General features: G+C 35.3%; 52 protein-coding genes and 1 pseudogene (2 of these 53 cut by a window edge). 23 read left to right on the top strand and 30 right to left on the bottom strand.

All coding sequences use genetic code 11. The features are described from left to right. The 19 genes and pseudogenes from CJF12_RS11305 to CJF12_RS11395 form a co-directional block, all read right to left on the bottom strand. Positions 1–412: pseudogene (locus CJF12_RS11305) on the bottom strand (SMUG2 DNA glycosylase family protein); its annotated part reaches 260 nt to the left of the window's first position; the annotation flags it as partial. A gap of 8 nt (positions 413–420) precedes the next feature. Beyond that, a complete protein-coding gene (locus tag CJF12_RS11310; protein ID WP_034687307.1) occupies positions 421–1,152 on the bottom strand; it encodes a DUF4241 domain-containing protein in 732 nt (243 codons plus the stop codon). A 180-nt stretch (positions 1,153–1,332) separates the two neighbouring features. Continuing rightward, the gene (gene paaZ / locus CJF12_RS11315) at positions 1,333–3,828 is read right to left on the bottom strand and encodes a phenylacetic acid degradation bifunctional protein PaaZ (protein WP_034687309.1); all 2,496 of its coding nucleotides are present in this window, start codon (positions 3,826–3,828) and stop codon (positions 1,333–1,335) included. 132 nt (positions 3,829–3,960) lie between these two features. Then, entirely contained in the window at positions 3,961–4,788 is an 828-nt protein-coding gene (locus CJF12_RS11320; protein ID WP_034687311.1) for an alpha/beta hydrolase, read from the bottom strand. Positions 4,789–4,852: 64 nt separating this feature from the next. Further along, entirely contained in the window at positions 4,853–5,446 is a 594-nt protein-coding gene (locus CJF12_RS11325) for an acyltransferase (RefSeq protein WP_034687314.1), read from the bottom strand. A 161-nt stretch (positions 5,447–5,607) separates the two neighbouring features. Then, on the bottom strand, positions 5,608–6,813 hold the full coding sequence (gene pcaF, locus CJF12_RS11330) for a 3-oxoadipyl-CoA thiolase (RefSeq protein WP_034687363.1): 1,206 nt from the start codon (positions 6,811–6,813) through the stop codon (positions 5,608–5,610). Positions 6,814–6,879: 66 nt separating this feature from the next. Further along, the gene (locus CJF12_RS11335) at positions 6,880–7,572 is read right to left on the bottom strand and encodes a DUF6624 domain-containing protein (protein ID WP_051887387.1); all 693 of its coding nucleotides are present in this window, start codon (positions 7,570–7,572) and stop codon (positions 6,880–6,882) included. Between the two features lie 16 nt (positions 7,573–7,588). Next, positions 7,589–8,002 carry a PaaI family thioesterase gene (locus tag CJF12_RS11340; RefSeq protein ID WP_034687316.1) on the bottom strand — a complete coding sequence of 138 codons (414 nt, stop codon included), beginning with the start codon at positions 8,000–8,002 and terminating at the stop codon, positions 7,589–7,591. Between the two features lie 5 nt (positions 8,003–8,007). Beyond that, positions 8,008–8,316: a hypothetical protein gene (locus CJF12_RS11345; protein ID WP_034687318.1), complete on the bottom strand. Its 309-nt coding sequence runs from the start codon at positions 8,314–8,316 to the stop codon at positions 8,008–8,010. Between the two features lie 102 nt (positions 8,317–8,418). Next, entirely contained in the window at positions 8,419–9,549 is a 1,131-nt protein-coding gene (locus tag CJF12_RS11350) for a 3-hydroxyacyl-CoA dehydrogenase NAD-binding domain-containing protein (protein WP_034687320.1), read from the bottom strand. 40 nt (positions 9,550–9,589) lie between these two features. Continuing rightward, positions 9,590–9,943, bottom strand: coding sequence for a four helix bundle protein (locus CJF12_RS11355; RefSeq protein WP_034687323.1), 354 nt, complete (start codon positions 9,941–9,943; stop codon positions 9,590–9,592). A gap of 35 nt (positions 9,944–9,978) precedes the next feature. Then, a complete protein-coding gene (locus tag CJF12_RS11360; RefSeq protein ID WP_034687325.1) occupies positions 9,979–10,779 on the bottom strand; it encodes an enoyl-CoA hydratase/isomerase family protein in 801 nt (266 codons plus the stop codon). A 147-nt stretch (positions 10,780–10,926) separates the two neighbouring features. Next, positions 10,927–11,391, bottom strand: a complete 465-nt coding sequence (paaD, locus tag CJF12_RS11365) for a 1,2-phenylacetyl-CoA epoxidase subunit PaaD (RefSeq protein WP_034687327.1) — start codon at positions 11,389–11,391, stop codon at positions 10,927–10,929. Positions 11,392–11,487: 96 nt separating this feature from the next. Next, entirely contained in the window at positions 11,488–12,237 is a 750-nt protein-coding gene (gene paaC / locus CJF12_RS11370) for a 1,2-phenylacetyl-CoA epoxidase subunit PaaC (protein WP_034687329.1), read from the bottom strand. After that, positions 12,237–12,518 carry a 1,2-phenylacetyl-CoA epoxidase subunit PaaB gene (paaB, locus tag CJF12_RS11375; protein ID WP_034687330.1) on the bottom strand — a complete coding sequence of 94 codons (282 nt, stop codon included), beginning with the start codon at positions 12,516–12,518 and terminating at the stop codon, positions 12,237–12,239. Before paaB ends, paaC begins: the two co-directional genes overlap by 1 nt. Positions 12,519–12,608: 90 nt before the next feature. Further along, positions 12,609–13,547 (bottom strand): 1,2-phenylacetyl-CoA epoxidase subunit PaaA, encoded by a 939-nt coding sequence (gene paaA, locus CJF12_RS11380; protein ID WP_034687332.1) that lies wholly within the window; start codon positions 13,545–13,547, stop codon positions 12,609–12,611. Positions 13,548–13,631: 84 nt separating this feature from the next. Continuing rightward, a complete protein-coding gene (locus tag CJF12_RS11385) occupies positions 13,632–14,717 on the bottom strand; it encodes a 2Fe-2S iron-sulfur cluster-binding protein (RefSeq protein ID WP_034687335.1) in 1,086 nt (361 codons plus the stop codon). Then, positions 14,714–16,033 (bottom strand): phenylacetate--CoA ligase family protein, encoded by a 1,320-nt coding sequence (locus CJF12_RS11390; RefSeq protein ID WP_034687337.1) that lies wholly within the window; start codon positions 16,031–16,033, stop codon positions 14,714–14,716. Before CJF12_RS11390 ends, CJF12_RS11385 begins: the two co-directional genes overlap by 4 nt. A 199-nt stretch (positions 16,034–16,232) precedes the next feature. Continuing rightward, positions 16,233–16,808, bottom strand: coding sequence for a TetR/AcrR family transcriptional regulator (locus CJF12_RS11395; RefSeq protein ID WP_034687340.1), 576 nt, complete (start codon positions 16,806–16,808; stop codon positions 16,233–16,235). 345 nt (positions 16,809–17,153) lie between these two features. Between CJF12_RS11395 and clpB the strand changes: the two genes are divergently transcribed. The 8 genes from clpB to CJF12_RS11435 all read left to right on the top strand — a co-directional run bounded on the left by clpB (position 17,154) and on the right by CJF12_RS11435 (position 25,666). Then, positions 17,154–19,748, top strand: coding sequence for an ATP-dependent chaperone ClpB (clpB, locus tag CJF12_RS11400; RefSeq protein ID WP_034687343.1), 2,595 nt, complete (start codon positions 17,154–17,156; stop codon positions 19,746–19,748). A gap of 155 nt (positions 19,749–19,903) precedes the next feature. Continuing rightward, complete coding sequence (locus CJF12_RS19930; RefSeq protein ID WP_157759855.1) at positions 19,904–20,053, top strand: hypothetical protein; 150 nt, start codon at positions 19,904–19,906, stop codon at positions 20,051–20,053. Between the two features lie 196 nt (positions 20,054–20,249). Further along, positions 20,250–20,795 (top strand): hypothetical protein, encoded by a 546-nt coding sequence (locus CJF12_RS11410; RefSeq protein WP_034687347.1) that lies wholly within the window; start codon positions 20,250–20,252, stop codon positions 20,793–20,795. 40 nt (positions 20,796–20,835) lie between these two features. Continuing rightward, positions 20,836–21,483 carry a hypothetical protein gene (locus CJF12_RS11415; protein WP_034687349.1) on the top strand — a complete coding sequence of 216 codons (648 nt, stop codon included), beginning with the start codon at positions 20,836–20,838 and terminating at the stop codon, positions 21,481–21,483. After that, positions 21,462–22,247: a sensor histidine kinase gene (locus tag CJF12_RS11420; RefSeq protein ID WP_034687351.1), complete on the top strand. Its 786-nt coding sequence runs from the start codon at positions 21,462–21,464 to the stop codon at positions 22,245–22,247. Before CJF12_RS11415 ends, CJF12_RS11420 begins: the two co-directional genes overlap by 22 nt. Beyond that, positions 22,244–22,882, top strand: a complete 639-nt coding sequence (locus tag CJF12_RS11425) for a response regulator transcription factor (RefSeq protein ID WP_034687354.1) — start codon at positions 22,244–22,246, stop codon at positions 22,880–22,882. The genes CJF12_RS11420 and CJF12_RS11425 overlap by 4 nt, the downstream gene beginning before the upstream one ends. A 311-nt stretch (positions 22,883–23,193) precedes the next feature. Beyond that, complete coding sequence (locus tag CJF12_RS11430) at positions 23,194–24,189, top strand: zinc metalloprotease (RefSeq protein ID WP_034687356.1); 996 nt, start codon at positions 23,194–23,196, stop codon at positions 24,187–24,189. Positions 24,190–24,289: 100 nt separating this feature from the next. Continuing rightward, positions 24,290–25,666, top strand: a complete 1,377-nt coding sequence (locus CJF12_RS11435; RefSeq protein WP_034687359.1) for a phosphatase PAP2 family protein — start codon at positions 24,290–24,292, stop codon at positions 25,664–25,666. Between the two features lie 127 nt (positions 25,667–25,793). Here the strand turns inward: CJF12_RS11435 and CJF12_RS11440 are convergent, their stop codons facing one another. The 3 genes from CJF12_RS11440 to CJF12_RS11450 form a co-directional block, all read right to left on the bottom strand. Further along, positions 25,794–27,131 carry an IS1182 family transposase gene (locus CJF12_RS11440; protein ID WP_095591034.1) on the bottom strand — a complete coding sequence of 446 codons (1,338 nt, stop codon included), beginning with the start codon at positions 27,129–27,131 and terminating at the stop codon, positions 25,794–25,796. 91 nt (positions 27,132–27,222) lie between these two features. Then, positions 27,223–29,088 carry a M1 family metallopeptidase gene (locus CJF12_RS11445; RefSeq protein ID WP_034688210.1) on the bottom strand — a complete coding sequence of 622 codons (1,866 nt, stop codon included), beginning with the start codon at positions 29,086–29,088 and terminating at the stop codon, positions 27,223–27,225. Positions 29,089–29,192: 104 nt separating this feature from the next. Then, a complete protein-coding gene (locus CJF12_RS11450; RefSeq protein WP_034688212.1) occupies positions 29,193–31,565 on the bottom strand; it encodes an outer membrane beta-barrel family protein in 2,373 nt (790 codons plus the stop codon). A 158-nt stretch (positions 31,566–31,723) separates the two neighbouring features. Between CJF12_RS11450 and CJF12_RS11455 the strand changes: the two genes are divergently transcribed. Next, positions 31,724–33,043, top strand: coding sequence for a sensor histidine kinase (locus CJF12_RS11455; RefSeq protein WP_034688215.1), 1,320 nt, complete (start codon positions 31,724–31,726; stop codon positions 33,041–33,043). After that, positions 33,033–33,719: a response regulator transcription factor gene (locus tag CJF12_RS11460; RefSeq protein ID WP_034688218.1), complete on the top strand. Its 687-nt coding sequence runs from the start codon at positions 33,033–33,035 to the stop codon at positions 33,717–33,719. The genes CJF12_RS11455 and CJF12_RS11460 overlap by 11 nt, the downstream gene beginning before the upstream one ends. 2 nt (positions 33,720–33,721) lie before the next feature. On the opposite strand, the gene CJF12_RS11465 is transcribed toward CJF12_RS11460, so the two are convergent. The 5 genes from CJF12_RS11465 to CJF12_RS11485 all read right to left on the bottom strand — a co-directional run bounded on the left by CJF12_RS11465 (position 33,722) and on the right by CJF12_RS11485 (position 39,936). Then, positions 33,722–34,549, bottom strand: coding sequence for an endonuclease/exonuclease/phosphatase family protein (locus CJF12_RS11465; protein ID WP_034688221.1), 828 nt, complete (start codon positions 34,547–34,549; stop codon positions 33,722–33,724). 145 nt (positions 34,550–34,694) lie between these two features. Further along, entirely contained in the window at positions 34,695–36,032 is a 1,338-nt protein-coding gene (locus CJF12_RS11470; protein WP_095591034.1) for an IS1182 family transposase, read from the bottom strand. Positions 36,033–36,168: 136 nt separating this feature from the next. Continuing rightward, a complete protein-coding gene (locus CJF12_RS11475; protein WP_034688160.1) occupies positions 36,169–38,367 on the bottom strand; it encodes a M1 family metallopeptidase in 2,199 nt (732 codons plus the stop codon). Positions 38,368–38,445: 78 nt separating this feature from the next. Continuing rightward, on the bottom strand, positions 38,446–39,327 hold the full coding sequence (locus tag CJF12_RS11480; protein ID WP_034688162.1) for an SDR family oxidoreductase: 882 nt from the start codon (positions 39,325–39,327) through the stop codon (positions 38,446–38,448). 201 nt (positions 39,328–39,528) lie between these two features. Next, complete coding sequence (locus tag CJF12_RS11485) at positions 39,529–39,936, bottom strand: DUF1573 domain-containing protein (protein WP_034688164.1); 408 nt, start codon at positions 39,934–39,936, stop codon at positions 39,529–39,531. A 172-nt stretch (positions 39,937–40,108) separates the two neighbouring features. Here CJF12_RS11485 and CJF12_RS11490 point away from each other — a divergent pair, with 172 nt between their 5' ends. From CJF12_RS11490 to CJF12_RS11500, 3 genes are all read left to right on the top strand, one after another. Then, on the top strand, positions 40,109–41,422 hold the full coding sequence (locus tag CJF12_RS11490) for a sensor histidine kinase (protein ID WP_084675697.1): 1,314 nt from the start codon (positions 40,109–40,111) through the stop codon (positions 41,420–41,422). Beyond that, a complete protein-coding gene (locus CJF12_RS11495) occupies positions 41,377–42,060 on the top strand; it encodes a response regulator transcription factor (protein WP_034688166.1) in 684 nt (227 codons plus the stop codon). The genes CJF12_RS11490 and CJF12_RS11495 overlap by 46 nt, the downstream gene beginning before the upstream one ends. Before the next feature lie 87 nt (positions 42,061–42,147). Beyond that, a complete protein-coding gene (locus CJF12_RS11500; RefSeq protein WP_084675698.1) occupies positions 42,148–44,445 on the top strand; it encodes a GH92 family glycosyl hydrolase in 2,298 nt (765 codons plus the stop codon). Positions 44,446–44,692: 247 nt separating this feature from the next. Here the strand turns inward: CJF12_RS11500 and CJF12_RS11505 are convergent, their stop codons facing one another. Beyond that, entirely contained in the window at positions 44,693–46,030 is a 1,338-nt protein-coding gene (locus CJF12_RS11505) for an IS1182 family transposase (protein ID WP_095591034.1), read from the bottom strand. Positions 46,031–46,191: 161 nt separating this feature from the next. Continuing rightward, positions 46,192–47,529, bottom strand: a complete 1,338-nt coding sequence (locus CJF12_RS11510; protein ID WP_034687859.1) for a dihydroorotase — start codon at positions 47,527–47,529, stop codon at positions 46,192–46,194. A 114-nt stretch (positions 47,530–47,643) separates the two neighbouring features. Between CJF12_RS11510 and CJF12_RS11515 the strand changes: the two genes are divergently transcribed. From CJF12_RS11515 to ribA, 8 genes are all read left to right on the top strand, one after another. After that, positions 47,644–49,065 (top strand): oligosaccharide flippase family protein, encoded by a 1,422-nt coding sequence (locus CJF12_RS11515; protein ID WP_034687856.1) that lies wholly within the window; start codon positions 47,644–47,646, stop codon positions 49,063–49,065. A 140-nt stretch (positions 49,066–49,205) separates the two neighbouring features. Next, positions 49,206–50,222 carry a sugar phosphate nucleotidyltransferase gene (locus tag CJF12_RS11520; protein ID WP_034687854.1) on the top strand — a complete coding sequence of 339 codons (1,017 nt, stop codon included), beginning with the start codon at positions 49,206–49,208 and terminating at the stop codon, positions 50,220–50,222. A 108-nt stretch (positions 50,223–50,330) separates the two neighbouring features. After that, complete coding sequence (locus tag CJF12_RS11525) at positions 50,331–51,170, top strand: DUF4292 domain-containing protein (RefSeq protein ID WP_034687852.1); 840 nt, start codon at positions 50,331–50,333, stop codon at positions 51,168–51,170. After that, positions 51,167–52,726 carry a peptidoglycan DD-metalloendopeptidase family protein gene (locus CJF12_RS11530; RefSeq protein ID WP_034687850.1) on the top strand — a complete coding sequence of 520 codons (1,560 nt, stop codon included), beginning with the start codon at positions 51,167–51,169 and terminating at the stop codon, positions 52,724–52,726. The genes CJF12_RS11525 and CJF12_RS11530 overlap by 4 nt, the downstream gene beginning before the upstream one ends. A 30-nt stretch (positions 52,727–52,756) precedes the next feature. Next, positions 52,757–52,966 (top strand): twin-arginine translocase TatA/TatE family subunit, encoded by a 210-nt coding sequence (locus CJF12_RS11535; RefSeq protein WP_034687848.1) that lies wholly within the window; start codon positions 52,757–52,759, stop codon positions 52,964–52,966. Between the two features lie 16 nt (positions 52,967–52,982). Further along, positions 52,983–53,597: a DUF4254 domain-containing protein gene (locus tag CJF12_RS11540; RefSeq protein WP_034687845.1), complete on the top strand. Its 615-nt coding sequence runs from the start codon at positions 52,983–52,985 to the stop codon at positions 53,595–53,597. Beyond that, a complete protein-coding gene (locus tag CJF12_RS11545) occupies positions 53,594–54,052 on the top strand; it encodes a hypothetical protein (RefSeq protein ID WP_034687843.1) in 459 nt (152 codons plus the stop codon). The genes CJF12_RS11540 and CJF12_RS11545 overlap by 4 nt, the downstream gene beginning before the upstream one ends. An 18-nt stretch (positions 54,053–54,070) precedes the next feature. Further along, positions 54,071–54,667 (top strand): GTP cyclohydrolase II, encoded by a 597-nt coding sequence (ribA, locus tag CJF12_RS11550; protein WP_034687841.1) that lies wholly within the window; start codon positions 54,071–54,073, stop codon positions 54,665–54,667. A 79-nt stretch (positions 54,668–54,746) separates the two neighbouring features. Here ribA and CJF12_RS11555 read toward each other — a convergent pair whose 3' ends face one another. After that, positions 54,747–55,289 carry a hypothetical protein gene (locus CJF12_RS11555; protein ID WP_034687840.1) on the bottom strand — a complete coding sequence of 181 codons (543 nt, stop codon included), beginning with the start codon at positions 55,287–55,289 and terminating at the stop codon, positions 54,747–54,749. Between the two features lie 113 nt (positions 55,290–55,402). Here CJF12_RS11555 and CJF12_RS11560 point away from each other — a divergent pair, with 113 nt between their 5' ends. Continuing rightward, entirely contained in the window at positions 55,403–57,148 is a 1,746-nt protein-coding gene (locus CJF12_RS11560; protein WP_034687839.1) for a glycoside hydrolase family 3 protein, read from the top strand. Between the two features lie 4 nt (positions 57,149–57,152). Continuing rightward, positions 57,153–57,671, top strand: the start of a protein-coding gene (bshA, locus tag CJF12_RS11565) for an N-acetyl-alpha-D-glucosaminyl L-malate synthase BshA (protein ID WP_034687838.1). 630 nt of this gene lie beyond the right edge of the window; only the first 519 of its 1,149 coding nucleotides appear in the window; the start codon lies at positions 57,153–57,155; its stop codon lies beyond the right edge, outside the window.

Consider the following 57,671-nt stretch of genomic DNA (forward strand, 5'->3'; position numbering starts at 1 on the left):
CATTTTTTGATTTTCTTACAATAGCCAACGGAAACGGTGAGTTGATATAAAAATCCTTGTAAAATTCATCTGCTCCACCATACTCATGGATCATATCGTAAACAAAAACAGAAGAGACTTCATGAGTACGAGCAGATTTCATTTCAATATCACAAACACTACTCAATCTTTTTGTATCTGTAAAAGGAACCCCCGTAACCCCAGCTCCATGTCTGCTTGGATTGATTCCAATCAGTAATTTCCGTTGGTCTAAGTCATTGTAGTATTTATGATAAAATTTCTGCATGACCTCCATCGTTTCAGGATTATCCAGATAAGGATTCAATACCTCGAACCCATCCGGCAGGTTTCCCACATATTTTAAATTCCGATTAAATTCAATGACTTTATCAGCAAAAGTTATATTTTCCATCTCAAATACTATTCTTCGTCTTCATCCTCTTCATCGGAAAGGGCCAGTTCAATATCAATAAACTGAATATACAATCCGGTAATATTATCATTGACATCATATCCAAAATAGACAGGATAAGCTCCGTCTCCAAAACCACTTGCAAACATTGGAATCTGATACGATGTATTGGGAATAGTCCAATTAATCCAATCTCCTAAATCTCTTTGATTAGCAGGATCAGCCTTAAAGCTCTTAGCAAAAATATCCGCAAAATAATCATCATAAATATTCTCAACATTAATTTCGGTGAGAAAGCGATCAAAATGTGGAATCACTTCTACATCTGTAATACATGCAAGACCCGCATCTACAGAAAACCCAAAATAATCTCCTTCTTCGACACCATCAAGCTCTTCATTTCCAATCAATGCTTCACGGTAAACGATAGGTTTTTCTTGTGTAAACTCTGCCTTTGCAACCGTATACCGGTCACCCCATTCTTCAGATTTCACTACTGCTATTTTGACAGGAAAATTTCCTTTGGGAACTTCAATAAAGTAAGGCTTTTCGCCAGCATTCAAATACACCAGCGGATCCCTTACAATCACTTTTCCGGAAGGTAAAGAAACATTTCCTATTTCCATTACTTCCATTTTTTGTGACAAAATCTCATCAGAAGTAAAGTAGGACTCCAGATCTGTAGGACAGACTAAAACATCTTTTACTTCATTCCACTTTTTCATCCAGTTTTCATTCATATTTTTATTTTTGTAATTTGAAATAATACTTAAAAGTACAGCTTATTTAATCATAATCAAACTCTTCTTCCCTTTTAAGAGTATAATAAATATTTGAAAACTTTTAATCTGAATCCCCTCAGCACTTCACAAAAAAAGGAGCCGTTTAGAGCTCCTTCAAATATATTATTGTATTTTGAATTAAATCAATCCGAATTGCTCGAAATGGTGAGTGAAATGCTTTCTATGCATAAGTTCCATCATCTCTTTATTTAATTTTCCAAAAACAAAATGCAAATGTTCTGCATCAGGATTTTCCTTATAATACACTATATAATTCTGCAAAGTATTTAAGAACGCTTCTTTTGCAGCATCAAGATTTTTATGTTCTAATGCTGGAAGACTTCCGTCTGCAGGAAGAAATGGTGCCGGAAAATCTTTCGGCATCTTTCTGTGGTTGTATAAAGAATCCTGGTATTTTTCCAGATTAGCTTCAGGCGTAAAGCACTGTTCAACCTCAGGTTCGCCCATACTATATTTAACTGTTTTTTCGAGATGTTCCAACATTTGCTGAGCCGTCATTTTCCCCCAGGCAGGTTGAGAACTTTCAGTCAGTCCGTTTAAAACTTTCTGAATTGTCTTTACCTTTAAATCTATAAATGGAGACTGCTTTGCAACCAATGTTAAGATGGTAGCTACACAAACCACCTCTTCACGCTGATTAACAACTTCCACCAGCCATTTTACAACACCACTCGGAATATTTCTGCCTTTTACCCCTCTGTTAATCTTTTCTTTTGCTGTTAAATAAACAGTTATTGTATCTCCGGCATAAACAGGCTTAAAGAAGCTACAGTTTTCCAATCCATAATTGGCTATCACTGGTCCTTTTTTACCGGATACAAATAATCCTGCTGCTGCAGAAAGAATAAAGTACCCATGAGCAACGGTTTTATCAAAGATTGTTCCTGTTAAACTGGTTGCATCGGTATGTGCGTAGAAATGATCCCATGAAACGTTTGAGAAATTCACAATATCTGCATCTGTAACGGTTCTTCCTGCAGTTTCTAAAGAATCTCCAACCTCAACTTCCTCAAAATATTTCTGGAATGGATGTTTATCCGAGAATTTTTTCTCTGCACCCTGCTGATAAATCTTAGTAATGGCAGTCAATGTATCCGGAGAACCCTGAATAGCCGTTTTTTGAAGAAAGAAATGAAGACCGCTTAATCCGCCCATTTCCTCTCCACCTCCAGCTCTTCCTGGGCCTCCATGCATCAAAGTAGGAAGCGGAGAACCATGCCCCGTACTTTCTTTTGCATTATCTCTGTTGAGAACGAAAATCCTACCGTGTTGAGAAGCCATTTTCCAGGATGTTTCAGCTACAAACTGATCATCATGAGAAATTATGGAACCTACCAAGCTTCCTTTTCCTCTTTTCGCCAAAGCTGCAGCTTCTTCTGCATCTTTATAAGGCATTAAAGTAGAAACAGGGCCAAAAGCTTCTACATCATGAGAAATATTTTTTTCAAAAGGCTTATCATTTAAAAATAATTTCGGACTCATAAATGCTCCATTTTCATAATTAGCATCCACAAGCTCATGCTGCCCGTCATAAACCAATTCCGTTTCAGCTTTTAATAGATTTACTTTTCTTAAAACCTCATCATATTGCTGTCTCCCTACCAAAGAACCCATTTTAGTTTCTCTGCTTAGAGGATTTCCTATTTTAGTTTGGTCTAAAGCTTTAGATAAAGCATTCTGAACATCTCCAATCAAATTTTCAGGAACGATAATTCTTCTGATCGCAGTACATTTCTGACCAGCTTTCGTGGTCATTTCATTACGGACTTCTTTGATAAACAAATCAAATTCAGGAGTTCCTGGTTTAGCGTCCAGACCAAGGATAGAACAGTTCAAGGAATCTGCCTCCATATTAAACCTAACAGCATTTCCTGCAATTGACGGTAAAGATTTTAATTTTCTACCTGTCGTCGCAGAACCTGTAAACAGTACGGAATCTCCATCCTGTACATAGTCCAGAATATTTCCTGGCTCACCACAAACCAATTGAACAGCACCTTCAGGAAGAATGCCGCTTTCGATCATATCCTGGAATACTGCATTGGTCAAATATGAACCAAAAGGAGAAGGCTTTACAATAGAAGGAACACCTGCTAATAATGAAGTTGATAATTTTTCCAGCATTCCCCAAACAGGAAAGTTATAAGCATTGATCTGAACCGATACGCCTTCACTTGGTGTTAAAATATGAGTCCCAAGAAAAGTTCCATTCGCTGAAATTTTCTGTGTATCTCCATCTACCCAGAACGGAGTATTGGGAAGCATTCTTTTAGCTAACCCAGAATAGGTAAAGAATGTACCAAATCCCCCTTCAATATCAACCCATGAATCAATATGAGTGGCTCCAGTTTTATAAGATAATTCGTAATATTTTTTCTTTCTTTCCAGTAGGTATATTGCTACTTTTTTGAGCATTTCTCCACGGTCATAGAAAGTCATTGAAGAAAGGTTTTTATATCCTATTGTTCTTCCAAAATCAAGAGCCTGCTCAAAATTAAGTCCTTCTGTATCCGAGACAGCTACCTGCTCGCCAGTCACAGCGTTATACAAAGGAATACCATTTCCGGTACCTTCTACCCATTCTCCGTAGATATAATTCTTTAATTTTTCCATAATTTAAAACAGAGTTTACTGTAGTCTTATTTATTTTATGATATATATTTTCTTATCAGGAAGACTGATGGTAATCTTTTTTCCGATCCACTCAATCCCTGTGATTAGTTTTACTTAAGTAAGAAATTTCATTTATTTTGTCTCCTGATATGGGAAAAGTTTTACCAATCCTTCATACAAACTTCTGTGTAAGATGGTTGCATGGTTGTCTCCTTCCATCATTTTGTATTCTATAGTCCAGTTTTTCTTGCCAGATTTTTTTAAAATATCGTCAATAGATTCTGCATCTTTTATCATTACCGGATGCTCTCCTTTCCCCACAGAAATATAAATGAACTTTTTGGTATCCGGAGATTGAGCAAGTAATTCTTTGGCTTGTTTTAAAAGACTTTCATCATCCCACCATAAGCTTGGACTGATAATAAAATAATTATTGAACATCTCAGGTCTCTTCAGTAAAATCTCTGTGGCCAGAAGACCTCCGAGAGACTGTCCGAATAAGTATGTATCTGCAGTTTTATAGTTGCTTTGTACTAATGGCTTCACTTCTTTTTCAAGAAAAGTAATGAACCTCTCAGAATGTCCTGTTGTAGGATAATCTTTCTGTAGATCTTTCAAATCCGTATGGAAAGTGTAATCTCTCTTTCTATCTATATTGGCGATCCCTACAACTATAGTCTCAGGCATCGAATACATCAAATTAAAAAACTGAACCAAACCTGAAACGTGGATAAAATCTTCATTTATGCTTCCATCCAGAAGATAAATAACGGGGTAAGATTTTGTTTTATCATAATTTTGTGGAAGATAGATATTTAAAGTTCTTTCCTCATTTAAGATCTTAGATTTTAAAACTCTTATTTCTCCAATACTAAGTGACTTTACAGCTGTTGATTGTGCAAAAACCACAAACTTAAAAGCTAATAAAACACTGCATACTATGAGGATTTTCTTTATCATATTCAATTTTATATTTTTCAAACCTTATCGGTTTCCAAGACCTATGAAGCTTAAATTTATCATATTATTTCAAATCTGCCCAGATACTGTAATCAACAATTTTAGTTGGTATTTGCTCCACAAATTCTGAAAAAGGCTCACAAGGAAGAATAGCTTCTTTTCCTTCTCTTGCCAATTCCTGATACAACTTTGTACCTTCTGTTTTCCAATGAATCATATCATCAGAAACATCCCGGATAATTTTTGCAGGACTTCCTACAATCAGCTTTCTGGAGTCACATTTAAAATTTGCAGGAACAAAAGCTAAAGCACCGATGATGCATTCATCTCCAATAACGGCTTTATCCATGACAACGGCATTCATACCCACCAGACAGTTTTTCCCAATATGTCCTGAATGAATAATCGCTCCGTGACCGATATGCGCAGATTCCTCTAAGATCGTTTCTATATTCGGGAAAACGTGAAGCGTACAATTCTCCTGTACATTGGCTCCGTCTTTAATGATAATTCTTCCCCAGTCTCCACGGATTACCGCATTGGGACCAATATAAACCTCTTCCCCAATTTCCACATTTCCAATAATCACCGCCTGAGGATGAATATAAGCAGAAGGTTTTATGATGGGACGAATTCCATGATATGAGTAAATGTTCATATTTTTTTAATTTGAAAATTTGAAAATATATCGATTTGAAAATGTAATCATTGAACAGATATTTTTGTAATACAAGGCTTTAATGAAAATTTTATGAGAGGGCTGACCTTCATTAGTCCAACTAATTATCTCATTTTCAAATTCTCAGATTTTCAAATTGATTAAACTTTTTCAATTATCATTGCATATCCTTGTCCGACACCGATACAAAGGGTACACAATGCATATTTTTTATTTTGCTTCTGAAGTTCCATCGCTGCAGAACCAATGATTCTGGCACCTGAAACTCCAAGAGGGTGGCCTATAGCTATTGCTCCTCCGTTGGGGTTTATTCTGGTATCGTCATCTTTTAACCCTAAGCTCCTTGTTACTGCTAGAGCCTGAGCAGCAAATGCCTCATTAAGCTCAATAATATCCATATCATTTAATGAAAGATTGAGTCTTCTCAATAATTTCTGAGTGGCTTCAACAGGCCCGATCCCCATAATTCTGGGTTCAACACCAGCAACGGCAGATCCTAAAATCTTTGCCTTAGGTTTTAATCCATATTTTTTTACAGCTTCCTCACTTGCCAGAATAAGTGCGGCTGCTCCATCATTCATCCCCGAAGCATTTCCGGCAGTCACCGTTCCTTCTTTTCTAAAGGCCGGACGTAGTTTTCCAAGTCCCTCCATAGAAGAGGTTGGTTTAATGAACTCGTCTTTTTCAAAAACGATCGGATCACCTTTTCTCTGAGGAATTTCTACTTTTACAATTTCCTCAGCCAACCTTCCGTTTTCTTGTGCTTTGGTCGCTTTTTGTTGAGACCAAAGTGCAAATTTATCCTGATCTTCTCTGTTTATCTGATGCATATCAGCCAGGTTTTCAGCCGTTTCTCCCATTCCGTCAACACCATACATTTCTTTCATTTTCGGATTGATAAAACGCCATCCGAAAGTAGTATCAAACATCTGACTATCTCTTCCGAAAGCAGCACTCGGTTTTGACATAACATACGGTGAACGAGTCATATGTTCAACACCCCCTGCAATATAAAGCTCTCCTTCTCCTGATGCAATAGAACGAAAAGCATTGGCTACAGCAGACATCCCCGAAGCACAAAGCCTATTGACCGTTTCACCACCTATTGTATAAGGAAGTCCAGCCAGCAAAAGGCCCATTCTGGCTACATTACGATTATCTTCTCCTGCCTGGTTAGCACATCCGAAGATTACATCTTCAATTTCTTCAACAGGAACATCTGGATTTCTAGCTACAATCTCTTTGATAACAATGGCAGCTAAATCATCTGCTCTTACTTCTGATAATCCTCCTTGTAATTTCGAAATAGGAGTTCTGATGTAATCTATAATGTATACGTTGTTCATAATATTAATTTGAAAATTTGAGAATGAGATCATTTGAAAATCATCCCATTGTCTTTTCTGTTTATTTTATTTTTTATCTCTTAGTTCTAATACCTTTTGTAAGGTATAGGGTTCGTATTTGAAATCCTGCCCGAACATTTTTTTCGCAATTTCCTCAATAGAAGTATTAAAACCAGCTTCTTTTCTTCTTTTATTGACATTCTGATGGTCTTTAATCGGCCAGACAAAATTCATAAGTACTGGTTTTCCATCTTTATCTTTTATCATTCCCCTGGAACCTTGAGTTCCGTAGATTTGCTCTTTATTTTCGTTCATCAAAAAGCGATCTTCCATCATCGCTACCATAGTAAAAGGAATCTCATTCTTTTTTCCGGCTTCCTTGATGAGAGGCAGATATTTTCCAATTTTGTTAGAATGTTGGATAACATACCACACTGCCTGATTCGTAGGTTCTCCTACAAGTGTTTTCCCGGGATAGCCATATTTTGAAATAATACCTTCAACTTTATGCATATTTATGCTGTCATGTTCTACAACCATTTCCCAACCTCTCTTTTTGAAATCTTCCTGATCAATATTTAATTTTTTCAGAACTTCTTCTCTTTTTTCAGGGGTAACATCGGAAGTAAAAAGCATTCTGTACCCCTGATCCACCTTCATGATCTCGTCCAGTTCTTTTTTCAGACCTTCATTCAGTTTCTGCTGGGCATCTATTAAAGCTGTTGACAGTCCTAAAAACAGTAAAAATATTCTTCTCATAGTATTGAATTGGTATTTATAGTTCAGTTACTTTCTTACCAATTTTATAAACCGTTCCTACAAATTTGGCAATCAATTCCTCATTCTGATTGGTGATATGAATATCGTAAACAGCTGTTTTTCTCGTATCATTTACCAGTTTGCTTTCAGCCCGGAATATATCGCCCTCTTTCCCCGCTTTGGTAAAATTGATAACACAGTTTAGAGCAACTGCTGCGTCCCCGGAATTATTAGAGGAAAATGCCAATGCAGAGTCTGCAAAAGCGAATGTAACCCCTCCGTGAACCGTTCTAAGCCCGTTCAACATCTCTTTTTTGACAGGCATTTCTATTAAACAATAATTTTCTTTTACTTCAATCATCCTGATATTCATCCATTGGGAAAAATAATCCTGATCGAGCATATAATCTGCAACTTGTCTCGGGTTCATTTCTATTATATGTTTGTTATTTCTTCATACAACTCATCAGATAATCTGTCGTAAACACTCATTGTTTTTCCCAGAATAACTTGTTCGTATGAAAGGTTCTCTGGATCTGATAAGTCTTCAGAGGTATAGGAAGTCTGTAAATCAATTCCATCCTCATCAGCTAATCTTTTGATCAACTCTTTATATTTCTGATTAAATTTTCCCAATAATTCAAGTCTTTCCTGCTGATCAACAGAAGGTGCTTCCTGAATTAAATACTCTTTCTCGATTAAAAGCCTTGTTTCCAACTCAGCCCGGAACTCGTCTATATTCATTTATTCAATCTGATAATTTAACAATGTAACAGTTGATCAATAAGATGCTTCGACAAGCACAGCATGACACTACAGTTGCTACATTGTTAGATTGGTATTTTGTTACATTTTACAAAGCAAAGGACTTTGTCTGTATCTTTCTTCCTGATATTCTCCATAAAGATTCTGCAGAGTTTCGGAGATCTTTGAATATCCTATTTCTTTTCCCCAGCTCAATAGCCCTTTTGGATAGTTTACTCCTTTCTGCATAGCCAGTTCAATATCCTGGTCATTCGCTACTCCTAATCTTTTGGCTTCCACAGCCTCATTAATCAGCATTGAAATAATTCTTAAAAATATCTGCTCATAAAGCGCATCGTTTTTTTCTACAACAGGCTTTTCCGCCCCTTCGCTATAATCATAAAAACCCTTTCCGGTTTTTCTTCCGTGTAGCTTGGCTTCAGACATACGCTGCTGTAATAATGATGGTTTATATTTCGGATCATAGAAATAATCCTTGTAGACTGTAGTGGTTACAGCAAAGTTTACATCCACACCGATCAGGTCCATGAGCTCAAAGGGACCCATCTTAAAGTTACCTAATGTTTTCATGGCATCATCTACCTGCTCCGGAGTGGCAATATTTTCCTCAACAATCCTTAATCCTTCTCCATAGTAGGGACGTGCAATTCTGTTAACGATAAATCCGGGGATATCTTTAGCAATAACAGGAACCTTCCCCCATTCTTTCATGAGGCTGTACATTTTTTCGGCTAAAGATTTTTCTGTTAATAAAGAAGGAATTATTTCAACCAATGGCATTAACGGCGCCGGATTGAAAAAATGAATTCCAATGAAGCGCTCCGGCTTCTTTAATTCCGCTCCTAAAGAAGTGATGGATATGGAGGAAGTATTGGAACTGATGATACAAGCATCAGAAACATAGTTTTCAAGTTCTGTAAAAACTTTTGTTTTAATTTCTTTGTTTTCAATAATCGCTTCAATGACCAGGTCAGAATCTTTTAGTTCCTGTAAAGTCTCTGCTTTTATAATATTATTTCTGATTTCTGTAGCTTTTTCTTGCGAAATTTTAGTTTTTTCAACCAACCTCTGAAGTGTTTTCTCCAGACCAGAAAGTGCTTTATCTATTTGTGGAGCCTGTGCATCGTATACAACAACTTTACACCCTGCCGTTGCAGCCACCTGAGCAATTCCGATACCCATGGTCCCTGCACCAATAATTCCAATATTCATAATTTTAATTTGAAAATTTGAAAATAAGTTAATTTGAAAATTATTTAAATTTTGATGTGGAAATAATCTTGGAAAGGATTAAAACAATCTCTTTTAAATCTGACAATAATTTCTCTTCAGGAGAATTCAAATATTGGGATTCTAAACATAATAAAAGCCAATATTCAGTTTCATCTGCCTCCTTAGCTGCAATCTTTATTTTATGGATAAAGTCAGCCTTACTTTCAGCATTTTGAGCTTCCCTTACATTGGCACCAATAGAAGTTCCTGATTTAAAAATTTGATTTGCCAATGAGAATTTATTAATCCTATATAAGCTTTCCGAAAATTCAACAATATTTAATGCAAACGTAAAAGTCTTATTTACAATAATATTTTCCTTATCGTTTCTCATTTTTAAATTTTCAAATTAACCCATTTTCAAATTGATTATTTTCCCTTGTAATTAGGTTTTCTTTTCTGTAAAAAGGCATTTACCCCTTCTATGAAATCTTCTGTTTCAGCAGCTTCTTGCTGTAGATCACCTTCCAATTCCAATTGCTCTTTCAGTGTATTATTATAGGAATGAGCAAAAGCTTTTTTAGTTAATTTAATTGCTGCTGTAGGCATATTCGAAAGTCTCTCTAAAATCTCCATTGATTTCGAGTTAAACTCTTCTTCTGCAAAAACCTCAGCTACCAATCCATAAGATTTTGCTTCTTCTGCATACAGTTTCTTTCCTGTAAAGGCTAAATAATTAGCAAGCTGTCTTCCTAATAGTTTTGGTAAGAAGTAAGTACCTCCTGTATCCGGGATCAACCCGATATTTGAAAACGCCTGAGCAAAGTATGATTTGTCATTTGCCAATACAAAGTCACAGATTAGAGCTAACATAGCCCCTGCGCCTACTGCGGGACCATTTACCAATGCTATAACAGGTTTTCTGCAATGAGTAATCTCTGTCACCAATGGATTATAATAATCTACAACGATTTTTCTGATGATATCATTATCATGATGCTCATTACCTTGTACGAAAGCATCATCTAAATTCTGACCCGAGCAGAATGCTCTTCCCCTTCCGGAAATCGCTACACATCTTACCGTATCATCTTCATTGCAAGATTTAATAAAGTCTTTTAAATCTGCCAAGGATGGTTTTGTCAGTGCATTTAAAGATTCTGGTTGATTAAGGTATGCAATTTTAAGCTTCCCGTCAAAATGCGTTTCGATATCAAGTTGTGTATACATAAAAAATTAATTTAAAATCAGATAAATATAACAATTTAACAGTATAAGAATGTAACAATTTACCAATTAAAGCACGACTATTTCAATGCTATACATTATTCATATTGCTGCATTTTCATAATACCAGATTGTTACATTAATTCATAATCAATGGCATTTAAAATAATCAAAAGGTTCGAGGCAGTCTAAACATTGATAAGAAGCCTTACACAAAGTAGAGCCAAACCTACTGATCTGTTTTGAATTCATAGAACCACAACGCGGACATTGTTTCGGTTTTCCGATATGATGTTCATCTGCTCCTTTCTCAGGAGGCGTGATTCCATATTCACGAAGTTTCTCTCTCGCTTCATCTGTTAACCAGTCAGTTGTCCAGATAGGAAACATCTTGGTTACTACTTTCGCATCCCAACCGTTCTCCTTCATGATCTTCGTGATATCCTCTTCAATAGTAAACATGGCAGGACAGGCAGAGTAAGTTGGTGTAATCACTACTTCACAAGCATTTTTGCCGGTAGCTTTTGCATCTCTTACAATACCTAATTCCACTATATTGATCACTGGAATTTCAGGATCCGGAACTTGGGATAATATATTTAATAAATCGTTCATTTCAATTTGAGAATTAGATAATCAGATAATTTGAAAATGAGAATATAAACTACAGACATTTTCAAATTACCCTATTTCCAAATTAACTCATTATTTCTACCATGTACATCCCGGATATGCTCTCTGCATGTATTGTAATTCGCAAAGTATATATCCAAAATATTCTGTATGATATCCGGTTCTTGATTTAGGCTGCATAAAATGATCTTTAGGATATTCTAATCCAAACTCCTGAAAATCTTTTTCCGTAATGGCAACAAACTGCTCATATAGTTCATCAACGTTTGGAGCAATATTTAAAGCAATCAGGTCATCCTCACCTTCTACTTTAGCAAAAAGACCTTGGGTATATTCCCAAATATTTTCAATCCCTTTAACCAAACGCTCACGGCTTTCTTCTGTTCCCTGAGCAAAAATCTTCATCCATGATGCTGTATGCGTATAATGATACTTCACTTCTTTCAGAGATTTCTGAGCAAGAGCTGACAATTCTTCATCTGCTGAGCTTGACAATGATTCATACATGAGTTTCTGATAAACAGAAAAAACATAAACCTTAAGAATAGTCTGTGCATAATCTTCGTTGGGAAGTTCTACCCAATGGGCATTGACATATTCATGTTCATATCGTAAAAATGCCAAATCATCTTCGCTTTTTCCATTATCAGCCACTCTTGAAGCATACTGATAAAAATTATTGGCCTGGCCCAACTCATCCAATGCAATATTTGTCAATGCAATATCTTCTTCTAAATAGGGGCCTTCACCACACCATTCAGACAGCCTTTGTCCCATGATAAAACTATCATCGGCAAACTTTAATAAATAATTGAATAATGCACTCATTACATATTTTTTACATCGTTAGGAATATCATAGAAAGTTGGATGACGATAAAGCTTGTCATCTGCAGGATCAAAGAAAGCTTCCTGATCCATTCCTTCTGAGCTTACAATATATTTACTTGGAACTACCCAAACGCAGGTTCCTTCTTTTCTCCTGGTATATACATCTCTTGCATTCTGCAAAGCCATCTCTGCTGTTGGTGCCTGAACAGTTCCGGCGTGTTTGTGGGATAATCCCGGTTTAGTCTGGATAAACACTTCCCATATATCTAAATTTGCCATAGTCAAATAAAAAATTTGAAAATTTGAAAATTCGAGAATGTGTTAATTAATTTTCAAATTAACTCATCTTCAAATTAACTCATTATAATATTATATTACTTCTTTTTCTTGTTTCTCCGCAAAAGCTGCCGCTGCTTCTTTTACCCAAAGGTTTTCTTTCTGCGCTTTCACTTTAGTTTGTAATCTTTTCTTATTACATGGGCCGTTTCCTTTCAGAATGGTCATGAATTCATCCCATGGAAGTTCTCCGAAATCATAATGTTCTCTTTCTTCATTCCATTTCAGGTCCTTATCCGGAATAGTCAATCCTAAGAATTCAGCCTGTGAAACCGTAACATCAATAAATCTCTGGCGAAGGCTGTCATTACTTTCTCTTTTCACCCTATAATTCATAGAAATTTTAGAGTTAGGAGAGCTATCATCATTAGGTCCAAACATCATAAGAGCAGGCCACCAGAAACGGTTTAATGAAGCTTGGGCCATTTCTTTCTGTTGTTTCGTTCCACGACAAAGAGCCATTAAAATTTCATACCCTTGTCTTTGGTGAAAAGATTCTTCTTTACAGATTCTAACCATTGCTCTGGAGTAAGGTCCATAAGAATTCCCCATCAGCATTACCTGATTCATAATTGCTGCACCATCTACCAGCCAGCCAATTGCACCTATATCCGCCCAGCTTAATGTCGGGTAATTAAAAATACTGGAGTATTTGGCTTTTCCTTCCAACATATCTTCATACGTTGCATCTCTGTCTGCTCTGATGGTTCCGTTTCCAAGGGTTTCAGTTGCAGCATAAAGGTATAGCCCGTGTCCTGCTTCATCCTGAACTTTCGCTAAAAGAGCCATTTTCCTTCTTAAAGAAGGCGCTCTGGAAATCCAGTTGGCTTCAGGCAGCATTCCTACAATTTCGGAATGTGCATGCTGTGAAATCTGGCGAACCAATAGCTTCCTGTAATCATCAGGCATAATATCTTTTGGTTCAACTTTATTTTCGTCGTGAACGTATTGAACAAATTTTTCTAAGTCCATAATTTTCAATTTAGCAGTGTATCAGTTTAACAATGTACCAATGATTGTTACACTGGTAAATTATTATATTGTTACATTAATTTTTTAAACGTCGTAATTAAGCATCACCACATTGGTTGTCGGGTGACATTGACATGTCAGAACGTAGCCTCTTGCTACCTCATCTTCGGTAAGAGCAAAATTTTTCTCCATAAAAACTTCACCTTCTAAAACTTCTGCCTTACACGTACAGCACACTCCTCCTTTACAAGCAAAAGGTACAGGAAGATTATCCTTTAAAGCTTTATCTAAGATACTTTCTTTTTTAGAATTAAGATGGAATGAATATTCATCATCATCAATAATCAGCGTTACCATACTTTCTATGTTGGCAATGGCTTTAAATTCCTCACTCATCTCCTCAGAATTTTCTTCATCCGGAGCAGTAAAGTATTCATATAAAACCTGAATAGCAGGCACCTTTTTCTCTTTCTTTAAATAATCGGAAATCCCTTTGATCATATCTGCAGGACCACAAATGAAATAGGTTGCCTCCTGAATATTAATATCTGTATACCTTTCAAATAAGTGATCTAATTTTTCAGGAGAAATTCTCCCTTCAAAAATAGGATCTTCATGCTTTTCACGGCTTACCAGATAAACAACCGACAGCCTTCCTTTAAACTGCTCTACCAACTTATCTATTTCCGCTTTTTTCATTACATGGTTCATGCTTCTGTTACTATAGAACAGGTAAGCATTACTATTGGGTTCCTGATAAAGGCTTTCTTTAATATTGGAAAGAACTGGGCTGATTCCACTTCCTGCAGCTAAACCAACATAAGTTTTGGTATTCGTTGGGTGGTACGTTGTATTGAATCCTCCCATTGGCGGCATTACCTCTAGTACTTCATCCATATGAAGATGCTCATTAAAGTATCCTGAAACTTTTCCTCCTTCTAAAAGCTTTACCAATACTTCCAGCGTGTTACTTTTTTCACTTGGAGCATTACAGATAGAGTAAGAACGTCTCTCTTCATTTCCATCAATCATCATTCGGAAGTTCAGATACTGCCCCTGTTTGAATCTGAATTTATCTTTCAACTCCTCAGGAACTTCCACTGCAACATTAACAGCTTCATGAGTATCTTTCTGAACTTTTACAGTTTTTAATTTATAAAATGAATTCATTTTTTCTTAAGTATTCTATTAATTTTTCCACCTTCGCACTTAGGCAAACTGTCCTGGGCATGAATTTTCACTTTTGTGGTTATTCCTACCCGTCTTTTTATTTCGTTTTCTATATTTTTTCCAAAATTCCCAACAAAAATACCATAATCATCGGTATTAGGTTCAACTTGTTGAGACTTTACAAATTCATCATCAATTTCCAGATCAATATCTAACGCTACACACATATGTTCCTTTTCAATCGGTGTCAGATAATAATTAGGTACAACTCCCTTAACATGGGAGAATGCTTCTTCAATCTGGCTTGGATATACATTAACTCCTCTCACAATCAGCATATCATCAGCTCTTCCTAAAAGAGGTCTCATTTTCACCATGCTTCTTTTAGAATTTTCATCATAATACAGACTGGTAATATCGTTCGTCCAATATCTTAAAAGAGGCATCGCTTTCTTCGTTAAGGTTGTGATCACTAATACCCCTTCTTCCCCAAAAGGAACCGGCTGTTTAGTGACAGGATCTAAAATTTCCGGATAGAAGTGGTCTTCCCAAATATAAGATCCTCCTTTTTCTTCAAAATCCTCCATAGAAACTCCGGGACCTATAATTTCACTCAATCCATAAATATTAGTGGCATGAACTCCTAATCTTTCCTCAATATGATTCCTGATAATCTCTGTCCATGGCTCGGAGCCCAATACAGCATACTGCAAACTGATTTCATTAGCGGAAATTCCACGATTGGCAAATTCATTTGCAATCGTCAAAGCATAAGATGGAGAACAGCAGATAACCTCTGGTTTAAAATCCATAATTAAATCCACCTGTCTCGCTGTCATTCCACCTGAAATAGGAAGAACACTCATCCCCAGTTTTTCAGCACCATAGTGCAGTCCCAATCCACCGGTAAAAATACCATAACCATACGCATTATGCAATTGCATTCCGGGCTTTGCTCCTGCTGCATTCAGAGACCTTGCTACGACTTCACTAAAAAGATCAACATCTTCTTTTGTATATCCTACTACCGTTGGCTTTCCTGTAGTTCCGCTTGAGCAATGAATCCTTTGCAGCTCATTTTTAGGAACAGTGAATAATCCAAATGGATAGTTATTTCTTAAATCCTGCTTATAAGTAATGGGTAGTTTTGAAATGTCTTCAATTGATCTAATCTCCTGAGTCGATATTCCCAACTCATTAAACTTCTCCTTATAAAAATCCGATCTCTCTTCAAGATAACCGACCAGATTTATCAATCGCTCAGATTGAAGCCCTCTCAATTGGTCGAGCTTTAAATATTCAACTGAAAAATCCATATCCAACTAACTAACATTTGTTAGGTGTAAATTTAAAAAGATTTTAGGAGCTGGCAAAATTTTTATGACATTCGTCATATTTTGAATGATTCTAAATAATTAATGTGGGTCTAAATTATATATAGGACTTGTTATTCGTGCATTCGTGGCTATCGTGTAACCTCCTCGCAAAAAAACGATTTTACAAGCTGAATATAGATTATTTTTGGTTTCCGAGAAGTCCAAAAAGTATTTTATCTCTAATTTCATCAGTAATCTCTCTAGTCGATTCTGTATTTCTTTTGAACCAGAAATAAGAGTTATTAAGCGTATGAAGAATAAATCGTGTAGTAAAAACAGGAGATCGCAGTTCCCATTTTTCAGCTTCGTATATTGAAGAAATCAGCTGTTCAACTTCCTGCTGATATTTTTTTCTTAATTCAACAAACTCCGGGAGTCTTTCGTCCAAATGCTTCCATTCATTAGAATAGATATGGGTAACGTCCGGATTTTTGAGTACAACTGATAAATGCTTTTCAATAAAAAGATTCAGTTTATCTTTAGGGTTAATATCCGTATTTTGTACTTCCTGGAGCTCAACAAAGAAATCCTGCGCAATTCCAAAGCAAATCCATTCCAGAATCTCTTCCTTGGAACGGATATGTGCATATAAAGAAGCTGCTTTTATATTGAGTTTGGTAGCCAGGTCCCGTACAGAGCTGCCCATATAGCCTTTCTCTTTAAAAAGCTGAACGGCTTCGTCTAAAATTTTCCTTTGTTTTTCTTTAAGTTCCATTGATAAAATGCAAAAGTAACTATTCTGATTCAATCCATAGATTTTTAACCAGCAAATCCTTATAAGTTTTATCATTTATTTATAAAACTGACGATTTTTACATTTATTCAGGCTTCAATTTCAATATTCGGAAAATTTGTCAAGTTAATTTTACGTTAAAAATAGCATATCCGGAAAATTTGTCCGTTTTTTTTGTAAATTTAATAATTGAACAGTTTTTGCGATAAGGTAATCGAATTAAATGATAAATAATTGATAGCATTAAGAAACTGAACCTTAAAATTTGGTTTCTTGATGTTTTTTAAAGAAATTAAACCGACTTAATCATTACAAAAAATATACAATATGAACTTAAACCAATATACTGTAAAATCACAAGAAGCCATTCAGGCAGCACAGCAAGTTGCCATGGAGCTAGGTAATCAAAGCATAGAACCACAACATCTCCTTGAAGGAATTTTCCAGGTAGATGAAAATATCTCACCTTTCTTATTAAAGAAATCTGAGGCTGACGCTAATTTGGTAAGAGAACGAAACCGCGAAAGTTTAGAAAGCCTTCCTAAAGTACAGGGAGGAAACATCTACCTTTCACAATCTGCCAATAAAGTTTTATTAGATGCTCCCAACATCGCTAAAAAAATGGGAGACGAATATGTAACGATTGAACATTTATGGTTATCTCTTTTAGAAACTAATTCTGAGGTTTCTAAAATGTTGAAAGATATGGGAGTAACCAAAAGTTTACTCGAAGGTGCAATAAAAGAATTAAGAAAAGGAAGCAAAGCTACTTCTGCAAGTTCAGAAGAAACTTATCAATCCTTAAACAAATATGCCAAAAACTTCAACGAGTTAGCGGCTGAAGGGAAACTGGATCCGGTAATCGGGCGTGATGAAGAAATCAGAAGAGTATTACAGATCCTTTCAAGAAGAACAAAAAACAACCCTATCTTAATCGGAGAACCCGGGGTTGGTAAAACTGCGATTGCCGAAGGAATTGCACACAGAATTATTAACGGCGACGTCCCTGAAAACCTAATGGATAAGACATTATATTCATTAGATATGGGTGCCTTAATTGCTGGTGCTAAGTATAAAGGAGAATTTGAAGAGCGATTAAAATCCGTTGTGAACGAGGTGATTAAATCGGACGGACAAATCATCCTTTTCATTGATGAAATTCATACTTTGGTTGGAGCCGGAGGTGGAGATGGTGCCATGGATGCTGCCAATATATTAAAGCCGGCATTAGCAAGAGGAGAATTAAGAGCTATCGGAGCAACTACTTTAAATGAATATCAAAAGTATTTTGAAAAAGACAAAGCTCTTGAAAGACGTTTCCAGAAAGTAATGGTAGAAGAGCCGGATACAGAATCCGCAATCTCTATTCTTCGTGGTATTAAAGATAAATATGAGGCCCATCATAAAGTAAGAATCAAAGATGAAGCAATCATTGCTGCAGTAGAAATGTCTCAGCGATATATTTCAGACAGATTTTTACCGGATAAGGCTATTGACCTTATTGATGAGGCTTCGGCAAAATTAAGAATGGAAATCAATTCCAAGCCGGAGGAACTGGATGTTTTAGACAGAAAGTTAATGCAGATGGAAATTGAATTGGCTGCCATTTCAAGAGAAGGTAACCAAACTAAAATTGACCATTTAAAAGAAGATATTTCAAAAATTTCTGAGCAGAGAAATGAAATCAATGCGAAATGGTTAAAAGAAAAACAGAAAAGTGAAGATCTCACACAGATCAAAAAAGATATTGAATCTCTGAAACTTGAAGCTGAAAGAGCTTCCAGAGCTGGAGATTATGCAAAGGTTGCTGAAATTCAGTACGGAAAGATTAAAGAAAAAGAAGATGATTTGGAGAAGCTGGAACTGGAGATGCAAAATCATCAGAATGAACTGATTAAAGAAGAAGTGACTGCAGAAAACATTTCTGAAGTCATTGGAAAATGGACCGGTATTCCGGTAACCAAACTTCTTCAGTCTGAAAGAGAAAAATTATTACATCTCGAAACCGAGCTGCACCACAGAGTGGTAGGACAAGAAGAAGCTATCCAGGCTGTTGCTGATGCTATCAGAAGAAACAGGGCAGGATTAAGTGACGAGAAAAAACCTATCGGATCATTCCTGTTTTTAGGAACAACCGGGGTTGGTAAAACTGAGTTGGCTAAGGCTTTAGCAGAGTTTTTATTTGACGATGAAAACAATATGACGAGAATTGATATGAGTGAATATCAGGAACGTCATTCTGTTTCAAGATTAGTAGGAGCGCCTCCGGGATATGTAGGATATGATGAAGGAGGACAATTGACAGAAGCAGTAAGAAGAAGACCTTATTCTGTGGTTCTTTTAGATGAAATCGAAAAAGCCCATCCTGATGTTTTCAATACCTTATTACAGGTTTTGGATGATGGCCGTTTAACAGACAACAAAGGACGCGTTGTGAATTTCAAGAACTCAATTATCATTATGACTTCCAACCTGGGGTCACATCTGATCCAGGAAAACTTTGAACATCTCACAGATGAAAACAGAGAAGAGGTTATAGAGAAAACAAAAGATGAAGTTTTTGACTTATTAAAGCAAACCTTACGTCCGGAGTTCTTAAACAGAATTGATGAAATTGTATTGTTCCAGCCGTTAAACAAAAAAGAAATCGGAAAAATCGTTCAATACCAATTGAGAGGATTTAATGAAATGCTGGCAAAACGAAACATCATCATGACAGCTACTCAAGATGCTGTAGACTATTTGATGAATAAGGGCTATGATCCGGCTTTCGGAGCCAGACCTTTAAAAAGAGTAATCCAACAGGAAGCGTTAAATAAACTTTCAAAAGAGATTCTTGCAGGGAACGTCAATGACGGAGATCGAATCACTCTGGATTATTTCGACGAAACAGGGCTGGTTTTCAGACCTTCAGAAAAATAAAGTAGTTTTTTTCATATATATTATTTTTGTAGTAAGTGCCGTAGACAGAATCTACGGCACTTATTTTTTTCATCTGATAATTACCCTGATTACTTTAATACTTATTCATATATTTACCTAAGTCAAGTATTTTATTAATTAAAACTAAAATTATTATGAAAAAATTAAAAAGAAGTGATTTAAAGAATATTAAAGGAGCAGGACCTTCGCCAATTTATTGTGAGCTTGACAGATCTTGTCCTCCCGGCCTTTGCTGTACTGCCGAAAATGTCTGTAAAGATTTTACAAAATACCCATGTGTATAATGGGAACAATCAAAAAAGGGCGGGAATAAATTCTCGCCCTTTTTTATTAGCAAAGATTTCAGTTCATTACAATATCTCACCTAGAAACACAATCCGTAAAAACCCGGTTAATAAATCGGAAAAACACGAACCATTTAACGTAAAAAATTTACGAGATTTGCAGTACTAACTAACATTGTATTATAAAACTGACATTATGGAAACAAAACCTACTTTTGAAGGTGACATTGAAACGCTTAACAGCCCAGGCACCATGACACATGCTTTTATCAAGGAACTGATTAATAATTACCGTAACAACCAACTGCAAACTATTAACAAGAATCTTGAAATGGATGATGCCCATTCCATCTGGTTTGATCTTCCAAAACTTAAAAAATTTATCGCGGATATGGAAGCAGAAGCTAAAAAAAATAATCCTTCAGTTACCGAAAAAGATATGGGTATCCGGTTTTATTATGCCGCGTATCCAAAAGCAGAAAATTGGGATATGATGAAAAACCACCCTATTCCAAAAGAATATGCAGAAAAACACACTTTGGTAATGGTTCCTACTTTGAAAAAAGAAGATGGAAACGGAAAATTATTAGACTTCGACTTTAATGTTCTAACTTGTAATGGAAAGCCTCTTGCTGTAGCACTAAAATCTACCAGTGCAATACCGCCAGTAGAAGATGGAGGACTTGCACAAAATCATGGAAATTTAATTCCGCCAGACGGCACGGTATCAGAATCATATTAAACCCCCGATAAAGACAATTATCTAAACAAAAGTAAATCTAATGACCGATTTCCAAAAATTGTTACAAGAATCCATGTTCTGGGCAGAAGGGCTAGCAGCTCTTGCAGCCCTTCTTTCATATCATAAAATCAAAAATCAATATTGGAAATATTTCATGTTTTATTTAATCTTTATTTTTTTATGTGAAGCTGTTGGAAAATGGGGCGATCTGTTTATACAATATAATAAAGCAGCTTTTTATAATTACTTTGTCATTCCCATTCAATTCATATTTTTTTATTGGTTATATGCAGCAAAGTCATTTGGGAAAACGAAACTATTTGTTGGGTTATCCCTATTGTATTTGTTTTCATTTATTCCAAGCGAAATCATGTTTTCATCCGATAAGATCATGTTCTCCCTTAATTATACTTTAGGCTGCCTCATTCTGATGATCCTGGTCATTATGGAATATTACCAGCAGATCAACTCGTCAAACATTCTTAACTTTGATAAGAACAGGATGTTCTATATTAATCTTGGGGTTACTTTATTTTATATAGGTACTTTACCATTCTGGACCTTCCTGTCGTTTATCAGAGAGTACCGGGGAATATTCAATATCTATTTTGATTATTTTCTGATTTCAGGAATTATTATGTATTTATTATTCTCAATTTCATTCATATGGGGAAAACAGAGCTCTTAATAACAATAATTTTATTCAATATATTCTTTGTCTTGTTTGTAGCTGCCGTAATGGTATACATCAGAAAATATAAGCAACGTAAAAAAGAGTATCTCAATGAAATTGAAATAAAAAATGAAATTCACCAGAAAGAGCTATTGGCTACTCAATTGGAAATCCAGCAGGCAACAATGCAACAAATCGGAAGAGAGCTCCATGATAATATCGGGCAGAAATTAACCCTGGTAAGTTTGTACACCCAACAGCTGCTATACGAGAACAAAGTACCTGAAGTAAGTGAAAGAATCGAGCAGGTTTCGCAAATTATCAATCAATCACTACAGGATCTCAGGAGTCTTTCAAAAACCCTGACTGATGATAATATCAACCAAAAGGAAATTGTAACTTTGATACAGGAAGAAGTTGACAATACCAATGCATTCAAAAAATGCAGAGTAATTTTTGAACACAACTTCCAACAGCTCGATTTGGGGTTTGTCCATAAAAATGTATTGCTCAGGATCACTCAGGAATTTATTCAAAACAGTATAAAACATGCTCACTGTAAAAATATTTTCATTAACCTGAATACATCCGAAGATATACTTTGGGAACTGAATATCAAAGATGATGGAATTGGATTTGATCAAGCCCATACTACATCCAACGGAATTGGATTAACCAATATGAAAAACAGAGCAAAAATAATCGGAGCAGACTTTAGCATGGAAAGTCAGAAGAACATAGGAACTACACTCAATATTATCTTAAAAAAACAACCATGAAAAAAACAATTGTTATCGTTGATGACCATGTACTTATTGCAAAAGCACTGGAAGGAATTATTGATAACTTTAAAGATTTTGAGGTGATTTATGTTTGTGAAAACGGAAAAGACCTTATTCAGAAATTTGAGAATAACAGCAAAATTCCTGATATTATTCTTTTGGACATCAGCATGCCTATTATGGATGGCTTTGAAACCGTACTCTGGCTAAAAGAGAATCAACCCGACATCAAGGTAATGGCTCTAAGCATGCAAGGTGATGATAAAAGCGTCATCAAAATGATAAAAAACGGAGCTAAAGGCTATCTTTTAAAAAACACCCACCCTAAAGATCTGGAAACCGCACTTATCAAATTAAACACTGAGGGATTTTTCTATCCTGAATGGGCGTCACGAATTATTTTCTCCAACATGAATAATGAACAGGAAATTAAAAATACAGTGAGGATTTCCGATCGTGAAAAAGAGTTCTTAAAGTATACTGTTACCGAACTTAGCTACAAAGAGATCGCCGATAAGATGTGTTGTAGTCCAAGAACGGTAGAAAGCTACAGAGACCAACTATGTGAAAAATTAGACTTAAAAACAAGAGTAGGCTTAGCTGTATTCGCAATTAAAAATGGTTTTGATTAATTTTTTAAATTAAAATAAACTATTTAGCTAATAATTTCAAAAAATAAAAATATTTATCAATTATGCAATGAATAATAAATTTTATTACATAATTATAATGAAAATGCGAAAATTCATGTGGAAATTATGAAAACAACAAAATGAAGCTTAAAAGCCTAAAACAAAGTAAAAATTAACAAAAATTATTACAAAATTTTAAATTTTAACCATCAAAAAACCATATAACTATATAAAATCCTCAAAACAACATATTGCAAGCTAATTGAAAATAATATAATTTCGTTCTTCCACACAATTATAAATATTGAACAATGAAAAAACTATTATTTGGAATCCTTGCATTAGGATTCATGTCTTCGTGTAACAGCGACAATGTTTCAAATCAAAGTGAAGATGCAACTAACAAATCTGAGCCCACTGCAAGCCTAACCGGCAAAAGATCTTGCCCGTCAGAGGAAATCAGAAAAGAAGCCCTTCAAAAAAGTCCGGAGCTTAGACAAAAGTATGCTCAAATGGAAGCCAATATAGAAAAATTGGCCAACGAAATCAAATTAGGAAAAGTTCTAGCAGATGGTACCGTTGAAATCCCTGTAGTAGTTAATGTATTATACAATACTTCTGCACAAAACGTTTCGGATGCCAGAATAGCAGAACAAATTACAGTATTGAATCAGGATTTTGGGGGAACAAACAGTGACGCTTCTAAAATACCTGCAGAATTTCAATCGGTAAAATCCGGTGATGTAAAGGTAAGGTTCAGATTAGCAAATACAGTAAGAAAATCTACAACCAAAACAAGTTGGAGTACCAATGATGCTATGAAAAAAGCTTCTACAGGAGGTATTGACGCGACAAGCCCATCCAGTTATTTCAATATCTGGTTAGTAGGCAGCATGGGAGGCGTTCTTGGGTATGCCACCTTCCCTGAATCTGCAGGACAATGGAATGACGGGGTTGTAATCGCTTCACCTTACTTTGGAAAGACCGGAGCAACTTCTCCATTCAATTTAGGAAGAACAGCAACTCACGAAGTAGGTCACTATCTTAACCTTAGACACATCTGGGGAGATGCGAATTGCGGAAATGACCAGGTAGCTGACACTCCTACACAAACAGGTCCTAACTATAATAAACCAAGCTATCCTCAAAATAACACATGTAGCGGTGTATCAAGATCTATCATGTTCATGAACTATATGGACTATGTAGATGATGCTGCCATGTTTATGTTTTCTGCAGGACAAAGAACAAGAATGCAAGCTGTCGTTACTTCATCAGGACCGAGAGCAGGCTTAAGAGTTAACTAAAAATCAATCGATATGTTAAAAAATCCTTTCTCAAAATTTGAGAAAGGATTTTTTTATATTTTTGGCGTCGTTTAATTTAAACTACACAGAAAAACACATTATGATGAATAAAATAGTACTGGCATCCGCTATATTACTAACATTATGTTTTTATAAAGCACAGGATACTATTCAATTTCAAAAAGATTACGAATATAATTCAAGCATTGCCATTCCCGAAAACAAGCCTTTTCTACAAAAAGAATGGGTAAAAAAATCAATTGCACCTACCATTCTTTTTACAGCAACAGCAGCTACCTGGGGTGAGCGAAAAAATATTCGCGAAATTCGTAACCGGTACCTTCCTAATTTCAAAGCAAGCTTTGATGACTATCTTCAATACGCTCCCGCCGCTACCGTATACGGTTTGAAACTGGCAGGCGTTAAAGGACGAAATAATGTTGGAAGAGCCACACTTTCTTATGCAACAAGTTTGGCCATTATGGGTATTATAGTAAATTCTATTAAGTACACGTCAAAAGTTGAACGCCCGGACGGATCTGCTAAAAACTCATTTCCTTCAGGACATGCCGCAATGGCTTTCACCAATGCCAGCTTTCTACATAAAGAATATGGAATTGTAAACCCAGCTTATAGTATTGGCGGATACGGTGCAGCAACACTCACCGGGCTTGGAAGAAATCTGAATAACAGACATTGGATGCCGGATATTCTGGCAGGTGCAGGAGTAGGTATTCTTTCTACTGAATTAGGATATTTCTTCATAGATAAATTTTATAAAAATAAGGGTGATAATTTAAGCTTGCTTTCAAGAATAGAAAGCAACGGCAACCCTTCTTTCCTTTCCATAAAATTGGGTTCCGCACTTGCTACTTCCAACTTCCTTAAAGAATCTGAATTAGACAACAAAAAACAGGTTGGTTTTGAAACAGGGCTGGAAGGCGCTTATTTCTTTTCCAAAAAATGGGGAGTAGGTGGAGACCTCAGCTTTAGCAGTTTTCCTATCAAACCTGTAAGGTTAACATTAGATGATGAGGAACATTACGAAAATTTTGATGTCACTACCCAATCTTTAGGTTTCCTTTATTTTGGAATAGGCCCCTATTTTTCGCATGAATTTTCAGAAAACTGGCAGCTAACCTTAAGAGCTACCGGAGGCTATTCTACATCAGCCAGCGGAAAAGTATCCGTAACGAGTGAGCATGTCAATACCCCTAACAATGAACTTGAAATAGCGACCTACAAACCTTCCAATACCTTTCGTTGGAATTTCGGAACATCACTCACTTATAAATTTAATCCTGAACTGGGAATTACGGCTTATGCAGATTACAATCAGCTGAAGCCTACAATGACCTACAATTTTAGTGAACTGGTAAAAGATGATGAGGAAATGAATGAAGTATTTAACAGAGTATACGCTCATGAAAAAATCAAATATTTCACCATTGGCCTAAGATTAACAGCCTACTTTTAATAATAAAAAAGAGGCTGTCTCAAAAGGACAGTCTCTTTTTAGTATTTCATTGAAAAAAGATTTCGATATTTTGAATAAAAAAAATATCTTGGAAAAAAGAAGATATAAGTCAAAAAAGCAGTCTGTTTTAGGCTGCTTTTGACATTTTCTTTAGATTGTGGGCAATTGCGAGTATGCCGATTTCTACCTCGACTTTATTTTTTCCCCGAAGCATGAATCGTTTAAAATTTTTGTTGTGTTTGAGCTCTGCAAAAACAGGTTCAACATCATGGCATCTTTGTTTTCTGAGTTTGATGCCCTTGCTGGTATTAAGAAGTTTGAAAACCTTTTCTCTGATTTTTGCCAATTTAGGATTGTTTTGTGAAGTGGTTATTTGTCCCGATTTCTGATCTTTTCTGAAGTAATTATATTTAACATAAGCTTTTATTTTCTTAGATTTTAACAAGTTGTAATTTTCTTCTGAGCCATAACCAGCATCAGCAACAAGCTCTTTGGGAGCTTTATGATAGCTTTCTTCAAAACCCAGTAAATGAGTCGCTAATGTTTTGGTGTCTGTTGGGTTGGGATGAATTGAATAATGTAAAATGAATTGTCTATGGGTAGAAATTTGTAGATTGTAAGCGGGTTTTAGTTGTCCGTTTCGCATATGATCCTCCTTCATTCGCATAAAAGTAGCGTCTGTATCGGTTTTGGAATAGGAATTTCTATCTTCTAATAATTCTTGCTGTTTTTTATATTTCTCTAAATTATCTGCCCAGTTTTTCTTAGCATAATTCAGTTTCTGACGAACTTTTGAAGCTACTTTTTTATCTTTCAAAACTTCATTGATCTTTTCGATGGTTTGAGTTACTTTTTCAGAATCTACTTCTTTAAAATCAATACTTTCTGTATTTTCAAGCTCGTCTTTGGCAACTGTTTCTGCATAGTTCCAAAGCTCTTCTAATTGCTCTGCAATCCTTTCTTTGTGTTTTTTGACAGCTCTTCCCCAAACAAAAGTATAGCGATTGGCATTGGCTTCTATCTTGGTGCCATCTACAAAAGTGGTTTTCAGACTTACCAAACCTTCCTTTTCCAAAAGAAGAACAATTTGTGTGAAAATAGCTTTAATCTCACCTTTCAATCGTTCACTACGGAACCTGTTTAAGGTGTTATGATCGGGACGGCTCATTGCAGAGAGCCACATAAAATGGATGTTTTCTTTCAAGGCCTGCTCCATTTTGCGGCTTGAATAGATATTGCTTAAATAGCCATAAATCAAAACTTTCAAAAGCATTTTCGGGTGGTAGCAAGATGTTCCGCCAGGTTTGTAGGTTTTAATTAAGCTTTTGATATCCAAGCCATCAATAATGTTTGAAACAATTTTCACAGGATGTCGCTCATCAATCAACTCCGATAAATTGGGAGGAAAAAGCAGATTTTCTTTGGGGGTGTAATCTTTAAAGACTACTTTTGACGTACTTAACACAATGCAAATTAATCAATTTGCAACTATTAGGAAAGCGAAAGCTTTCCTTTTTGCATAAAAAAGGCTATCTCTTTTGAGACAGCCTCTTTTATTATACTTTTTTGGTATTATTTTCCGGGGTGTAATCCATAAAAATTCCCCCATCAAGATTGACCGATTTTACTTTCTTTTTAGTGGGAATCGTTAACGTAGTCTGCTTTTGATTTTTTTCCCATAAAGATGGTGTAAAATGAAGCTTTTCTACTCCCCCGTCATCATATGTGATTACCGCATCAAAAGGAATGGCAAAACCTCCAACATTATCAATATTCACACTTAATAAACCATTATCCTGCTGGGCTCTCACAATTTTCAAATCTATATAATTATTGGTGTAGAACCAATTATTCCAGAACCAATTCAAATCTTTCCCAGATCCTGTATTCATTGAATAAAAATAATCCCAAGGAATAGGATGCTTTCCGTTCCAGTTATCCATATAATGATGTAAAGCTTTTTTAAACAGTTCATCACCCAGATAATCTTTTAGTGCCAGATAAGACAAGGATGATTTAACATAAGAATTATTCCCATATCCTGCTCCACTCACCTGTGTACTCATCGTAATGATAGGTTGATCCTGTTCTGCAGAAGGATCATCGATCCATCTTTTTACTCTAAAATTTTGATAAAACTCTTTTGCTTTAGCCTCTCCGTTCTCATCAATACCAATCAGATATTCCAATGTTGTTGCCCAACCTTCATCCATAAAAGCATAACGCGTTTCATTGATTCCCATATAAAAAGGGAAATAGGTATGAGCAATCTCATGATCAGCAGTCAATCTTGCATCCTGAAAATCCTCAGGAACACTACTGTCATTAATCATCATTGGATATTCCATATCAGCATACCCTTGAATAGCAGTCATTACAGGATATGGATATTCTACTCCCGGCCAGTTCTTTGAAAACCAATCCAAATTATAGCGCATCCATTCTACATAATGTTCAAAATCTTTTGTTCCGGCTTTATAAGCAGCCTGAACACTCGCTCTTTTTGTTTTCAGCTGAACACTTGAGCCATCCCAAACATAGTGGTTACTCAGCGCAAAACAAAAGTCAGTAATATGGTTCGCTTTAAATTTCCAGGTATTCCACTTATTCTGCTTCGTTACCTTTCCGGCTTTCATTTCTTCCTGATTGGCTATATGAATCACCTGATCACTTTTCAAAGAGGATTTATATCTTTTTAAATAATTGGGCTGCAACACAGCATCCGGATTCAGGAAATCTCCAGTAGCCCATACCACATAGTTTTTAGGAGCTGAAATCGCAAAATTATAATCATTAAAATCATTATAAAATTCCTGACGGTCAGAATGAGGAAGCATATCCCATCCATTGTAATCATCATACACTGAAATCCTTGGGAAAGAATAGGCTACATAAAAAGTTTCAGGGTCGATCTGACCTTCTCTCCCACTCTGTACGGATAAAGGATATTCCCATTCAATTTTAATCTCCGATTTTGATTTCGATTTTAGAACCGTCTGCAGCTTTATATTCGCGACAGTTCCCCAATCATCACTATTAATATTGTATTTTTCCCCATTCACCATGAAAGATTTAATATGTAATCCTGAAGACAAAAAGTCTTTAGAAACAAACCCTGACCTTGGTGCCTGAGGCTTGTGAAGGTTGTTGACAAATCTTATGGCTAACGAATGTAGATCACTAGGACTATTATTGCTATACACAATTGTTTCTTTTCCAGAAACAATTTTTGTATTGGCATCTACCTTAACCTCAACATTATACACCCCCTTATTCTGCCAATAATTCTTTCCGGGAGCTCCGGAGATATCACGTGTTCCATTTTCATATGCTTTTTTAATATTTCTCGGCATGTATAATTCCTGTGCTGAAAAATAATGCATCGAAGTAACCATGATCAATCCAAAAAGCAGTCTCTTCATATCTAATTTTTAAAAATAAGTCTCAAAATTATGAAAAATGTAACAGAGAAAACTAAATTATCCTAATTTATACAATAATAAAATTGATTTTTAACGTATTTTTTTTACATCCTATCTGCTTCATCCGCTTTTTTAATGGTTTTTGTCTTTTTAACAGATTGATTTCCGAAATTAAACTTCAAGGAAACCGAAAGACTTTGGGCATCCCGGTAATCCAGGAAATAGTTATCCTGATTAGCATATTTTGTACTGACTTTTTCTCCTGAAGTCCTGAAAATGTCATTGAATAAAAGACTTGCCTCTAATCTTTTGCTAAAAAACTTTTTATTCATCACAAGATAAGCCGTAGACGAGCTTGAAACCCTGAAAGTTCCTTGTATAGAAGGAGAATTATACCGATGTCCTACTTCCACTTTCCAATCACTTTCTTTATCCAGAACAAAGCTTGTCGAAATATCTGAAACCAAATTCCATACTTTATTATTGTATAAAATCTGATCAACTCCAATAAAATAATTTTGATTATTTTCAAGATTTTCAGAAATGCTGATACTCCACCAGGGTTTAATTTGTAGATTTTTATATATACTCAAACCATAAGCTTCTCCTTTTTCGATATTGGTATAATGGTAAATTAAATTATTAGTACTCGGTTCCTGAAATGAAATTTCCATAGACGGATAGAGCTCTTTCCGGTAATACAGTTCAAAGTTCCATTCTTTCCAGGTATAGGTTAAATTAATATTATGGGCAATTGTAGCTTTCAGCCTTGGATCTCCCTGAAAATAAGAAAAAAGATTAAAATATGATTTGGCTGGATTCAGCCATGAATAAGAAGGTCTGCTAATTCTTTTTCCATAAGATAATCCGAATTGATGGTTACCTTCTGTCGTATATTGAGCGTATAAAGTTGGAAATAAACTCCAATAATTATTTTTATTTACATCATACGGCTCAGAAACAATACCTTCCAGATCTGTCTTTTCAGCTCTCAAACCTGCTTTAAAATTCCATTTACCCGGACTGAAAGCCAAAGAAGTATACACCGCAAAATTATGCTCTTTATAATTAAAAACATTGCTTTTTTCCGGTCTGTATTCCAGCTGGCCGTTTTCATTATCCAAAAAATCCAGCTGGCTATTGGTTTTCACAAAACTATATTTTGTTCCCGATTCCCATTCCCACTTTTCTTTCTTCCATTGATAATCAAGCTGGGTAGAATACAACTGTACATTATTTCTATTATTGGCCTGAAAATTATTTTGTCTGGGAGGCTGATTCACAAAATTCAGATAAGTAAGCACATTCTGATATTTCCGTATGTTATTCCCTGCAAAATAATTGATCCAGCTTAAGTGACTGTTTTTTCCGAGCTTTCTTTCTGCCTGAAAACTAAGTGTATTATTAATAGTACGGGAATTGTGATCATTAATAGTAGTATAATTAGATTCTACTATATCTTGATTGTTATATATTAAAGTAGGAACATTATAAATCCCAAACGATCTGGGATTAAAGTTTCCTGAATAGTTTAAGCTTATATTCGTAAGACTATCCAATTCATATTCAACATTAAAGTTCACCGTATTCTGACTTCTGTTCTGATCCTTCCTGTTCATTGTACTTACCCATCGCGTCTGATCTTCTATATAATTAACATGATCTGTTCCTTCACGATAATAAGTTCCGGTACCAAAATAATAATTTCCCATCATCGAAAGCTTACCTTTCTTGTAGTATTGCGAGATACCAGCCAATCCTTTGGCATATTGGGATTGAATATATTTGGAGGACAGCACTCCTCTATAACCTTCAATCGTATTTTTTTTCATAACAATATTCAGAACTACACTGCCTGAAGCTTCATATTTTGCGGGTGGATTCGTAATAACCTCTACCGACTTCACATCATCCCCCTGAGTACTCTCCAAAAGATTTTTCAGCTCATCTCCTGTAAGCATTACTCTTTTATCATTGATGGTAACCAAAATACTTTGACTACCCTTAACGGATAGGACATCATTACTGGAAGTAACTCCGGGCGTTTTTTTCAAAATTTCCCATGCATTTAAAGACGAAATATTACTATTCGCAACATTAAATTCCAAACGATCGATTTTTCTTTTCACCAAGGGCTTTTGTTTGGTCATCACAACCTCTTGAATATCCTGAACCTCTTTTTTCAGAACAATATTAAATGGTTGATTTTGATTTTCAAAGTCCAGATTCTTTTCAAATTGTGCATATTCAAGATCTTTTACCATTAATTTCACAGATCTTTCAGGAATACCTTCCAAGATAAATTTCCCGTTTTCATCCGTAGTTAATGTTTTCAATAAAATATTTTGAGAATTATATATTTCCACTGAAATTAATGGAAGTGTCTCATTCTGGCTATTCAGTACCGTTCCTTCAATCTTTTGCTTCTGAGCAAATAGTAACATCGGAAGGCATAAAAAAACAAGCAATTTATACATGATTAATTTTTAGATTTTAGATTTTTAAGAAGACCTCGACAGGTCTTCCATCTCACTGATACAAAAGTCTTTATTACTTTAGGAAATTTCGGTTAATGGAAGGTTAATGATGGGTTAATACCCATTAGGAAAACAGGAAAGTGTTTATATTTGTTCTAATGATTTCGAAAAGTAAAAATCTTGTTGCCCTTTTCACTGCCCTGTTCCTGCTCCTATTGGGAATCCAGGTATATTTTATGTATCAAACATATCAGGTAAAAAAAAGGGAGATCTATAGAACCGTCTATGATAGGCTGGATGATTACACAGACAAGTTTGAGGATAAAGGAGGAATAAGAAAAATTACGAATGATTCTGTACAGAAAATTTTTATCCAGTACCATAACAGGGAAATCACCAAAAAGGATTTTACAGATTATTTTGAAAGAAACAGGAAAAATTCTGAAAATGAGTTTAGTAATTTTGTAGACAACCAGTTCAAGAAAGAAGGTTATAGAATCGCTGCGAGGGTCGCCTATTTACAGATTATTTTCACACCGGACAGTTCTAATCTTATCGATAAGCCTATAATTCTCTTTGAAACACGAAATAAACTGGTAAAAGCAGGAGTTTCGAATACCGGAAGGTGGGAGACCTCTTCAGTATCAGAATCAGGAATCAGCCGGAAATTTGACAGAAACAATACTTTTTTAGTCAAAAGCGAAACCGGTTTTGAAATTCTCAATATCAAATCTGTCGTTTTCAGAGAATTGACCCTGTTGATCCTATCTTGTATTATTTTATTATTGAGTGTCCTAATGCTCTATATTTTTACGGTTAAAAACTTAGTGCAGCAACAAAAACAAGTTGAGGTTCTCCATACTGTTGTAGACAATATTTCACACGAATTTAAAACACCTATTGCCACACTGAAAATTGCATCTAAAGCATTAAAAAAGAATTTAAACCCCGAAACCCTACCCCTGATTGACAGACAGATTGCCCGTCTTGAAAGCCTGATGCTACAACTCCATCAGGATCAGACTACTGGTACAATAGCAGAAATACAGCCTGAAGATTGGAATCTTTTTATTGAAGACCTATCCTTCACTTATCCGGAAACCCGGTTCATTCTAAAAAATGAAATTGAACAGAATCTTTCTTTTGACAAAACCCTGATGGAAACAATTATTAAAAACCTTTGTGAAAACAGTGTAAAATATGGAGCTTCTGATGTAAAGGTCGACATTTCCAACCCTCAACAGCATTTGGAAATCATTGTTTCAGATAATGGACAAGGCATCGAGAAACATGAACTTAAAAATATTTTTGAAAAGTTTTACAGAATTCAGTCCAACAACATCCATAATAATAAAGGGCTCGGACTGGGCTTATATTTTGTTCAAAATATCATTAAAAAATATCATGGAAAGATAGATGTGATTAGTCAGCTTAAAGAAGGAACAACTTTTAAAATACGGATCCCTTATGAAAACTAAAATTCTTTTAGCAGAAGATGATCCTGATTTCGGGATGATTCTGAAACAATACCTGGAGCTGGATGAATTTGAAGTAACCTGGTTTCAAAATCCGGAAGAAATCATCCCCTTACTCAAATCTGATTTTCAGTTCCATATAGGCATTCTGGATATTATGATGCCTAATATGGACGGGTTCTCTTTGGCTAAGATCATCTTAAACGAAAAACCTGAATTCCCACTTTTATTCCTCACCGCTAAAAATCAGAAGATTGATCGCCTGATGGGTCTAAAAATGGGAGCTGACGATTATATTGCGAAACCTTGTGATCCTGAGGAATTAATTTTGAGAATTAAAAACATTTTAAAGAGAACTTCCTCATCACATCCTGAAATTCCGTTAAAAATTGGAAACTATACTTTAGATCCGGAAAGATTATTATTATCCCACCCCCAAGAAAATATTCGTCTAACCATCCGCGAAAAAGATCTTGTACTCTACCTTTTAAAACATAATCACCAAACGATAAAGCGTGATCATATTCTGGACAACCTCTGGGAAACCAATGATTATTTTACAGGAAGAAGCCTGGATGTATTTATCAGCCGGCTTAGGAAGTATTTTGCTAAAGATCCGCAAATTAAAATCCAATCCATAAGAGGAATTGGATTTGAAATTGAATTTCCGGATCAATAATTTTAAAATGATAAATCTGTCAACACCGGAAAGTGATCTGATGGATATAACAGGTTTTCTCTTCTGTCGTTAATATGCCTGTGTGATTTTATTTTCATTCCTTTTACAAAAATATAATCTATCCTGTCTTTCGGAACTTCATTAATATTAAATGCCGTGAAGGTCCCTACAGGTCCATAATGCTTGGTTTCAGAATGATAAAAACTATCTTTAAGATTTCGGGAAAGAATCTTAATCGGCTCTGCATCATCCGTTAGATTAAAATCTCCGCTTAATATGATCGGCAAATTTCCGGGATTCAGCTCTTTCATTTTTTTCAAAATCAATTCTGAAGATTTTACCCTTGCGACATTTCCGACGTGGTCGAAATGAATGTTCATGGCCAAAAATTCTTTCTTAGATTTTTTATCCCTGAAAAGAGCATAGGTACAAACTCTGTTGCACGCAGCATCCCATCCTCTTGAAACTTTTTCAGGAGTTTCCGACAGCCAGAATGTTCCAGATTTTATTACATCAAGTTTTTCTGTATTAAAAAAAAGAGCAGAAAATTCCCCCATTTCCTTTCCGTCATCTCTACCTACACCTACGTAATCATAATTTTTCAATCCGTTTTTAAGTCCTTTCATCTGCTCAGGAAGCGCTTCCTGAACACCAAAATAATCAGGGTGATAGTAAGTTAACAAGTCAAATACGTCCTGCTTTCTTTCTGTCCAGGCATTCTCTTTATCAGATTCTACCTGAAGCCTGATATTAAAACTCATTACTTTAAGGTCCTGTGAAAACCCTAATGCAAAGATCATTAAGGATAAGATTGAAAATCTGAAATTCATAGTCATATATTTTAAGAACAAAAATAAAGAGGCTGTCTCAAAAGGACAGTCTCTTTTTAGTATTTCATTGAAAAAAGATTTCGATATTTTGAATAAAAAAAATATCTTGGAAAAAAGAAGATATAAGTCAAAAAAGCAGTCTGTTTTAGGCTGCTTTTGACATTTTCTTTAGATTGTGGGCAATTGCGAGTATGCCGATTTCTACCTCGACTTTATTTTTTCCCCGAAGCATGAATCGTTTAAAATTTTTGTTGTGTTTGAGCTCTGCAAAAACAGGTTCAACATCATGGCATCTTTGTTTTCTGAGTTTGATGCCCTTGCTGGTATTAAGAAGTTTGAAAACCTTTTCTCTGATTTTTGCCAATTTAGGATTGTTTTGTGAAGTGGTTATTTGTCCCGATTTCTGATCTTTTCTGAAGTAATTATATTTAACATAAGCTTTTATTTTCTTAGATTTTAACAAGTTGTAATTTTCTTCTGAGCCATAACCAGCATCAGCAACAAGCTCTTTGGGAGCTTTATGATAGCTTTCTTCAAAACCCAGTAAATGAGTCGCTAATGTTTTGGTGTCTGTTGGGTTGGGATGAATTGAATAATGTAAAATGAATTGTCTATGGGTAGAAATTTGTAGATTGTAAGCGGGTTTTAGTTGTCCGTTTCGCATATGATCCTCCTTCATTCGCATAAAAGTAGCGTCTGTATCGGTTTTGGAATAGGAATTTCTATCTTCTAATAATTCTTGCTGTTTTTTATATTTCTCTAAATTATCTGCCCAGTTTTTCTTAGCATAATTCAGTTTCTGACGAACTTTTGAAGCTACTTTTTTATCTTTCAAAACTTCATTGATCTTTTCGATGGTTTGAGTTACTTTTTCAGAATCTACTTCTTTAAAATCAATACTTTCTGTATTTTCAAGCTCGTCTTTGGCAACTGTTTCTGCATAGTTCCAAAGCTCTTCTAATTGCTCTGCAATCCTTTCTTTGTGTTTTTTGACAGCTCTTCCCCAAACAAAAGTATAGCGATTGGCATTGGCTTCTATCTTGGTGCCATCTACAAAAGTGGTTTTCAGACTTACCAAACCTTCCTTTTCCAAAAGAAGAACAATTTGTGTGAAAATAGCTTTAATCTCACCTTTCAATCGTTCACTACGGAACCTGTTTAAGGTGTTATGATCGGGACGGCTCATTGCAGAGAGCCACATAAAATGGATGTTTTCTTTCAAGGCCTGCTCCATTTTGCGGCTTGAATAGATATTGCTTAAATAGCCATAAATCAAAACTTTCAAAAGCATTTTCGGGTGGTAGCAAGATGTTCCGCCAGGTTTGTAGGTTTTAATTAAGCTTTTGATATCCAAGCCATCAATAATGTTTGAAACAATTTTCACAGGATGTCGCTCATCAATCAACTCCGATAAATTGGGAGGAAAAAGCAGATTTTCTTTGGGGGTGTAATCTTTAAAGACTACTTTTGACGTACTTAACACAATGCAAATTAATCAATTTGCAACTATTAGGAAAGCGAAAGCTTTCCTTTTTGCATAAAAAAGGCTATCTCTTTTGAGACAGCCTCTTTAAAATGATCATTATATTGTTAAATTATTTTTAAGATAATTACGAAATCTATTCTTTATTAAATTTGAATTCTCTTCCGCTCTCTGCAAAAGTAATTGACTTTTTATCTTTACTGAAAACTATGGATAGATCAGCCTGCTCAAAAACAAATTTATTATCTCCTACATAATCCAGAGGGAATTCCGGTTGCCCCGCCGCTTTTCCATAAAGTTGTCCGCTTTTTTCTGTAAATGTTATTTTAAACGGAATTTCTTTACTTCCAAATGTTCCGGTAAAATCTTTCGGATTGATCTTTTCTACAGGTTTTGCTTCCGTAGAGTTCCACACATTATTTTTTGGATTGATATCAGGAATCTGGGAATTAGGATCCAGCTTTACTTCATCAATCTCTTTATTCGAATCCACTTTAAATGTCCATTCCGTGTTACGCTTCCATACCTCAACAGGGATTTTTACAATTTTTGTTGTACCATCCTTGAACTTTATCTGAACAGTAGTAGGCATCGGCAGTTGACCAAGGTTCTCCACCGTGACCTGAGCTCCGTTTTTAAAATCTCCACTGACATATTTTACATTCTTAACCGATTGATCGATCTTCCATTTATTGAAAAACCAACCTCTCCAGAACCAGTTTAACTCTTCCCCTGAAACATTTTCCATAGTATGAAAAAAATCCCATGGTGTAGGGTGTTTAAAAGCCCAACGATCTATATAGGTTCTGAAAGCTTTATCGAATTTTTCCGGTCCGAGAATCGATTCTCTCAATATATCCAATCCTGTACCCGGTTTATAATAAGCAAGAACTCCAATATTTCTTTCTTTCATATTATCGGGACCTACCATAATAGGTTCAAACTGATCACTCATCAGAAAACTTCCGGCTCGGGCAATATTTTGTTTCTTGTGATATTCCCCTTTATTAAACGCTTCCGTTGATGGCCCATTGATAAATGTATTAAACCCTTCATCCATCCAGGCAAACAGTCTTTCGTTAGAGCCCACAATCATCGGGAACCAGTTATGTCCAAACTCATGATCCGTTACTCCCCAAAGATCTGCTCCCTTAGAAGTCATGTGACAGAATACAATTCCAGGATATTCCATTCCTCCTTCATTCCCCGCAACATTAGTCGCCGCAGGATAGGTATATTCATACCATTTCTTTGAATAATGCTCTATTGCAGCTTTAGTATACTCGGTAGATCTACCCCATGCATTATCACCTGCACTTTCTGCAGGATATGCAGAGATCGCTAAAGATTTTTTTCCACTGGGTAGGTTAATTTTGGCTGCATCTAAGATAAAAGCAGATGAAGAAGCCCATGCAAAATCCCTTGCTTTTTCAATTTTAAACTTCCAGGTCTTCGTACCGGAAGACTGGTTTTTCCCAATTTCAGACGCAGGGCGTATCATAATAGTTTTATCACTATTTCTTGCCTGATTCCATCGGTTATTTTCTTCTTTACTGTACACTTCTTTTTCATTTAGAAGCTCTCCCGAAGCGACTACATAATGATTGGCCGGCACTGTAATAGTAGCATTGATATTACCATATTCCAGATAAAACTCTGAAGCCCCAAGATAAGGCATCGTATTCCAGCCCAGGACATCGTCATACACACACATCCGTGGGTACCATTGTGCCATAGTAAATACTTTACCATTTTTAGTTTCCTGTACTCCCATTCTATCAGACCCATATTCCGGTGAGACAAAAGAATATTCAATCTTAATTTTGGCAACTCCACCTTTGGCTTTTAGTTCCTTAGGCAGATCAATCTGCATTCTTGTATCAGTAATCGTGTATTTCACATCTCTACCGTCAAGTTTTACAGATTTAATAGTATAGCCTCCATTAAACTCTTCCCCATGAGCTCCATTCCTGCTTCCGGAAAGTGGAACTACCGCATTGCCACGAGAATCTTTAGCAAACAGATTCTGATCCAGCTGTAACCAAAGAAATTCCATCTGATCTGGACTATTGTTGGTATAAGTAATTTCAGCAGTTCCTATTATTTCATTTTTTGATTCATTCAGGCTTACATTCAGATTATAATCTGCTGAATTTTGCCAATAGGCATGCCCCGGCTGTCCGCTTGCGGAACGGGTTTCCGTACCTGTCTGAGGATAAAAAAAGGGCTTAAATACTTCTGTATAATCGTATTTCAGAGTTTCCTGGGCAAAAGCAGTTCCTGAAAGAAGATAGACTGCAATAGTAGAAACGAGGATCGGAAGTTTACAATTCATGTGAAAAGGTTTATATAATAGGTAAAAAAGATCCCGGAATTGTTACAAATCCGGGATCTTTTTTTTATATAATTTCAATTAATTTGATTTCTTTGATTTGATCATCGCCTCCAGAGCATCCCACATTTCCTGGGGAATATCCTCCAGCATATTAAACTCTCCTGCTCCCTGAAGCCATTCTCCTCCGTCGATTGTTACGACTTCCCCATTCATGTAAGCAGAATAATCTGAAACAAGATACGCAGCCAAATTAGCTAGTTCCTGATGTTCTCCTACTCTTCTTAAAGGAACCTTTTTTCTCATATCAAACTTTTCCTGCAAATCACCAGGAAGTAATCTATCCCATGCCCCTTTTGTAGGGAAAGGTCCCGGAGCAATGGCATTGAAACGAATACCGTACTTTGCCCATTCCACTGCTAAAGATCTGGTCATTGCCAGAACCCCAGCCTTGGCACATGCTGAAGGAACGACATAAGCAGAGCCTGTCCATGCATACGTGGTCACAATATTTAAAACCGTTCCCGGAGTTTTTGAATCGATCCAATGTTTTCCTATGGACAGCGTACAGTTTTTTGTTCCTTTCAGAACGATATCTAAAATAGAATCAAATGCCGAATGAGTCAGCCTCTCTGTAGGAGAGATAAAATTACCTGCTGCATTGTTCAGCAATATATCTATTTTACCAAATTCTTTTAACGCAGCTTCCTTCATAGCTTCTACCTCATCCCAGTTTCTAACATCACAAGCCACACAAAGCACTGTTCCGCCCGTTTCTGCCTCCAATTCTTTTGCAGTCACCTGCAGTTTTTCCAGGTTCCTGGAAGTAATTACAACTTTAGCCCCAAGCTCAAGAAAATACTTTGTCATTGCTTTTCCAAGGCCACTTCCTCCTCCTGTAACAATAGCTACTTTATCCTTTAGTGCGCCTTCACGCAACATAGGTTGTGTATATAGATTCATACAATTTAATTTTTCCTAAAAATAATAAATATTAAACGGATAAAGCCTAGAATATATTAATAAATAGATGTTATAAATAATTATTCCCCTTTCATTTGAGAACAATTTGGCTGAGAATACCTCCACGCCATTTTTAATCCCCTATAAAATAAAAAAACCTGACAATTACGTATCAGGTCTTCCTCACTTTTAAATATATTATTACGAAACTACTCCTTTGAATGAAAGCGTTTTAGGAATCTTACTTTCGCTTGTTGTTACTTTAACAGTTTTCATAAATGCTCCCGGATTTGCTGCATTATAGCTGGCTTCTACAAATCCTTTTTTTCCTGGAAGAACAGGAGTTTTAGTATAATCTGCTGTTGTACATCCGCAAGATGGCGTTACATTTTGTATCACAACCGGTTTGGAGGTCGTATTGGTAAATTCAAATCTAATTACTTTAGGTTTTCCCTGAGGGATAGTTCCTATATCTATAAATTCTGAATTCCATTTGATAACGTCTGCAACTATTTTTACCACAGGCGTATTTTCAACAGGAAATACTCCAGCATAAAACGGCGAGAATGCTAAAACAGCTAACAGAGCCGAGATTTTTAATTTTTTCATAAGTGTAAATTTTAATATAATAGTTAAAAAAGAAATCTGTTATTATCTTTTTAATATGACAAATATAGCTGAGCTGATGAACCCTGCATGTTAATCACTTTCAAACATTTGTTAACGAGTTGTTAATGATGGGAAATAAATAGATATTTTTGGATAATATTGCCTCTGAAAAATGGAAATAAAGAAACTCAATATTATTATCACATTAGGGTTTATTGCTATAATAGGAATCCTGATCGCCCAGCTCCTATGGACACGGCAGGCTTATAATCTTGAAGATAAAAAATTCAACCAAACAGTAAATATTGCTTTACTGGAAGTTGTAGAAAAATTATCCGGAGGAAAAGCTGCTTTTAATGAAAGTCCTGTTCAGAATATCTCCAATGATTATTATGTAGTTAACCTTAATAATGAATTTCATCCCGCAGTACTGGAACATTATTTAAAAACAGAGTTCAATCACTTCCAGATCAACACAGATTATGTATATGCATTATATAATTGTCATAGTGATAAGATGATCTATGGGAAATATGTTTTGAAAAACCAGGAAGATTCTGAAAACAGAATCATTAAATTTCCCAAACATAAAAATCTGGTATATTACTTTTCCATCCGTTTTCCCGAGAAAACTACTTATCTGATAAGCTCTTTACGGTTTTGGTATTTGCTAACATTTGCCCTTATCATTATTTTGCTTGTATATGTATATTCCATATATACCATTATTCAGCAAAAGAAATTTTCAGAATTACAGCGGGATTTTATCAACAATATGACCCATGAATTCAAGACCCCTCTTTCTTCAATACTTTTAGCTTCAGAAGCCCTAACCAACCAGGATACCATAAAAGTAAATCCTAAATTGCAGACCTATACATCTATTATTACCGACCAAAGCCACAAGCTCAATAATCACATTGAAAAAATACTAAACATTGCCCGAAATGATGCTTCGGGACTGTCATTAAAGCTTCAAAAAATAGTTTTATTACCGTTTATTCAGGAAATTACCAACACTGTAAAACAAAAAAATGATAATATATCTATTCAAATAGAAGTTGAGCATACTATTGCAGTACTTGCAGACGAATTTCATTTTGCAAATGTCATCTACAACATTTTGGATAATTCTATCAAGTACTGTAAAACAGAACCCAGTATTATCATTTCTTCATTTAAAGATTCAAAAGGTCTATATTTAAAATTTAAAGATAATGGAATGGGTATCCCCTCAAAAAACATTCCCTATATTTTTGATAAATTCTACAGGGTAAATACTAAAAAGAGTGATGAAATTAACGGTTTTGGGTTAGGCCTATTTTATGTAAAAAAGGTTGTTCAGCAGCATAACTGGAAAATTTCAGTTGAAAACAATACCGATACAGGAATAATCATCACCCTGTTTTTACCGTTTAAAAAAACAACAATATGCAAGTCATGGAAAAATCTAAAATCTTATACGCAGAAGATGATAAAACGATAGCCTTTCTCATTCAGGATAGTTTGGAAAGCTATTATGAAATCAGCTGTTATCCTGATGGAAAATCGGCGCTTGAAGCATTTGACACTCAAAGTTTCGATATTTGTCTGCTAGATATAATGATGCCTGAGATAGACGGGTTTGAACTGGCGCAGAAGATCCGTAATAAAAATTCTGAAATTCCCATTATTTTTATTTCTGCTAAAACATTGAAAGAAGACAGGATTAAAGGATTGAAAATTGGTGCAGATGACTATTTGGTAAAACCATTCAGCATTGAAGAATTGATATTAAAAATTGAAGTTTTCTTAAAGCGTTCCAAGAAACCTAATAGCTATGCATTAAAATACAAAGTTGGAAAGTATGATTTTGATCCTAAAAACTATACTTTAACTGATCTGGAAAATACAATTAACCTTACCCAGAGAGAGTCTGAACTACTCCTCTATTTTATACGTCATAAAAACACGGTTCTCAAAAGACAGGATATCCTGAAGGCAATCTGGGGAGATGATGATTATTTTATGGGACGAAGCCTTGATGTATTCATTTCCAGACTAAGAAAAGTATTTGCAGATGAACAAAAAATATTCATTGAAAATCTACACGGCATAGGATTCCGATTTTATGAAAAACAATAAAATTTGAATGGATTTTATAGAATTTAAACTGATGGATCGTAATTCTTTGATTTTTATTTAAATTTATCCCTCAGAAAAATACTCGCCATGAAAAGATCAGGAATCTCCGTTTTTTTATTCATCCTATTTTTTAGCATTTATGGTAAAGCTCAAAAATTTGAAAAACTCATTCAATATGTAAATCCAATGATAGGAACTGAAAAGATGGGGCATACCTATCCCGGGGCAACCGTTCCTTTTGGATCAGTCCAGCTAAGTCCGGAAACAGATACGATTTCTTATGAGCTTAACGGGAAATACAACGGAGAGGTTTATAAATACTGTGCAGGATACCGATACGAAGACAAAACAATTGTAGGTTTCAGCTCTACCCATTTTAGCGGGACAGGCCATTCGGATCTTGGAGATTTATTACTTATGCCAACTGTAGGTCAACTACAATTGAACCCCGGAACAGCTTCACACCCTGAAAAAGGCTACAGAAGTAGATTTTCACATCAAAACGAAAAAGCAGAGGCCGGTTATTATCAGGTAAAACTGGAAGATCATGGTATTTTAGCAGAACTTACTGCTACTACGAGAGTCGGGGTTCACCGTTATACCTTTCCAAAGTCAGATCAGTCTCACATTATTTTAGATTTAATGGCCGGTATTTATAATTATGACGGCAAAAATGTATGGACATATGTTCGGGTAGAAAACGGAAACACGATTACAGGATACCGACAAACTAGCGGATGGGCAAGAACCAGAACAGTGTATTTTGCCATACAATTTTCCAAACCTTTCAAATCTTACGGCCAGAAAAATTATGATGGTAAACAAGTATATGGCGGATTTTGGAGAAAGTTTGACCAAACCAGGAACTTCCCGGAAATTGCAGGTAAGAACCTGAAAATGTATTTTGACTTTGATACCAATGAGAATGAAGCTATTGAAGTAAAACTTGCATTATCCCCGGTAAGCCAGAAAAACGCTTTGGATAATCTGGAAAAAGAAACCGCCCAATTATCTTTTGATCAGGTAAAGGCTAAAGCTCAGGAAGACTGGAATAAAGAACTAAATAAAATCGTTATTAAAAGCTCCGAAACTGAAAAAACAAATTTCTATACAGCCCTATACCATACGTTTATCAATCCTACAACCTATATGGATGTTAATGGAGAGTATAAAGGCTTGGATCAGAACATTCACAAGGCAGAAGACTTTACTAATTATACCACTTTTTCACTTTGGGATACTTATCGGGCACTTCATCCACTATTTAATATCATTCAACCCAAAAGAAATGATGATATTGTAAAATCAATGATGGCTCATTACGAACAGTTTTCTATGAAAATGCTTCCTATCTGGTCTCATTATGCCAATGAAAACTGGTGTATGAGTGGCTATCATAGTGTGAGTGTGGTTGCCGATGCAATTATTAAAGGTGTATATACAGGAGATGCAAAAGAAGCATTGAAAGCCTGCGTAGAAACGGCTAACAAAAGAGATTATGAAGGTATTGGATCGTATATAGATTTAGGATATATTCCTGCCGAAAAAAGTGGCACTTCAGTATCCAATACTTTAGAATATGCATATGATGACTGGGCAATTGCTCAGCTCGCGAAACATTTGGGAGAAACTGAAATTTATAATCAATTCATTAAACGATCTGAAAACTGGAAAAATAATTTTGACAAAAGCACAGGTTTTATGCGCCCCCGTTTAGCAGACGGAAGTTTTAAAAAAGAGTTTGATCTTCTGAGTACTCACGGGCAGGGTTTTATCGAAGGAAACTCATGGAACTACAGCTTCTTTGTTCCTCAAAACCCTGATGCATTGATCACATTGATGGGTGGGAAGAAAAAATTCTCATCAAAACTAGACGAATTATTCACTATGCATCTGCCTGATGAATTTTTTGCAGATACAGAAGATATTACCCGGGAAGGAATTATCGGTGGTTATGTCCACGGAAATGAACCGGCTCACCATGTAGCTTACCTTTATAACTGGGCCGGACAGCCATGGAAAACCCAGTCGCAGATCCGCCAAATTCTGGATATGCAATACAAAGCGACTCCTGATGGATTAGGAGGAAATGATGACACCGGGCAAATGAGTGCCTGGTATATTTTAAGTTCTCTTGGATTTTATCCTGTTGCCCCCGGTTCGGAAGATTATGCAATCGGAAGCCCTGCCGTTGATCATGCTACCCTGAATCTGGAAAATGGAAAAACTTTTGAAGTTGAAACAATCAATCAGAGCCCTAAAAATGTATACGTTCAAAAGATTCTTTTAAATGGTCAGGAAATTAAAAACTTTACTTTAAAGCATTCCGATATTGTAAAAGGTGGAAAACTTACTTTTTATATGAGCAATAAAGCAAAAAGATAATTCGCCTAATTACAAGTTTTAAACGCAATCATCTGCCAAATCTGCATGATCTGCATGATCTGCGAGAGAAAGCTATAACTCAAGATATAATAGGTTTTGGCTAAAGCCAATGAGTATTCAAAATCAAAAAGAGGCTGTCTCAAAAGGACAGTCTCTTTTTAGTATTTCATTGAAAAAAGATTTCGATATTTTGAATAAAAAAAATATCTTGGAAAAAAGAAGATATAAGTCAAAAAAGCAGTCTGTTTTAGGCTGCTTTTGACATTTTCTTTAGATTGTGGGCAATTGCGAGTATGCCGATTTCTACCTCGACTTTATTTTTTCCCCGAAGCATGAATCGTTTAAAATTTTTGTTGTGTTTGAGCTCTGCAAAAACAGGTTCAACATCATGGCATCTTTGTTTTCTGAGTTTGATGCCCTTGCTGGTATTAAGAAGTTTGAAAACCTTTTCTCTGATTTTTGCCAATTTAGGATTGTTTTGTGAAGTGGTTATTTGTCCCGATTTCTGATCTTTTCTGAAGTAATTATATTTAACATAAGCTTTTATTTTCTTAGATTTTAACAAGTTGTAATTTTCTTCTGAGCCATAACCAGCATCAGCAACAAGCTCTTTGGGAGCTTTATGATAGCTTTCTTCAAAACCCAGTAAATGAGTCGCTAATGTTTTGGTGTCTGTTGGGTTGGGATGAATTGAATAATGTAAAATGAATTGTCTATGGGTAGAAATTTGTAGATTGTAAGCGGGTTTTAGTTGTCCGTTTCGCATATGATCCTCCTTCATTCGCATAAAAGTAGCGTCTGTATCGGTTTTGGAATAGGAATTTCTATCTTCTAATAATTCTTGCTGTTTTTTATATTTCTCTAAATTATCTGCCCAGTTTTTCTTAGCATAATTCAGTTTCTGACGAACTTTTGAAGCTACTTTTTTATCTTTCAAAACTTCATTGATCTTTTCGATGGTTTGAGTTACTTTTTCAGAATCTACTTCTTTAAAATCAATACTTTCTGTATTTTCAAGCTCGTCTTTGGCAACTGTTTCTGCATAGTTCCAAAGCTCTTCTAATTGCTCTGCAATCCTTTCTTTGTGTTTTTTGACAGCTCTTCCCCAAACAAAAGTATAGCGATTGGCATTGGCTTCTATCTTGGTGCCATCTACAAAAGTGGTTTTCAGACTTACCAAACCTTCCTTTTCCAAAAGAAGAACAATTTGTGTGAAAATAGCTTTAATCTCACCTTTCAATCGTTCACTACGGAACCTGTTTAAGGTGTTATGATCGGGACGGCTCATTGCAGAGAGCCACATAAAATGGATGTTTTCTTTCAAGGCCTGCTCCATTTTGCGGCTTGAATAGATATTGCTTAAATAGCCATAAATCAAAACTTTCAAAAGCATTTTCGGGTGGTAGCAAGATGTTCCGCCAGGTTTGTAGGTTTTAATTAAGCTTTTGATATCCAAGCCATCAATAATGTTTGAAACAATTTTCACAGGATGTCGCTCATCAATCAACTCCGATAAATTGGGAGGAAAAAGCAGATTTTCTTTGGGGGTGTAATCTTTAAAGACTACTTTTGACGTACTTAACACAATGCAAATTAATCAATTTGCAACTATTAGGAAAGCGAAAGCTTTCCTTTTTGCATAAAAAAGGCTATCTCTTTTGAGACAGCCTCTTCTATTGAGTTACAATTATTGGTCTATGTATGATCTTGTTCTTGCGATTTCACAATTCTAACTTTTTCAGCTAATTACTCCTGAACTTCAAAAAGCAATCGCTCTCCAAATTTTTGTTCCGTAATTTTCCCGTTATCATAAACCAGATTACCATTAACAAATGTATGGGTCACTTTAGACTGGAAATTTGTTCCTTCTAAAGGACTCCATCCACATTTATATAAAATATTTTCTTTATCAACGGTCCAGCTGTCATTTAAATCAACCAGTACTAAATCCGCTTTATATCCTTCTCTTACAAAACCTCTTTTTTCTACCCTGAAAAGAATAGCCGGATTGTGACACATTTTTTCAACAATTTTCTCTAAAGAGATTTTCCCGTTTTTATAGTTTTCAAGCATTACCGTTAGTGAATGCTGTGCCAAAGGCGCACCAGACGGACACTTGGTATATACATTTTGTTTTTCTTCCCACGTATGAGGAGCATGATCTGTGGCAATTACATCAATTCTATCATCTAATAGCGCTTCCCAAAGTCCATCCTTATCTTTTTGCGTTTTCACAGCAGGGTTCCATTTGATCAAACCGCCTTTAGTTTCATAATCTTCATTAGTGAAAGTTAAGTGATGTACACAAACTTCTGCTGTTATCTTTTTATCCTTTAAAGGAATATCATTTCTGAACAATGCTGTTTCCTTTGCTGTTGAAAGGTGAAAGACATGAAGTCTTGCCCCTGTTTTCTCCGCAAGCTCGATCGCTTTGGAAGAGGACTTATAACAAGCTTCCTCACTTCTGATCAGATGATGAAACTTCATAGGAATATCCTCACCATACTCATCAAGATACTTCTGAGTATTGGCTCTGATCGTTGCTTCGTCTTCACAATGAACGGCGATAAGCATTTTGGTGTTACTAAAAATATTTTCTAAAGTTTCAGGATTATCCACCAACATATTTCCTGTAGAGGAGCCCAAAAATAATTTAATTCCAGGCACATTTCTCGGATTGGTTTTTAAAACTTCTTCAAGGTTATCGTTTGTCCCTCCCATCATAAAACCATAATTGGCATAAGCTTTTTGAGAAGCAATCTGATATTTATCAGCTAATAGCTCCTGTGTTACAGCATTCGGAACTGTATTCGGCTGGTCGATAAAACTCGTTATTCCACCGGCTATAGCAGATTTTGATTCTGTTTCGATATCACCTTTATGCGTTAATCCAGGTTCACGGAAGTGCACCTGATCATCAATTACTCCCGGAAGTAGAAACTTTCCAGCAGCATCAATAATCTGATCCGCATCTTCAGATATTCCGGATTGTATTTTAGAGATTATATCATTTTCAATTAAAATATCGCTTTCGAAGGTTTTTCCTTCATTTACGATTGTTACATTTTTGATAAGGGTCCTCATTTACTTTTCTTTAGACTTTAGATTCCTTACAAAATTAAGGTTTATGAATGAATTTTAATATCCTTGATAAAAAATCAATTTCTAAATATTTACATTTGCAAAAAATTTCGCATTTTGAAAAAACTTCTTAACGAAACTATTATCTATGGAATCGGGGCAATAATGCCAAGAGTAATCTTGTTTATTCTGAATCCTTTATATATTAATCAGATTGAAAATAAAGACTTTGCTATATTTTCAAATTTATATGCTTTAATATCTTTCGTTAATATCATGTTATCTTTTGGGTTTGAAACTGCTTTTTTCCGTTTCTCTGCAGAAAAGGATAATGAGAAGAAAACATTCAACACTTCATTCTGGTTTTTATTTGGTTTATCTACGCTTTTCCTTTTAGGATGTTTATTATTCAGTCAGACTATTGCAGATACGCTGGAATATTCTAGTAACCCTGAATACATTCGCTGGTTCGCATGGATTGCCTTTTTCGATAATCTTTGTGTTATTCCTTTTGCTTGGTTGCGTTATAATAATAAACCGATAAAATATTCACTGGTTAGAGTTCTTCAATCATTTTTCCAGACTATTGTAACCGTTGCTTTATTCTTATATATCCCTTTAAGTGTATCTCAGGGGTTTGGTCTAAAAGAAAAAGTATCATTTCCATTTTACAGTAATCTGGCAGCTAGTTTATTAGGTTTTATATTATTACTACCCATTGTATTTAAGGTGCAGTTTCAATTCTCCGTCGATCTTTTTAAAAAGATGATTAAATATTCATGGCCCATCATGATTGCCGGACTTGCTTTTATGTTTAATGAAAATTTTGACAAGGCCATACAGATATTCTATATTCCTAATGAAGATGCCGGAGCCTACGGTGGGTGTTATAAGCTTGCAGTCTTAATGACTCTGTTTGTCACAGCATATAGAATGGGAATAGAGCCTTTCTTCTTTAAGCAGATGAGCAATGAAAATGCTAAAAATACATACGCTAAAGTAACAGAATACTTCACTTTTTTTGCATCTACCGTCGCTATGGGAATTATTGCCAATATTTCATGGTTAAAACAAATTCTTATTCCGAACAGCACTTATTGGATTGCTATTGATATTATTCCAATCATCGTCATTGCCAACCTATGTTTTGGAATCTATTATAATTTTTCAACCTGGTATAAAGTAATAGACAGAACCAAAGTAGGAACTATCATTTCTTGGCTGGGAGCCGGTATTACCATTGTTCTCAATCTACTGTTCCTTACCAAATATGGTTTTATGGTTTCCGCATGGGTTACGTTTATCGCTTATTTTGTCATGATGATCACGTCTTACCTACTAGGACAAAAATATTACCCCATTCCATACCGAATTAAGAAAATGACTTTCTTCCTAGGGCTGTTAATGGCTTTTAGCTTTATTATCGTTTATTTCTTCAATTACAATTTTTGGGTTGGAAATATCCTGTTTCTACTGTATGCAGGAATTCTGATATATACTGAAAAAGACATGTTATTGTCAAGAATCAGAAAAAATTAACATTTGGTCTCTATTTTGATGCTAAACAACATTATTAAAAATTAAACATACATTTAAAGAAAATATTCGTTACTATTAAAAATACTTCCTATAGCTATTTTTAAATTGAAAATTAACAACTAAACATCCTAATATAATTTATGAAAATTATCGTACCTATGGCTGGACGTGGTTCCAGATTACGCCCACATACATTAACAGTTCCTAAGCCTTTGATTCCTATTGCAGGAAAGCCTATCGTACAGAGACTTGTAGAAGATATTGCTAAAGTTGCCGGTGAGGAAATTGAAGAAGTAGCTTTTATAATCGGGGATTTTGGCCCGGAGATTGAAAAATCTTTGCTTCATATTGCTGAAAAATTAGGCGCAAAAGGGAGCATATATTATCAGAATGATCCCCTTGGGACAGCTCATGCCATTAAATGTGCTGAAGACTCTATGCAGGGAGATGTAGTGATTGCTTTTGCAGATACATTATTCCGTGCCGATTTTCAATTAGATAAAAATTCTGATGGTGTTATCTGGGTAAAAAGTGTTGAGGATCCATCGGCATTTGGGGTTGTTAAATTAGATAATTATGGCTTCATTACAGATTTTGTTGAAAAACCACAGACCTTTGTTTCTGATTTAGCCATTATTGGTATTTATTACTTTAATAGTGCCGAGAAATTGATGTCAGAAATCAATTACATCATGGATAATGATATAAAAAATGGAGGTGAGTATCAATTAACAACTGCTTTGGAGAATTTAAGAGCCAAAGGAGCTAAATTCACTCTTGGAAAAGTAAATGACTGGATGGATTGTGGAAATAAAAATGCCACGGTAGAAACCAACAGCAAGATCCTTGACTATGAAAAAGAAGAGATGTCTCATTATCCTGCTTCAGCCGTAATTGAGAATTCTTTAATTATTCAGCCTTGCTTTATTGGTGAAAATGTGAAAATTTCTAATTCAAAAGTTGGTCCCGGAGTATCTTTAGGAAACAATACGGTTATCGTTAATTCAAATATAGAACACTCTCTTATCCAAGAGAATACAAAAATAAATCACGGAAATTTATCTAATTCTATGATTGGTAATTCTGCTCAATATTTTGGAGTTGCCAGAGAGATTTCATTAGGTGATTATTCTGTTTTAGATTTTTTATCTAAATAACCAGGAATAGGAATTATAAATAAAAAATACATTCAAACCACACAAAAAGACTTTGTGTGGTTTGGCGTTAATATTGCAAAGTATTATTTTAATCGAAAAGATAAATACATGAAAAATTGGATCCCATTACTTTTGTTCCTTCTCGTTTTATCATCTTGTAAAACACGAAATATTGCTAAGAATAACAATACTGGCAAAGACAGTACAGTGGTAGAGAACAACAACAATCCAAAAGATGTAAACGAACCTGTAAGAGATAAGTTTTCATTTTATGAGCATGTATTAATTCCACCCAAATTTGATCAGATTAAAATCAATAGCAAAGTAAATGTAGAAACAGGAAGTTTTGTACCTACTCTTGACGCTACTATCTATATTGAAAATAATAAGAAAGTATGGATGAATCTATCCGCCCTTTTCATCAATGTAGCCCGGGGAACAGCTACTCCAGAAGGAGTAAAAGGCTTTGACAGAACAAGCAAATCCTATATTGATTCTGACTTCGAATATCTAAACCACTTGTTGAATGTCAATTTCATTGATTATAAATCTTTGGAGAGGATATTATTGGGAAGAACTTTTGTAAAAGTCAGCGATTCTCAATTTGACCTTACTAAAAATGCTCAGGGATATAAGCTGGTATCATCCGTAAATCAGAAAATCGTTACCGATGAAAAAACCAGAGAGTATAAAATTTCATTGCAGTATGATGAAAATTATGACTTGCTGAGTGTTCACTTAAAGGATGTTTTGTCTCCTGATGAATTACAAATTTCTTATAGCAATTGGGCGGAATATAATGAAATTCGTCTACCAAAAAATGTTAAAATAATTATAAAAGGCACAAAAACAAGCCAGATTTTACTAGAAAATACGAAATTTGACTTTTCGAAGATGGAAGTGGCCTATTCAGTCCCAGCCAATTATAAGAAAATTGAAATTAAATGATCAAAAAAATTAGCTTTTTAATAGGTATTTTATTGTTTGGATTGCACTATGGGCAACAAAACAAAGAGCAATTACAGAAGCAAAATGCTGAACTTAAAAAACAAATTACCCAAATAAATTCAGACCTAGCTAAAACAAGAAACGAATCTAAGCTTTCTATAGCATATCTTACCAATATCAATAAAAAACTAGTTTTAAGAGAAAAGGTTTACAGTAATACTCAAAAGGAGAAAAGATTCATAGAAGATGATATCTATCTTCGTCAGTTGGAAATCAATCGACAGAATAAAGAGCTGGCTGTATTAAGGAAAAACTATGCTGAAGTTTTAGTAAACGCCTATAAAAATAAAGGAGTACAGAATAAAGTAACCTTTATTCTTTCTGCTAAAAATTTAGGAGAGGCTATTCGAAGAGTTCAATATCTGAAACAATATTCCGATTACCAGGATAAAAAAGCAGCTGAAATTACAGATGCTGCTAATCAAATAAAAAAGACCATTGACCAGAGACAAAAATCTGTCAGAGACAAAGATCAGCTTTTGGTCAATCAACAGAAGGACTTAACGACCATCAATGTTGAGAGAGCCCAAAAGGAGCAGCTTGTTGAAGAGTTCAAGAAAAATGAGTCTAAATTAACGGCAGAGCTTAAACAGAAGCAAACACAATCTAAAGCACTTGAAGGCCAGATCAGGGCTATTATTGCTGAAGAGATAAGAATTGCAAAAGCGGAAGAAGAAGCAAGAAGAAAAGCGGAAGCTGAGAAAATACGTCTGGCTAAAATAGCAGCTGAAAGAGAGAAGGCTAGAATTGAGGCTGAAAACAGAGCCAGAGCTGAAGCATTGGAAAGAGAAAGAAAACTCGCCGAAGCTGAAGCGAAAAGAGCGGCAGAATTAGCTGCAAAAAGAGCTGAAGAAGAAAGAAGACGTACTGAAGAAGCTGCCCGTGCAGAATCTAATGCAAGAGATGAAGCCCGAAAAATAGCAGCTGCAAAAGCTTCTGAAGAGGCTAATGCAAGAGCTAGAGAGGCTGCTAATAAAGTAACAGCTGCAAAAGCAGCAGAAGCAGCTTTAGAAAAAAGAAAAGACGACGAGAAAAAAGCAGCAGAATCTAAGGCAATGACCAACTTTGGAGTTTCAACAGCTGCCGGAAATAATTTCGCAGACAATAGAGGTAAACTCGGATTTCCTGTTGATAAAGGTCAGGTTACCCACCGTTTTGGTAGACATCCACACCCTGTTTTCAAAAATATTGATGAGGAAAATAACGGTATCAAAATTTCGGTACCTCCGGGAACCCGTGCAAAATCTGTATTTCCAGGATCAGTTTCTTCTGTTTTAGCAAGTACTGACGGAACAAAAACCGTTATTGTAAAACATGGAAGTTACTTTACAATTTACTCAAACCTTGGAAACGTTAATGTTTCTAAAGGGCAGCAAGTCTCCGCAGGCACTATTGTAGGTACTGTAGGACAGGATTTCGACGGCTCTTATACTCTTGATTTCCAGGTATGGAACGGAAGTACGCCAGTTGATCCATTAGGTTGGGTTTCTTATTAAAAAAAGACTAACTTTGTAAAAATTTTAGAAATGGAATCATTAACAATACTTGCCTTATCTTGGCAACATATCCTTATCGTAGCGATCCTTCTTGTATTACTTTTCGGAGGTAAAAAAATTCCGGAATTAATGAGAGGAGTAGGTTCAGGTATCAAAGAATTTAAAGATGCAGTAAAAGAAGAAGATAAAAATCCAACGGAAAATAAGACTTCTTCTACAGACAATCCTTCAAGCAACTAAAAATTCTTCAGAATTAATGAATTTTACTGAGACTGCATGGAAAGTCTTCAATCAATCTATTGAAGACTACCACGTATTTGATGATGTTAATCATCTAATTAATAATCCTTTCGAAAAAGACAGTTTGGAACGAATTTTGTACGCAAAGAACTGGATTGATACCGTTCAATGGCATTTGGAAGATATTATTAGAGATGAGAACATTGATCCGACTGAGGCTCTTCAATTAAAAAGAACCATAGATGCTTCTAATCAGCAAAGAACTGATTTAGTAGAATTTATTGACAGTTGGTTTCTAAATAAGTTTAAAAATATAACTCCTAAATCTGATGCAAAGATCAATACAGAAACACCCGCTTGGGCTGTAGACAGATTATCAATACTTGCATTAAAGGTTTATCATATGTCATTAGAAGCGAATAGAGAATCTGCCTCTGAGGAGCATCGTTTAAATTGCCAGGCAAAATTAGATGTGCTTCTTATACAGAAAGAAGATCTATCAACTTCTATAAATCAGTTGCTTACTGATATTGAAAACGGTGATGTTAAGATGAAAGTATACAAACAAATGAAAATGTATAATGATGAAAGTCTTAACCCAATCCTTTATCAAAAGGGGCAACAAAAATGAAAAAATTATTTTTTTTTGGAATACTGTTAATATTAACTTCTTCTTGCGCAACGGAAAAATTGAATTTTTCTCCGTTGTCTAATAATTTTTATAGTGAAGCAAAAGGATCAGATTCTGATAGAGGACTAAAGAAAAGCATAGACATTAATATCAAAGAAAATGTAAATGCTTCTGAAATATCTAATTTAATTTCCACCTTTCCTAATTTTAAAAATGTTAGCGTCAATGAAGAAGTCATTTCGTTGAAATACAGCTTACAAAATTATTTGTATGCAATCGACGCCAATAATGTTTCAGGAAAAAACAGGGCTATTAAAAGCTTTGAAAAGGCCTATAAAAAAATTCAGAAACTCAGACAAAATCTTTCAAAAGATGATGATGAGATACTCAACAGATATTTGGTAAGATTAAAGACCAATATTTCTGTAATCGAAGACTCTCTAAGAGGAAATTAAAAACTTACTACCTTATTAATGATTAAAATTCAAGCGGAAGCAAACGTTCCTACGGAACATGGAACTTTCCGAATGATCGCTTTCTCTGAAAACGAAAATGACTGGATGCCTCACATGGCAATCATTGCTGAAAATACAGACTTTTCAAAACCAGTCAATGTACGTTTCCATTCAGAATGTATTACCGGAGAAGTTTTCCATTCAAAAAAGTGTGAGTGTGGGCAGCAGTTGGATGCTGCTATGAAATATATCCATGAAAATGGAGGGATTATTATCTACCTTCGTCAGGAAGGAAGAAATATTGGAATTATCAACAAATTAAAAGCATATTCCCTACAGGAAAAAGGCTTTGATACTGTGGAGGCCAATTTAAAATTGGGACTTCCTGCAGATGATAGAAACTTTAATGTAGCTATCGAAATTTTAAATCTTCTGGAAGTAAAGGATATCAATCTTTTAACTAACAACCCTGAAAAGGTAAAGTATGTAACTGAAAGTAATATTCACCTTAACTCCAGAGTTCCCCTACAAATACCTGCTAACGATGCCAGCAGAGGTTATTTAAAGACAAAGAAAGATTATTTTGGACATCTTCTGGATGACAATGATAATTAACTAAAATAAAGATAAAACAAATGGCTCCGGAATAATTCCGGAGCCATTTTTAATTATAAAAAACTGAAAAGATAATTTCTTAATTTTTAGTCTTTATTTTAGACTCGTCAATATTGTAATATTTAATTACGCTATTGTAATCGTTGTAATCTACCGGAGGAGTTGCTGCTTTAGCCCCTTTACCAGCAGCATTGCCTAAATTCGCAGGTAATATAACTACTCTAAATCTTTTATTTGTATAAAAATTTGTATTTGGAGTTAAGTTTAATGTAGAATCTAAACTAATACGTATATCAAATCGGCTAAAATTGAATGAATAGCCAACAGCAACATTATTATCAGTATAGAAGGTATAAGGCAATAAGTTCCAAACTGGGGAGCCATTATTAGTAACATCTGTTTGTAAATAGATAAGTACTACATCAGCCCGTACTAAAGGGGTAGTAAATGTATCAGTATACTGATATAAATTATCATCTACTCTACCGAGTGTTGCTGTAATATCAAAAGCAGTACCCACCGTATCATTATCTACAAAGTTATTATTATTATCACGATTGTCACAGCTATAAATAAATAAGCTGGCAAAAGCTAGAAGTAAGATTGGAAGAAATTTTTTCATTTTTATAAAAGTTTAGTTATTATAGTAAGCACCTTCAAAACATATACCAAAAAACATAAAAACATATATTCTGATGATTTTTTTAATCGTATTTTTGTTCTTATTCAAAAGTTATGAACAAAATCGTTTACACTTCACTTATAATAGGTCTATTGATCAGCACTAAAGTTACAGCACAATACCTTCCTAAGAACATTTCTGAAGTAGATATTGCAAAAGCTCACCAATGGGTTGACAAAACATACCAATCTCTCTCACAGGATGAAAAACTAGGACAACTTTTTATTGTTGCACTTTATACCAATAAGGACGAAAACCATATCAATCAGGTAAGAAACATTGTTACTAATGATAAAATAGGGGGACTCATCTTAATGCAGGATGATGCAGCCAGAGAAATCAATCTGGTGAATGAGTTTCAGCAAAAATCCAAAGTTCCTTTAATGATCGGTATGGATGCAGAATGGGGACTTTTTCAAAGAATTGCAGCAGCCCATAAGTTTCCATGGGCCATGACACTGGGAGCCATCCAGGATAAAGCATTAATCCATCAAATGGCAGCCAAAATAGCTGAAGATTGCAAACGAATGGGAATTAATTGGGATTTTGCACCTGTAGTAGATGTGAACACCAACCCCAACAATCCTATTATAGGCAACAGAAGTTTCGGGTCTGAAGTCAATAATGTGATTAGCTCAGCTCTTGCTTATACTAATGGACTTCAAGACAATAATATCCTCGCAGCCATTAAGCATTTTCCTGGTCACGGAGATACCAGTACAGATTCTCATTTGGATTTACCTGTTGTTTCCCATCAGTTGGATCGTCTTAATAATATAGAGCTTGCACCTTTCAAAGCTCTAATGGATAAAGGAGTTGGAGGAGTAATGGTTGCCCATTTATATGTTCCTAGCCTGGAATCAGGAAAAGGAATTCCGGCTTCAGTTTCCAAGAATATCATCACAGGACTGTTAAAAGAAAAATTAGGATATAAAGGTCTTATTATAACAGATGCATTAAATATGGGTGCTGTTGCCAATAAATATAAGCCAGGTGAACTGGATGCTATGGCCTTCAAAGCCGGAAATGATATTATGCTCTTCTCTCAGGGAGTTTCTGAAGGAAAAAAATTGATTCAGAAAGCTATTGACAATGGCGAAATAGTACAATCAAGAGTGGAAGAAAGTGTAAAGAAGATTTTACTGACAAAGTATTTCTTAGGACTAAGCCAATACACTCCTAAAAGTCCTGAAAATATTAATTACGACCTGAATAATGACTCTCATAAAAACTTGGTGCAAAATCTTTATTCAAACGCCCTTACTTTATTAAAGGATGATCAGAAGCTCCTTCCGCTGGGTAAAAAGCAAGTCTACTACGTTCCGTTAGAAGAAGCTCCCTATCAGACCTTTGCCTCTCAACTAGGTTTAGAAACACAGGTCATCATTAAAAAAGCAAATGAAATTAATACAATCCCTGCTAATTCTACAGTAGTGGTAGGGTTTCACAAAGATAACTCCACGGCTTACAAGCCTTATAAAATTTCTGCTGAATCAAAGAAAGTATTGGCTGATCTGGTTAAAAATCAAAAAGTAATACTGGATGTTTTCGGAAGCGCCTACGCTTTGAAAGATATTGATATTTCAAAAGTTTCAACAGTACTTGTTTCTTATGAAAACAATAATGACTCAATGACTGCAGCAGCCAATGCACTCAATGGGAAAACAAAAATATGGGGCAGGCTTCCAGTGTTAATCAATGATCAGCTAAGAGCCGGAATGGGTATTGATTTCAATTCCATTTCCAATACAAATACAAACGTGAGTTCAACAACATTTACAACATCAAAACAACAATAAACTAATGAAAATAGGCATACTTTGCTATCCAACATATGGTGGAAGCGGGATTGTAGCTACAGAATTGGGAATGTCTCTTGCCAACAAAGGCTATGAGGTTCATTTCATCAGTTCTGCACTTCCTGCAAGATTAGACATTACCAATCCGAATATTTTCTTTCATAGGGTGAATGTTCAGACCTATCCGCTTTTTCAATATCAACCTTATGATATTGCATTGAGTTCTATGATCTATCGTGTCGTAAATTTATACAAACTTGATTTACTTCATGCTCACTACGCTATTCCGTATGCATATGCCGCATTTACAGCAAAGCAAATGCTAAAGGAAGACCAGAATGATATTCCATTGGTAACTACCCTTCATGGTACAGATATCACGCTGGTAGGACAACATCCAAGTTATAAGCATGCTGTAGAATTTTCTATTAATAAATCAGATGCGATTACTTCCGTATCTGAAAGCCTAAAAAAAGATACCCTCCAGTTTTTCAATATTAAAAAACCGATTCAGGTAATTACC

It is taken from the genome of Chryseobacterium piperi (genome assembly GCF_002285635.2).
GTDB classification, from domain to species: domain Bacteria; phylum Bacteroidota; class Bacteroidia; order Flavobacteriales; family Weeksellaceae; genus Chryseobacterium; species Chryseobacterium piperi.

What these genes read in the sequence shown, in the direction of transcription:
- CJF12_RS11340 (WP_034687316.1), bottom strand. Translation starts at nt 8,002, where the DNA reads ATGAACCCGAGACAAGTTGCAGATTATATGCTCGATCAGGATTATTTT.
- CJF12_RS11545 (WP_034687843.1), top strand. Translation starts at nt 53,594, where the DNA reads ATGAAAAAATTATTTTTTTTTGGAATACTGTTAATATTAACTTCTTCT.
- CJF12_RS11355 (WP_034687323.1), bottom strand. Translation starts at nt 9,943, where the DNA reads ATGAGAAACGATAAGGAAAATATTATTGTAAATAAGACTTTTACGTTT.
- CJF12_RS19930 (WP_157759855.1), top strand. Translation starts at nt 19,904, where the DNA reads ATGAAAAAATTAAAAAGAAGTGATTTAAAGAATATTAAAGGAGCAGGA.
- CJF12_RS11535 (WP_034687848.1), top strand. Translation starts at nt 52,757, where the DNA reads ATGGAATCATTAACAATACTTGCCTTATCTTGGCAACATATCCTTATC.
- CJF12_RS11395 (WP_034687340.1), bottom strand. Translation starts at nt 16,808, where the DNA reads ATGGAACTTAAAGAAAAACAAAGGAAAATTTTAGACGAAGCCGTTCAG.
- CJF12_RS11320 (WP_034687311.1), bottom strand. Translation starts at nt 4,788, where the DNA reads ATGATAAAGAAAATCCTCATAGTATGCAGTGTTTTATTAGCTTTTAAG.
- CJF12_RS11415 (WP_034687349.1), top strand. Translation starts at nt 20,836, where the DNA reads ATGACCGATTTCCAAAAATTGTTACAAGAATCCATGTTCTGGGCAGAA.
- paaZ (WP_034687309.1), bottom strand. Translation starts at nt 3,828, where the DNA reads ATGGAAAAATTAAAGAATTATATCTACGGAGAATGGGTAGAAGGTACC.
- CJF12_RS11460 (WP_034688218.1), top strand. Translation starts at nt 33,033, where the DNA reads ATGAAAACTAAAATTCTTTTAGCAGAAGATGATCCTGATTTCGGGATG.
- CJF12_RS11435 (WP_034687359.1), top strand. Translation starts at nt 24,290, where the DNA reads ATGATGAATAAAATAGTACTGGCATCCGCTATATTACTAACATTATGT.
- CJF12_RS11390 (WP_034687337.1), bottom strand. Translation starts at nt 16,033, where the DNA reads ATGGATTTTTCAGTTGAATATTTAAAGCTCGACCAATTGAGAGGGCTT.
- CJF12_RS11490 (WP_084675697.1), top strand. Translation starts at nt 40,109, where the DNA reads ATGGAAATAAAGAAACTCAATATTATTATCACATTAGGGTTTATTGCT.
- CJF12_RS11410 (WP_034687347.1), top strand. Translation starts at nt 20,250, where the DNA reads ATGGAAACAAAACCTACTTTTGAAGGTGACATTGAAACGCTTAACAGC.
- CJF12_RS11530 (WP_034687850.1), top strand. Translation starts at nt 51,167, where the DNA reads ATGATCAAAAAAATTAGCTTTTTAATAGGTATTTTATTGTTTGGATTG.
- CJF12_RS11510 (WP_034687859.1), bottom strand. Translation starts at nt 47,529, where the DNA reads ATGAGGACCCTTATCAAAAATGTAACAATCGTAAATGAAGGAAAAACC.
- CJF12_RS11325 (WP_034687314.1), bottom strand. Translation starts at nt 5,446, where the DNA reads ATGAACATTTACTCATATCATGGAATTCGTCCCATCATAAAACCTTCT.
- CJF12_RS11360 (WP_034687325.1), bottom strand. Translation starts at nt 10,779, where the DNA reads ATGTATACACAACTTGATATCGAAACGCATTTTGACGGGAAGCTTAAA.
- CJF12_RS11525 (WP_034687852.1), top strand. Translation starts at nt 50,331, where the DNA reads ATGAAAAATTGGATCCCATTACTTTTGTTCCTTCTCGTTTTATCATCT.
- paaA (WP_034687332.1), bottom strand. Translation starts at nt 13,547, where the DNA reads ATGGACTTAGAAAAATTTGTTCAATACGTTCACGACGAAAATAAAGTT.
- CJF12_RS11385 (WP_034687335.1), bottom strand. Translation starts at nt 14,717, where the DNA reads ATGAATTCATTTTATAAATTAAAAACTGTAAAAGTTCAGAAAGATACT.
- paaD (WP_034687327.1), bottom strand. Translation starts at nt 11,391, where the DNA reads ATGAACGATTTATTAAATATATTATCCCAAGTTCCGGATCCTGAAATT.
- CJF12_RS11520 (WP_034687854.1), top strand. Translation starts at nt 49,206, where the DNA reads ATGAAAATTATCGTACCTATGGCTGGACGTGGTTCCAGATTACGCCCA.
- CJF12_RS11335 (WP_051887387.1), bottom strand. Translation starts at nt 7,572, where the DNA reads ATGAGAAGAATATTTTTACTGTTTTTAGGACTGTCAACAGCTTTAATA.
- CJF12_RS11345 (WP_034687318.1), bottom strand. Translation starts at nt 8,316, where the DNA reads ATGAATATAGACGAGTTCCGGGCTGAGTTGGAAACAAGGCTTTTAATC.
- CJF12_RS11555 (WP_034687840.1), bottom strand. Translation starts at nt 55,289, where the DNA reads ATGAAAAAATTTCTTCCAATCTTACTTCTAGCTTTTGCCAGCTTATTT.
- CJF12_RS11420 (WP_034687351.1), top strand. Translation starts at nt 21,462, where the DNA reads ATGGGGAAAACAGAGCTCTTAATAACAATAATTTTATTCAATATATTC.
- CJF12_RS11425 (WP_034687354.1), top strand. Translation starts at nt 22,244, where the DNA reads ATGAAAAAAACAATTGTTATCGTTGATGACCATGTACTTATTGCAAAA.
- CJF12_RS11350 (WP_034687320.1), bottom strand. Translation starts at nt 9,549, where the DNA reads ATGAATATTGGAATTATTGGTGCAGGGACCATGGGTATCGGAATTGCT.
- CJF12_RS11500 (WP_084675698.1), top strand. Translation starts at nt 42,148, where the DNA reads ATGAAAAGATCAGGAATCTCCGTTTTTTTATTCATCCTATTTTTTAGC.
- CJF12_RS11540 (WP_034687845.1), top strand. Translation starts at nt 52,983, where the DNA reads ATGAATTTTACTGAGACTGCATGGAAAGTCTTCAATCAATCTATTGAA.
- CJF12_RS11560 (WP_034687839.1), top strand. Translation starts at nt 55,403, where the DNA reads ATGAACAAAATCGTTTACACTTCACTTATAATAGGTCTATTGATCAGC.
- CJF12_RS11450 (WP_034688212.1), bottom strand. Translation starts at nt 31,565, where the DNA reads ATGTATAAATTGCTTGTTTTTTTATGCCTTCCGATGTTACTATTTGCT.
- CJF12_RS11485 (WP_034688164.1), bottom strand. Translation starts at nt 39,936, where the DNA reads ATGAAAAAATTAAAAATCTCGGCTCTGTTAGCTGTTTTAGCATTCTCG.
- CJF12_RS11495 (WP_034688166.1), top strand. Translation starts at nt 41,377, where the DNA reads ATGGAAAAATCTAAAATCTTATACGCAGAAGATGATAAAACGATAGCC.
- paaC (WP_034687329.1), bottom strand. Translation starts at nt 12,237, where the DNA reads ATGAGTGCATTATTCAATTATTTATTAAAGTTTGCCGATGATAGTTTT.
- CJF12_RS11465 (WP_034688221.1), bottom strand. Translation starts at nt 34,549, where the DNA reads ATGAATTTCAGATTTTCAATCTTATCCTTAATGATCTTTGCATTAGGG.
- clpB (WP_034687343.1), top strand. Translation starts at nt 17,154, where the DNA reads ATGAACTTAAACCAATATACTGTAAAATCACAAGAAGCCATTCAGGCA.
- CJF12_RS11455 (WP_034688215.1), top strand. Translation starts at nt 31,724, where the DNA reads ATGATTTCGAAAAGTAAAAATCTTGTTGCCCTTTTCACTGCCCTGTTC.
- CJF12_RS11310 (WP_034687307.1), bottom strand. Translation starts at nt 1,152, where the DNA reads ATGAATGAAAACTGGATGAAAAAGTGGAATGAAGTAAAAGATGTTTTA.
- CJF12_RS11480 (WP_034688162.1), bottom strand. Translation starts at nt 39,327, where the DNA reads ATGAATCTATATACACAACCTATGTTGCGTGAAGGCGCACTAAAGGAT.
- CJF12_RS11475 (WP_034688160.1), bottom strand. Translation starts at nt 38,367, where the DNA reads ATGAATTGTAAACTTCCGATCCTCGTTTCTACTATTGCAGTCTATCTT.
- ribA (WP_034687841.1), top strand. Translation starts at nt 54,071, where the DNA reads ATGATTAAAATTCAAGCGGAAGCAAACGTTCCTACGGAACATGGAACT.
- CJF12_RS11445 (WP_034688210.1), bottom strand. Translation starts at nt 29,088, where the DNA reads ATGAAGAGACTGCTTTTTGGATTGATCATGGTTACTTCGATGCATTAT.
- CJF12_RS11430 (WP_034687356.1), top strand. Translation starts at nt 23,194, where the DNA reads ATGAAAAAACTATTATTTGGAATCCTTGCATTAGGATTCATGTCTTCG.
- paaB (WP_034687330.1), bottom strand. Translation starts at nt 12,518, where the DNA reads ATGGCAAATTTAGATATATGGGAAGTGTTTATCCAGACTAAACCGGGA.
- pcaF (WP_034687363.1), bottom strand. Translation starts at nt 6,813, where the DNA reads ATGAACAACGTATACATTATAGATTACATCAGAACTCCTATTTCGAAA.